Annotated in this window: 34 protein-coding genes and 1 pseudogene; 18 read left to right on the top strand and 17 right to left on the bottom strand. The window is 74.8% G+C overall.

The window, feature by feature from the left end:
- Positions 1-125 precede the first annotated feature (125 nt).
- Positions 126-500, bottom strand: a complete 375-nt coding sequence (locus tag AB0H53_RS26945) for a hypothetical protein (protein WP_362118557.1) — start codon at positions 498-500, stop codon at positions 126-128.
- Between the two features lie 204 nt (positions 501-704).
- Between AB0H53_RS26945 and AB0H53_RS26940 the strand changes: the two genes are divergently transcribed.
- From AB0H53_RS26940 to fxsA, 4 genes are all read left to right on the top strand, one after another.
- Positions 705-1,145 carry an Lrp/AsnC family transcriptional regulator gene (locus AB0H53_RS26940; protein ID WP_362118554.1) on the top strand — a complete coding sequence of 147 codons (441 nt, stop codon included), beginning with the start codon at positions 705-707 and terminating at the stop codon, positions 1,143-1,145.
- Positions 1,146-1,167: 22 nt separating this feature from the next.
- Entirely contained in the window at positions 1,168-2,793 is a 1,626-nt protein-coding gene (locus AB0H53_RS26935; RefSeq protein ID WP_362118551.1) for an amidohydrolase, read from the top strand.
- Between the two features lie 512 nt (positions 2,794-3,305).
- Positions 3,306-4,073, top strand: coding sequence for a polyprenol monophosphomannose synthase (locus AB0H53_RS26930; RefSeq protein WP_362118548.1), 768 nt, complete (start codon positions 3,306-3,308; stop codon positions 4,071-4,073).
- A 68-nt stretch (positions 4,074-4,141) separates the two neighbouring features.
- On the top strand, positions 4,142-4,717 hold the full coding sequence (fxsA, locus tag AB0H53_RS26925; protein WP_362118545.1) for an FxsA family membrane protein: 576 nt from the start codon (positions 4,142-4,144) through the stop codon (positions 4,715-4,717).
- Between the two features lie 191 nt (positions 4,718-4,908).
- Here the strand turns inward: fxsA and AB0H53_RS26920 are convergent, their stop codons facing one another.
- From AB0H53_RS26920 to AB0H53_RS26905, 4 genes and pseudogenes are all read right to left on the bottom strand, one after another.
- Complete coding sequence (locus AB0H53_RS26920) at positions 4,909-5,283, bottom strand: RNA polymerase-binding protein RbpA (protein WP_026278069.1); 375 nt, start codon at positions 5,281-5,283, stop codon at positions 4,909-4,911.
- A gap of 261 nt (positions 5,284-5,544) precedes the next feature.
- The gene (locus AB0H53_RS26915) at positions 5,545-6,894 is read right to left on the bottom strand and encodes an MFS transporter (RefSeq protein ID WP_362118542.1); all 1,350 of its coding nucleotides are present in this window, start codon (positions 6,892-6,894) and stop codon (positions 5,545-5,547) included.
- Between the two features lie 61 nt (positions 6,895-6,955).
- Positions 6,956-7,726 (bottom strand): annotated as a pseudogene (locus tag AB0H53_RS26910) (glycerophosphodiester phosphodiesterase family protein).
- Positions 7,723-8,418 (bottom strand): hypothetical protein, encoded by a 696-nt coding sequence (locus AB0H53_RS26905; protein ID WP_362118539.1) that lies wholly within the window; start codon positions 8,416-8,418, stop codon positions 7,723-7,725. The pseudogene AB0H53_RS26910 and the gene AB0H53_RS26905 overlap by 4 nt, the downstream one beginning before the upstream one ends.
- Positions 8,419-8,519: 101 nt before the next feature.
- On the opposite strand from AB0H53_RS26905, the gene AB0H53_RS26900 reads away from it, so the two are divergent.
- Positions 8,520-10,037 carry a PLP-dependent aminotransferase family protein gene (locus AB0H53_RS26900; protein ID WP_362118537.1) on the top strand — a complete coding sequence of 506 codons (1,518 nt, stop codon included), beginning with the start codon at positions 8,520-8,522 and terminating at the stop codon, positions 10,035-10,037.
- 357 nt (positions 10,038-10,394) lie between these two features.
- Here AB0H53_RS26900 and AB0H53_RS26895 read toward each other — a convergent pair whose 3' ends face one another.
- Together AB0H53_RS26895 and AB0H53_RS26890 are read right to left on the bottom strand one after the other, a co-directional pair.
- The gene (locus AB0H53_RS26895; protein ID WP_362118534.1) at positions 10,395-11,999 is read right to left on the bottom strand and encodes a hypothetical protein; all 1,605 of its coding nucleotides are present in this window, start codon (positions 11,997-11,999) and stop codon (positions 10,395-10,397) included.
- Positions 12,000-12,035: 36 nt separating this feature from the next.
- Positions 12,036-12,230, bottom strand: coding sequence for a hypothetical protein (locus AB0H53_RS26890; RefSeq protein WP_362118531.1), 195 nt, complete (start codon positions 12,228-12,230; stop codon positions 12,036-12,038).
- A 347-nt stretch (positions 12,231-12,577) separates the two neighbouring features.
- Between AB0H53_RS26890 and AB0H53_RS26885 the strand changes: the two genes are divergently transcribed.
- Positions 12,578-12,970 (top strand): ankyrin repeat domain-containing protein, encoded by a 393-nt coding sequence (locus AB0H53_RS26885; protein WP_362118528.1) that lies wholly within the window; start codon positions 12,578-12,580, stop codon positions 12,968-12,970.
- Between the two features lie 240 nt (positions 12,971-13,210).
- Entirely contained in the window at positions 13,211-14,629 is a 1,419-nt protein-coding gene (locus AB0H53_RS26880; protein ID WP_362118525.1) for a HEAT repeat domain-containing protein, read from the top strand.
- Between the two features lie 282 nt (positions 14,630-14,911).
- On the opposite strand, the gene AB0H53_RS26875 is transcribed toward AB0H53_RS26880, so the two are convergent.
- The 4 genes from AB0H53_RS26875 to AB0H53_RS26860 form a co-directional block, all read right to left on the bottom strand.
- Positions 14,912-15,790 (bottom strand): biotin-dependent carboxyltransferase family protein, encoded by an 879-nt coding sequence (locus tag AB0H53_RS26875; protein WP_362118522.1) that lies wholly within the window; start codon positions 15,788-15,790, stop codon positions 14,912-14,914.
- Positions 15,787-16,479: an allophanate hydrolase subunit 1 gene (locus AB0H53_RS26870; protein ID WP_362118519.1), complete on the bottom strand. Its 693-nt coding sequence runs from the start codon at positions 16,477-16,479 to the stop codon at positions 15,787-15,789. The genes AB0H53_RS26875 and AB0H53_RS26870 overlap by 4 nt, the downstream gene beginning before the upstream one ends.
- On the bottom strand, positions 16,476-17,243 hold the full coding sequence (locus AB0H53_RS26865; protein ID WP_362118516.1) for a 5-oxoprolinase subunit PxpA: 768 nt from the start codon (positions 17,241-17,243) through the stop codon (positions 16,476-16,478). Before AB0H53_RS26865 ends, AB0H53_RS26870 begins: the two co-directional genes overlap by 4 nt.
- A 68-nt stretch (positions 17,244-17,311) precedes the next feature.
- Positions 17,312-18,592, bottom strand: a complete 1,281-nt coding sequence (locus AB0H53_RS26860) for an MFS transporter (RefSeq protein WP_362118513.1) — start codon at positions 18,590-18,592, stop codon at positions 17,312-17,314.
- 183 nt (positions 18,593-18,775) lie between these two features.
- Between AB0H53_RS26860 and AB0H53_RS26855 the strand changes: the two genes are divergently transcribed.
- The 4 genes from AB0H53_RS26855 to AB0H53_RS26840 all read left to right on the top strand — a co-directional run bounded on the left by AB0H53_RS26855 (position 18,776) and on the right by AB0H53_RS26840 (position 27,380).
- Positions 18,776-19,492: a GntR family transcriptional regulator gene (locus tag AB0H53_RS26855; RefSeq protein WP_362118510.1), complete on the top strand. Its 717-nt coding sequence runs from the start codon at positions 18,776-18,778 to the stop codon at positions 19,490-19,492.
- A gap of 192 nt (positions 19,493-19,684) precedes the next feature.
- The gene (locus AB0H53_RS26850; protein WP_362118507.1) at positions 19,685-21,211 is read left to right on the top strand and encodes a hypothetical protein; all 1,527 of its coding nucleotides are present in this window, start codon (positions 19,685-19,687) and stop codon (positions 21,209-21,211) included.
- A 550-nt stretch (positions 21,212-21,761) separates the two neighbouring features.
- The gene (locus tag AB0H53_RS26845; RefSeq protein ID WP_362118504.1) at positions 21,762-22,685 is read left to right on the top strand and encodes a hypothetical protein; all 924 of its coding nucleotides are present in this window, start codon (positions 21,762-21,764) and stop codon (positions 22,683-22,685) included.
- A gap of 30 nt (positions 22,686-22,715) precedes the next feature.
- Positions 22,716-27,380, top strand: coding sequence for a hypothetical protein (locus AB0H53_RS26840; RefSeq protein WP_362118501.1), 4,665 nt, complete (start codon positions 22,716-22,718; stop codon positions 27,378-27,380).
- Between the two features lie 214 nt (positions 27,381-27,594).
- Here AB0H53_RS26840 and AB0H53_RS26835 read toward each other — a convergent pair whose 3' ends face one another.
- Positions 27,595-27,996 (bottom strand): hypothetical protein, encoded by a 402-nt coding sequence (locus AB0H53_RS26835; protein ID WP_362118498.1) that lies wholly within the window; start codon positions 27,994-27,996, stop codon positions 27,595-27,597.
- A gap of 398 nt (positions 27,997-28,394) precedes the next feature.
- Between AB0H53_RS26835 and AB0H53_RS26830 the strand changes: the two genes are divergently transcribed.
- From AB0H53_RS26830 to AB0H53_RS26815, 4 genes are read left to right on the top strand one after another with little or no spacing between them, the layout of a single operon-like run.
- Entirely contained in the window at positions 28,395-31,199 is a 2,805-nt protein-coding gene (locus tag AB0H53_RS26830) for a nitrate- and nitrite sensing domain-containing protein (RefSeq protein WP_362118495.1), read from the top strand.
- A complete protein-coding gene (locus AB0H53_RS26825) occupies positions 31,196-31,624 on the top strand; it encodes a roadblock/LC7 domain-containing protein (protein WP_362118492.1) in 429 nt (142 codons plus the stop codon). The genes AB0H53_RS26830 and AB0H53_RS26825 overlap by 4 nt, the downstream gene beginning before the upstream one ends.
- Before the next feature lie 9 nt (positions 31,625-31,633).
- Positions 31,634-32,053 carry a DUF742 domain-containing protein gene (locus tag AB0H53_RS26820; protein ID WP_362118489.1) on the top strand — a complete coding sequence of 140 codons (420 nt, stop codon included), beginning with the start codon at positions 31,634-31,636 and terminating at the stop codon, positions 32,051-32,053.
- Positions 32,034-32,639 carry an ATP/GTP-binding protein gene (locus AB0H53_RS26815; RefSeq protein WP_362118486.1) on the top strand — a complete coding sequence of 202 codons (606 nt, stop codon included), beginning with the start codon at positions 32,034-32,036 and terminating at the stop codon, positions 32,637-32,639. The genes AB0H53_RS26820 and AB0H53_RS26815 overlap by 20 nt, the downstream gene beginning before the upstream one ends.
- 27 nt (positions 32,640-32,666) lie before the next feature.
- Here AB0H53_RS26815 and AB0H53_RS26810 read toward each other — a convergent pair whose 3' ends face one another.
- The gene (locus AB0H53_RS26810; protein ID WP_362118483.1) at positions 32,667-33,011 is read right to left on the bottom strand and encodes a DUF962 domain-containing protein; all 345 of its coding nucleotides are present in this window, start codon (positions 33,009-33,011) and stop codon (positions 32,667-32,669) included.
- Between the two features lie 110 nt (positions 33,012-33,121).
- Positions 33,122-33,952, bottom strand: a complete 831-nt coding sequence (locus tag AB0H53_RS26805; RefSeq protein WP_362118480.1) for a M15 family metallopeptidase — start codon at positions 33,950-33,952, stop codon at positions 33,122-33,124.
- Between AB0H53_RS26805 and AB0H53_RS26800 the strand changes: the two genes are divergently transcribed.
- On the top strand, positions 33,951-34,529 hold the full coding sequence (locus AB0H53_RS26800; protein ID WP_362118477.1) for an NUDIX domain-containing protein: 579 nt from the start codon (positions 33,951-33,953) through the stop codon (positions 34,527-34,529). The genes AB0H53_RS26805 and AB0H53_RS26800 overlap by 2 nt on opposite strands.
- Positions 34,530-34,691: 162 nt before the next feature.
- Here the strand turns inward: AB0H53_RS26800 and AB0H53_RS26795 are convergent, their stop codons facing one another.
- Positions 34,692-37,049, bottom strand: a complete 2,358-nt coding sequence (locus AB0H53_RS26795) for a glycoside hydrolase family 31 protein (protein ID WP_362118474.1) — start codon at positions 37,047-37,049, stop codon at positions 34,692-34,694.
- 222 nt (positions 37,050-37,271) lie between these two features.
- Between AB0H53_RS26795 and AB0H53_RS26790 the strand changes: the two genes are divergently transcribed.
- Both AB0H53_RS26790 and AB0H53_RS26785 read left to right on the top strand, forming a co-directional pair.
- Positions 37,272-39,257 carry an acetoacetate--CoA ligase gene (locus AB0H53_RS26790; RefSeq protein ID WP_362118471.1) on the top strand — a complete coding sequence of 662 codons (1,986 nt, stop codon included), beginning with the start codon at positions 37,272-37,274 and terminating at the stop codon, positions 39,255-39,257.
- 106 nt (positions 39,258-39,363) lie between these two features.
- Positions 39,364-40,227: a hypothetical protein gene (locus AB0H53_RS26785; RefSeq protein ID WP_362118468.1), complete on the top strand. Its 864-nt coding sequence runs from the start codon at positions 39,364-39,366 to the stop codon at positions 40,225-40,227.
- A 92-nt stretch (positions 40,228-40,319) separates the two neighbouring features.
- Here the strand turns inward: AB0H53_RS26785 and ptsP are convergent, their stop codons facing one another.
- Both ptsP and AB0H53_RS26775 read right to left on the bottom strand, forming a co-directional pair.
- The gene (gene ptsP, locus AB0H53_RS26780) at positions 40,320-41,990 is read right to left on the bottom strand and encodes a phosphoenolpyruvate--protein phosphotransferase (RefSeq protein WP_362118465.1); all 1,671 of its coding nucleotides are present in this window, start codon (positions 41,988-41,990) and stop codon (positions 40,320-40,322) included.
- A gap of 81 nt (positions 41,991-42,071) precedes the next feature.
- A complete protein-coding gene (locus AB0H53_RS26775) occupies positions 42,072-42,521 on the bottom strand; it encodes a PTS glucose transporter subunit IIA (RefSeq protein ID WP_362118462.1) in 450 nt (149 codons plus the stop codon).
- Positions 42,522-43,027 lie beyond the last annotated feature (506 nt).

The raw sequence follows: 43,027 nt of genomic DNA, 5'->3' as shown, positions 1-43,027 counted from the left end.
GTGCGCCCCGAAACCCGCAGACCCCCGCTCGCGGGACCGCCCGCCCCGGCCGGGGCGGGCGGTGGAGCCCGGGCGCCCGCCCGGGCGGGCGCGGCCGTACCGGCACGGGCCGGCGCCGGTACGCGTCAGGCGGCGCGCCGCATCTGCGGCACCCTGATAGGCCGCGAGCCGGGTCCGCCCACGTGGCTGAAGGGCTGGGTGCGCCAGTCCAGCCCCTGGGGCAGCGTCAGCAGCAGCGCGGTGTCCTGCTCCTGGACCTCCAGCGACTCGTCCGCGGGACTCGCGTCCGCGGCGGGCCGCCCGGTGCCGCTGCACACCGACAGCACGAACGGGTTCCACGGCGTCGGGCACAGCGCGTGCTCCGGGAGCACGTCCTCGTCCGCTAGCAGCGCGATGGGCTGCGCGCAGTCCGGGCAGATCACCCGGAACATCTCAAAAGTGTCGTAATTGTCGTGCTCGTCGACCTCGTAGGGTCCGACGGAATCAACAGGCTCCTGCATGGAGAATCTCCCCCTCGGGTGGGCCGACCAGGCTCTTGCGGCCTCGACCACAGCAAGCAATTCCCCTTCGGCCCACCGGATAACCATCCGGTCCGGCACCACCGTGCCGTCAAACCTGTGGCTTTGGTCACATGACGGTCGCGGGGGCCCCCGACGAGGGCCGCCGACTGTCCCGGCGGCCCCCCGGGGCAATAGGTTGATCGCATGGAGGAGCTGGATCGTCAGATCGTCGAGTTGCTCGTCACGGACGGGCGCATGAGCTACACCGACCTGGGCAAGGCCACCGGCCTGTCCACCTCGGCGGTGCACCAGCGCGTGCGCCGCCTGGAGCAGCGCGGTGTCATCCGCGGGTACGCCGCGGTCGTGGACCCGGAGGCCGTGGGCCTGCCGCTGACCGCGTTCATCTCGGTCAAACCGTTCGACCCCAGCGCCCCCGACGACATCGCCGACCGGCTCGCCGACATCGCCGAGATCGAGGCCTGCCACAGCGTCGCCGGTGACGAGAACTACATCCTCAAGGTGCGCGTGGCGACCCCGCTGGAGCTGGAGCACCTGCTCACCCGGATCCGCTCCCAGGCGGGCGTCTCCACCCGTACCACCGTGGTGCTGTCCACCCCCTACGAGGCCCGGCCGCCACGCGTCTAGCGGGATATCTAGGCTGGTCACCATGACCGAGAGCGAACACCGCACCGTGCTGCTGCGCGGTGGAGACGTCCACAGCCCCGCCGACCCCTTCGCCACCGCGATGGTCGTGGAACGCGGGCACGTCGCCTGGGTGGGCTCCGAGGGCGCGGCCGACGCCTTCGCCGCCGGCGTGGACGAGGTGATCGACCTCCAAGGCGCCCTGGTCACCCCCGCGTTCACCGACGCCCACGTCCACACCACCGCCACCGGACTCGCCCTCACCGGCCTGGACCTCACCCCCGCCCGCACCCTCGCCGAGGCGCTGGAGCTGGTACGGGCCCACAGTGCCGCCCGGCCCGGCGACCGGATCCTGCTCGGCCACGGCTGGGACGCCGCCCGCTGGCCCGGCCGGCGCCCCCCGTCCCGTACCGAACTGGACGAGGCCACCGGCGGGCGCCCGCTCTACCTGACCCGCGTCGACGTCCACTCCGCCGTCGTCACCACCGCCCTGCTCGACCTGGTCCCCGGTGTCACCGGCCTGACCGGCTACCACCCCGACCGGCCGCTCACCGGCGCCGCCCACCACGCGGTACGCGCCGCCGCCCATGGCGCGATCACCCCGGTCCAGCGCGCCGAGGCCCAGCGGGCCGCGCTGCGCCGGGCCGTGTCCCTGGGCATCGGCACCGTCCACGAGTGCGCCGGCCCGGAGATCTCCGACGAGGACGACTTCACCGCCCTGCTGAAGCTCGCCGGCGAGGAGGCGGGCCCGCGCGTCGTGGGCTACTGGGCCGAGGCCGTCACCGGCGAGAAGGATGCCCGGCGCGTCCGCGACCTGGGCGCGATCGGCGCCGCCGGGGACCTGTTCGCCGACGGCTCCCTCGGCTCCCACACCGCCTGCCTGCACCAGCCCTACGCCGACGCCGGCCACACCGGCACCGCCCACCTGGACGCGGCGGCCGTCGCCGCCCACGTCACCGCCTGCACCGAAGCCGGACTCCAGGCCGGCTTCCACGCCATCGGTGACGCCGCCCTCGGCGCGGTCGTCGCGGGCGTACGGGCCGCCGCCGACGCGGTGGGCCTGGCACGGGTGCGCGCCGCCCGGCACCGCGTCGAACACGCCGAGATGCTCACCCCCGACACCATCGCCGCCTTCGCCGACCTCGGGCTCACCGCCTCCGTGCAGCCCGCCTTCGACGCGGCCTGGGGCGGCGAGGACGGCATGTACGCCCAGCGCCTGGGTGCCGAGCGGGCGCGCACCCTCAACCCGTACGCGGCGCTGCTGCGCGCCGGCGTGCCCCTCGCCTTCGGCTCGGACAGCCCGGTGACCCCGCTGGACCCCTGGGGCACCGTCCGCGCCGCCGCCTTCCACCGCACCCCCGAACACCGGATCTCGGTACGTGCCGCCTTCACCGCCCACACCCGCGGCGGCTGGCGGGCCACCGGCCGGGACGACGCGGGGATCCTCGCCCCCGGAGCGCCCGCCGACTACGCGGTCTGGCGTACCGGTGACCTGGTGGTACAGGCACCCGACGACCGGGTCGCCCGCTGGTCCACCGATCCGCGTTCGGGCACGCCGGGCCTGCCCGACCTCACCCCCGGCACCGGCCTGCCGGTCTGCCTGCGGACCGTCGTCGGCGGCCGAACGGTCTTCGCTCTACCGAACGAGTGACACAGGGACATTCCCTGCCCAGTGCCGCGCTTCCAGCGGTCGGCCGCGACCTGCGGATCTTCGCCCCTGACCTGCTGGTTCGGCCAATCGGCGCAGGTGGCACGGGTGTTGACAGCGAGCGGTCGGCGGCCGGTAGGTTCGCCCCAGTCCACCACAGGACGTCCGGCCGCTTGGCCTCCACGCAGTCGTCGAACGCCGCTGGGTCATGGGGCGGTGCGCCGCACCGGCGCACCAGCACCGGGAGCCAGGTTCAGCGCCCGCGCCTCGGGGGCGAGGGAAGCCTCCGGCCGGGTGTCCCCCCTGCTCCCCGCGAGCCAGGGGGGTGCGACCCGGGTGGGGCCCGGACGTTCAGTAGACAACGGCTCTCGGTCGGCCCGCAGCCAGCGGGGCCCCAGGTCGGCCCGAAGGACGCCGGGCCCCGGTCCGTGCCGCGCCCCGATCCCCCTGCCGGCGCGGGAGCGCGCCACCGGCTCGCTATGGTGGGGATCTGTGTACGGACCTAAGGGGCAGCAGTGAACGTTGGTGGTCAGAGGCGATACGGGCCGCTCGGCAGAGTGTTGGTGATCATCCCCACCTACAACGAGGCGGAGAACATCAAGCCGATCGTCGGCCGGGTGCGCGCCGCCGTGCCGGAGGCCGACGTCCTCGTCGCCGACGACAACAGCCCGGACGGCACCGGCAAACTCGCCGACGAGCTCGCCGCCGAGGACGACCACGTCCACGTCCTGCACCGCAAGGGCAAGGAAGGGCTGGGCGCCGCCTACCTGGCCGGCTTCCGGTGGGGCATCGGGCGCGACTACGGCGTCCTGGTCGAGATGGACGCCGACGGTTCCCACCAGCCCGAGGAACTGCCCCGGCTGCTGACCGCCCTCAAGGGCGCGGACCTGGTGCTGGGCTCCCGCTGGGTGCCGGGCGGGCGGGTGGTGAACTGGCCCAAGTACCGCGAGTTCCTCTCCCGCGGCGGCAGCACCTACTCGCGCCTGCTGCTGGACGTCCCCATCCGCGACGTGACCGGCGGCTTCCGCGCCTTCCGCAAGGAGACCCTGGAGGGCCTGGGCCTCCAAGAGGTCGCCTCCCAGGGCTACTGCTTCCAGGTCGACCTGGCCCGCCGCGCCGTCACGGCCGGCTACCACGTGGTCGAGGTGCCGATCACCTTCGTCGAGCGTGAGCGCGGCGACTCCAAGATGAGCCGGGACATCGTCGTGGAGGCCCTGTGGCGGGTCACCGCGTGGGGCGTCGGCTCCCGGGCCGACCGGATCATGGGGCGCAAGCCCTCCTGACCACCCGGCCCCGGCCGGCACCGGACCCCTTTACGCCGTCCTGGCAGGCCGCCGGGCACACTGGGAACATGACGACCGGCACACCGCCCCCCTCCGCCCGCAAGCGCTCACGCGCCCGTTCCCTCGTGCCGCTCGGCCTCGTCGCCTGGCTGGTGGCGGAGATCTGGCTGCTGTCCCTGGTGGCCGGAGCGGCCGGCGGGGTGACCGTGCTGCTGCTGCTCGCCGGCGGCGCCGTCCTGGGCGGAGCGGTGGTCAAGCGGGCCGGGCGCCGGGCGTTCCGGACCCTCACCGAGACCCTCCAGCAGCGGCCGGGCGCCGAGCCGGGCCCCGCCGACCGGGGGAGCACCGGCAATGGCTTCCTGATGCTCGGCGGGCTGCTGCTGATGCTGCCCGGCCTCATCTCCGACGTGGCGGGCCTGCTGATGCTCCTGCCGCCGGTGAGGACGGCGCTGGGCCGGTACGCCGAGAAGGCGCTGGACCGCCGTATGCGCGCGGTCGCCCCCGGGGGCCTGGGCGACGCCTTCCAGCACGCCCAGCGGGCGCGCATGCGCCACCCGGACGCGAAGGTGGTGCGGGGCGAGGTCGTCCGCGACGAGGGGGGCCGCCCGAGCGGTGAAGACCTCCGCCCGCCGCTGACGCCCTGAGCGCGCCGGGCCCCGGCTCCGCCGCGCCGGCGGGTGCCGTCCCGGCGGCCCCGGCCGCCGTCGAGCGGCCCGGCCGGACTCCGGCCAAGGGACGGCTGTACCCGGGCAGCGCAGAGCCGCGGGGCGGCGGCACACAAGGTGTACCGCCGCCCCGCGGCTGGTGCTGATGGCGCGTGCTCGCCCTCAGGCGGTCACGCGGACTTCCGGCTGTCGCGCGGATGCACGGCGATGTTCATGGCGCCGGAGCGCAGGACCGCCAGCCTCTCGGCCAGCACCTCCTCCAACTCCTCGCGGGTGCGCCGCTCCATGAGCATGTCCCAGTGCGTACGCGCCGGCTTGCCCTTCTTCTCCTCGGGGCCGTCCCCGTCCACCAGGAGTGCCTGGCTTCCGCAGACCTTGCACTCCCACTCCGGCGGAATCTCCGCCTCCACCGAGAACGGCATCTCGAACCGATGCCCCTTCTCGCATGCGTACTCCACCGCCTGGCGCGGGGCCAGATCGATGCCGCGGTCGGTCTCGTAGCTGGTCACCACGAGGCGCGTGCCGCGAAGAGCTCGCTCACTCATGAATCGTGCCTCCCGGGCTTGTCGCCCACAGGACAGGTGTCGCTGTCGTCGTCATCCGGTCAACGTCCGGTCGGCGGTAAAGATTCCCGTTGCGGGTCATGCGCCGTCGTGCCGCTGCTTTTCCCAGGTTGGGGTACCCACCAGCGCCCGGTTTGTCACACCTGGCAACAGATGTCACCTCGCGTCTCTGCTGTTTGAACACGCAGTAACGGTCCGCCTGGCAGGCCAAAGGCGTACACTACCGGCCTTTCAGTCCGCCGTCTAAATCCGGTCGGGTACCGGGTTCCCCGCCGCGGCCACCGCACGCCTCACGGGCACCCGCGCCAGCAGCACGAAGCCCGCCGCGAAGAAGACCACCAGCGAGATGATCGCCTCCCGGTAGCTGCCCGTCAGCTGGAACGCCAGGCCGAAAAACAGCGGCCCCAGCCAGCTCAGCCCCCGGTCGCTCATCTCGTACGCGGAGAAGTACTCTGCCTCCTTCCCGCGCGGCACCAGATGCGAGAACAGCGACCGCGACAGCGCCTGACTGCCGCCCAGCACCAGTCCGATCGCCGCCGCCAGCGCGTAGAACCAGACCGGCGCACCGGCCGGCAGGAAGTACGCGGCCGCCAGGATCGCCGTCCACACCCCCAGCGAACCCAGGATCGTGCGCTTGGCGCCGTGTGCCCGCGCCAGCCGCCCCATGCCCAGCGCGCCCACCACCGCGAGCACCTGCACCAGCAGCACCGCCGTGATCAGCGTCGTCTGCTCCAGGCCCAGCTCCTCCGAGCCGTAGATCGACGCCTGCGAGATCACCGTCTGCACGCCGTCGTTGTAGACGAGGTACGCCAGCAGGAACGAGAGCGTCAGCGGGTGCCGGCGCATGTCCCGCAGGGTCGCCACCAGCTGCCGCCAGCCCGATCCGACCGCCCCCTCCCCGTCCGGGGCCACCCGCCGGTCCCGCAGCCGACGCAGCGGCACGAGGGTGAAGGCCCCCCACCACAGGCCGGCCGACGCCAGACAGATCCGTACCGCCTCCGACTCCGACAGGCCGAACGAGTCATGGCCGGTGTACAGCGCCAGGTCCGCCAGCAGCACCAGCGCCCCCGAGGTGTAGCCGAACGCCCAGCCGCGCGAGGAGACCGCGTCCCGCTCGTGGGGCTCCGCTATCTGGGGCAGATAGGCGTTGTACAGCACCATGGAGACCGCCAGCGAGGCGTTCGCCACGACGAGCAGGAACGCGCCCAGCAGGTAGCGCTCGCCGTCCAGGAAGAACAGCCCCGCCGTGGCGGCCGCGCCCAGGTACGCCGACGCGGCCAGCAGCGGCTTCTTCCGGCCGGTACGGTCCGCCACGGCACCCACCAACGGCATCACCAGCACCGCCACGACCACCGACAGCGACACGGCGTACGCGAAGACCGAGCCCGCGCGTACCGGGACGCCCAGCGGATGGACGAAACCGTCCGCGTCCGCCGCCGCCTTGGCGACCGACGTCAGATAGGGGCCCACGAAAACCGTCAGCACACTGGTCGAATACACCGAGCACGCGAAGTCGTAGAAGTACCAGCCGCGTTGCTCGCGCCCGCGGTCGGGCGGAGTCCCGGCGGCCCGGTCGGCAGTTTCGGCGCTCACGGCCGCCCCCTCGTTCCTCCCGCGCCCCGCAACGCGCCCCCCGGGAACGAGCGCCGCGCGGTCAGGCCCAGGCTCCCCGGGCGCTCAGCACCGTACGCAGCGTCTCCAGATGATCGGTCATGATGCCATCCACCCCGAGATCCAGGAGAGCGGACATCCGGTCCGGGTCGTTCACCGTCCACACATGCACCTGAAGGCCCCGCCGGTGCGCGGTCCGCACGAAACGCCGGTCCACCACCCGCACACCGTTCTGGTACTCCGGCACCTGGGCCGCCACCGCGCCCGGCCGCACGCGGGCCGGGATCCCCAGCGACCGCAGCCGCAGCCCCAGCACACCGCGCACCCCCTACGAGGTCGCCAGGCGCGGGCCCGCCAGGCGCAGCGCCCTGACCACCCGGCCCTCGTCGAACGAGCCGACGCACACCCGGTCCCAGGCGCCCGCCGCACGCACCAGCTCCACCAGCGGCTCCAGGGCGGACTCCGCCTTGATGTCCACGTTCCAGCGGGCCCCCGGAAACTCCTCCAGCAACTCCCCGAAGAGCGCCAGCGGCTCCGTTCCGCCCACCCGGGCCTCCCGGACCACGCTCCACGGCAGGCCGCCGATCCGGCCCCGGGCGTCCGTCACCCGGTCCAGCGTGGTGTCGTGGAAGGCCACCAGCGCGCCGTCGGACGTGGTGTGCACATCCGTCTCGAAATAGCGGTACCCGGCCGCGGCGGCACGGCGGAAGGCCGCCAGGGTGTTCTCCAGCCCGTCCGACGCGCCACCGCGGTGCGCGAACGGTATGGGGTGGGGGTGGTCCAGGAACGGGTGGAGCCGGCGTACATCGGTCATCGGGGCAGTATCGCCCGGCCCGGTGCGCCCGAGGCGACCACGGTGCCGGTGCCCCGGTCCGCCGGAACGGCGAAGAGGCGCAGGAAGAACTGGGCGAGCGGACCGATCGACAGCGCGTACAGCACCGTTCCGGCGCCCAGCGAGCCGCCGAGCAGGAAACCGGTCAGCACCACGGCCACCTCGATCGCCGTACGGACCAGGCGGATCGACCGCCCGGTCAGCCGGTGCAGGCCGGTCATCAGGCCGTCGCGCGGACCGGGGCCGAAGCGCGCCGCGATGTACAGGCCGGTGGCGGCGCCGTTGAGGACGATGCCCGCCGCCATCACCGGCACCTGGACGAGCAGGCCGTGGGCGTCCGGCACCAGCGCCAGGGTGCCGTCCATCGCCAGCCCGATCACGAAGACGTTGGAGACGGTGCCCAGGCCCGGCTTCTGCCTGATCGGGATCCACAGGAGGAGGACGACGGCACCCACGATGATCGAGACGACCCCGATCGTCAGCCCGGAGAGCTCCGCCAGGCCCTGGTGCAGCACCCCCCAGGGCTCCAGCCCGAGCCCGCCCCGCACCAGCAGCGCCGAGCTGGCGCCGTACAGGGCCAGTCCGGTGTAGAGCTGGAAGAGGCGGCGGGTGAGGTGGCGTCCCGTGGTGCCGGATTCGGTCGATGTGGCCGGTGAGCCCGGTGTGACGGACAAGTTGTGCCCCCGATGTGGTGGTGGTGGACTGGCTCGTGCCACTCTGTGGCGGGGGATCGGCCGCCAACCATGGCCAATCCCAGGAAGGTGGACTGGTTTCCATGGCTCAGTGGACCTCAGCGGTGGGCCCCGCACAGCTCGCCCGGCAACTCAACGCGCAGCAGCCCCGCCCGGCGGGCCCCGGCACCCGCAAGCCGCCCGCCTACCGGGCCCTGGCCGACGGCATCCGCCTGCTGGTCCTGGAAGGGCGCGTACCGGTCGCCGCCCGGCTGCCCGCCGAGCGCGAACTGGCCCTGGCGCTGTCCGTGAGCCGCACGACGGTGGCCGCGGCGTACGAGGCGCTGCGCGCCGAGGGCTTCCTGGAGTCCCGCCGGGGCGCCGGCAGCTGGACCGCCGTACCGGCGGGCAACCCGCTGCCCGCCCGCGGGCTCGAACCGCTGCCCCCCGAGTCCCTCGGCTCCATGATCGACCTGGGCTGCGCGGCCCTCCCCGCCCCCGAGCCGTGGCTGACCCGGGGAGTCCAGGGAGCGCTGGAGGAACTGCCGCCGTACGCCCACACCCACGGCGACTACCCGGCCGGGCTGCCCGCCCTGCGCCAGATGCTCGCCGACCGGTACACCGCGCGGGGCATCCCGACGATGCCCGAGCAGATCATGGTGACCACCGGGGCCATGGGCGCCATCGACGCCATCTGCCACCTCTTCGCCGGACGCGGTGAGCGCATCGCCGTCGAGTCGCCCAGCTACGCCAACATCCTCCAGCTGATGCGCGAGGCGGGTGCCCGGCTGGTCCCCGTCGCCATGGCGGAGGGACTCACCGGCTGGGACCTGCCCCGCTGGCGCCAGGTGCTGCGGGACGCCGCACCGCGCCTCGCCTACGTCGTCGCGGACTTCCACAACCCCACCGGGGCCCTGGCCGACGAGGACCAGCGGCGCCGGCTGGTGGACGCCGCCCGCTCGGCCGGGACCGTCCTGGTGGTCGACGAGACGATGACGGAGTTGTACCTGGAGGACGGCCTGGAGATGCCCCGCCCGGTCTGCTCCTTCGACCCGGCCGGGAGCACCGTGCTGACGGTGGGGTCGGCCAGCAAGGCGTTCTGGGCGGGGATGCGCATCGGGTGGGTGCGGGCCGCGCCCGACGTCATCCGCTCCCTGGTCGCCGCCCGCGCCTACGCCGACCTCGGCACGCCGGTACTGGAGCAGCTGGCCGTCAACTGGCTGATGAGCACCGGAGGCTGGGAGGAGGCGGTGTCCCTGCGCCGCGCCCAGGCCCGGGAGAACCGTGACGCCCTGGTCGCCGCGGTCCGCCGTGAGCTGCCTGCCTGGGAGTTCGACGTGCCGCGCGGCGGGCTGACCCTGTGGGTGCGCACCGGTGGCCTGTCCGGTTCCCGGCTCGCCGAGGTGGGGGAGCGGGTGGGGGTACGGGTGCCGTCCGGGCCTCGCTTCGGCGTGGACGGCGCGTTCGAGGGATACGTACGGCTGCCGTTCACCGTCGGGGGGCCGGTCGCGGACGAGGCGGCGGCCCGGCTGGCGGCGGCGGCCCGGCTGGTGGAGGCCGGGCCGAACGCGGCGCCCGGGCCGGGCCCCGGCCCGGAGGGGCACCGGATGTTCGTGGCCTGACGCGGACGGGCCCGGCCGGGAGACCGGCCGGCCACCGGCGTCGGCGCCCCGGGCCCGGGTGGGCCGTGCGCCGGCCCGGCCGGCCCGGCACCACGCGCCCGATGACACGTCCGCGCCGCACCCGGAGGCCCGGCACATGCCGGCGGAGCACACGTCGGCCGACCACATGCCGGCCGGGCACGTGGGGGGCCGGGGCATATGTGGGTCGGGCACATGGGGCCGAGCCACATGCGGGCCCGGCACACGGTGGCACAGCACATGGCGGCCCGGCACCCGGGCCCCGGCGCACGCACCGGCCGCCATCCCGGCCGCCACGCCGCCGCCCCCGGGCAATCCGTCGCCGGGCCCGCCGCCCGTTCAGCCCCCCGTCGCCGTCGCGCTCGGCGCCTGCCCCACTGCCGGCGGTGGCTGGGCGGCCATCACCCGGTCGAGCGGCGGCTCCGCCGGCGGCTCGGGGATCTGGCGCTCGGGCAGCAGTTCCAGCACGGCCTGCCGGTGTGCCTCCGCCGTCGCCTCGTCGTACGGATCGGGCGTCGCCGGCACCTGGATCCTGAGCACCGGCCCGGTGCCCAGCCGGACGTAGCCGCGCCCCGGCGGAACGTGCGGCACGGGGGTGGTGTGCGGCGCCGCCCCCAGGACCGCCGCCACCTGGTCCGCCGGCACGGGCCCGAGCACGACCCGGGCGGGAGTGTGGGCGCGTACCGCCTCACTGAGCGCGGACACGCCGTCGAGCTCCTCGGCGACCACGACCGTCACATGCACGGCCCTGCCGTGCCGCAGCGGCACCTGGAGCAGCGTCTGCGGGTCCGGCCGCCCGTCCGCCGCCGCGAGGCCGGCCAGGACACCCGGCCGGTCGAGCAGGATCCACAGCGGCCGCCGGGTGTCCCCGGGCACCGGCCGGCCTGCCTGCCGGGCCCGGTTCGCGGCGATCAGCCGCCGTTCCGTCTCGTGCGCCGCCCACTCCAGGCTGGTCAGCGCCCCGGCCAGCCCGCACTCGACGGCCAGTACCCCGGCACGACCGGTCAGACAGGCGTACTCGCCGGTTCCGCCGCCCTCCACGATCAGTACGTCGCCGTGCCCGAGGGCCTGGAGCGCGATCGAGCGCAGCAGGGTGGTGGTGCCGCTGCCGGGCCGGCCCACGGCCAGCAGGTGCGGCTCGGTCGAGCGCGGCCCGGTGCGCCACACCACCGGAGGCGCGTCCCGGGTCCCGTCCCCGTCCAGTACCGGGACGGTCCGCTGCACCGCCCCGGGGTCGGTGAAGCCCAGTACCGTCTCGCCGGGCGCGGTGACGAACCGCTGTGCCGCGATGGTGGTGGGCAGGGCGGGCAGCACGGTCATCAGGAGCTGATTGCCCTCCTCGTCCCAGTCGAAGAGGTATTCACGGCCGCGCCCCGACTTGGCGTGGAGCAGTCGCTCGATCCGGGCCCGCGCGGCGGGCTCGCCGTCCGTGAAGTAGGCCGGATAGGTGATCCGCAGCCGGCTCGGACGGCCGTCGCCGTCGAACTCGAAGTCATGGAGGGCCTTGGCCCACTCGCCGCCGTGGGCGTAGAGCGGGCTCGGGTCCTCGGGGACGGAGAAGTACGGCACCAGGGCCTCGTAGAGCGCCTTGAGCCGTTCGGCCTCCGCCTCGTCGGGCCCGGCCTTGACGACCGGGCGCACGCGTCCCTGCCACGCGGCCGCGCCCATCACCGAGATGAGGGCCAGCGCCGGCCCGTACGGGACGAGGGCGACGACCAGCACACCGGCCGCGGCGCAGAACAGCGCGGGACCGCGCCGGTCCTTGGGGGTCGCGGCCCATAGGGAGCGCCCCGCCGCGACCAGTTTCCGCAGACCGCGGGTGATCGTGATCAGCGGATGGAGGACGTCCGTGGCGCCTTCGGCGGCCGTGCGCGCGATCTCTCTGCCGCGAGCGATCCGGTCGGTGCCGCTGCGCAGGACGCGGGGGAGTGGTCGCCTGGCCACGTCGTACTCCTGAAGTCGTGGGAGGGGCCGGGGGTGTCAGAAATTGATGCCGCCCAGCAGGCTGGCCAGGCTCGCGCCACCGGCCTTGATGCTGGGCGCGATCGCGGTGCCCGCGAGATAGAAGCCGAAGAGGGCGCAGACGAGGGCGTGGGAGGCCTTGAGCCCGTCCTTCTTGAAGAAGAGGAAGACGATGATGCCGAGCAGTACCACGCCTGAGATGGACAGGATCATGAGGGCTTCTCCTGGGTGAGGGGACAGTCACCTTGAGTTCTTCCAGCCTCACAGCAAGTATCTATGTGACAAAAGGTGCAAAAGAGTGAATGTCCGGCGCTTTCACTTGACTGGCGGATGCCGGAGGCCTCTCGTGTGGCGCGGTGGGCCGTCGTCTGGTGCGGGGTGGCGCCCGGGACGATCCTTGCCGCGGGCGCGCCGGGTCATGTCCGCGCCCGGGCAGTACCCTGTCGGTTCACTCGTACGGCGGCGCCCGCCGTGCGCCCCGGTTCGCCGGGGGTTCCCGCAGCTCAGTGCGGTCGGCGAGCGCCGGCGAACAGTCAACGAAAGGAAAGGTGGTCCGTCCGATGAGTGAAGCCCTGGATCCCGAGGTGATCGAGCTGGCGGCCAAGGTCTTCGCCCTGGCGCGCCAGGGCGATGCCGAAACGCTCGCCGCGTACGTCGACGCCGGCGTGCCCGCGAACCTCACCAACGACAAGGGGGACACCCTGGTGATGCTCGCCGCCTACCACGGCCACCCGGCGGCCGTCGCGGCCCTGCTCGCCCGGGGTGCCGACGCCGACCGCGCCAACGACCGCGGCCAGACGCCGCTCGCCGGCGCCGTGTTCAAGGGCGAGGACGAGGTGGTCCGCGCCCTGCTCGACGGCGGCGCCGATCCGGAAGCCGGCACTCCGTCAGCCGTCGACACCGCGCGCATGTTCGGCAAGACGCACCTCCTGGAGCTGTTCGGCTCCAGGTGAGCGCGGGTGAACGGGGACTGAACGCCGTATGCGAGCGGTGCCGTAAATGTGGTCGCGGTGGCGAAATGACTGGGTCATCATGACGTCGGGCCCGGAAGGGGCCACCGACGAGAGGCAGAGGAAGATGGTCGACACCAGGCGGAAGACGACGAGCGGCTACACATGTTGCTGCGCGGCCTAGGCAATCACCGTTCCCCGGGACCCCCGGTTGCGTCGACAGCTTGATGTGAGGCATTTTCCATGTTCGATCCAGTCATAGCGCCGAGCGGCACATTGCTGGGCCTGCTGCAGCGGGGCCGCGGTGACGGCACGCTGCACGCCCTGGCCGCGCCCCGCGCGGATGCCCTCGCGGCCCTCAACCACTGCGTCCTGAACGACCCGCGCCAGGACTGGCAGGTCGAGAACCGCTCCCTCTACTACGCCCGCCTCTACCTGGACCTCCACGGCGGCCTGGACGAGATCGAGGCCCATCTCTTCGGCGCCGACGACCACCTCGACACCGAGGAGTCGCGCACCGGTCTCGCGCTCGCCGTCCTCGGGCACCTGGCCTCGTACGGCAGGGACGACGCCCTCACGCTGCTGCGCGGGTACGCGGCGACCGGAAGCAACTGGGCCTGGGCCCTCGACGAACTGGCCCTGCGCGACGACGACGCGCAGCTCCGGGCCCTCGCGGTGCCGGTCCTCGCCCGCTTCCCGGCCACCCCCGACGGCGACGCCGAGCTGGCCGCCGCGGTCCGGGACGCCTTCGAACCGCGCCCGTGGCGGCTGTGGGCCGAGGACCGGCGCGACGCCGTCGGCGCCCGGGTGCGCGCCGCCCAGGAACAGGGCTCCTTCGACCGCTGGCAGCGCCAGCTCCGCCCCTCCGGGCCCCGGCCCGGATGGAGCGTCCAGGCGGTTTTCGACTGGGCCCAGGAGGGTCTGCAGCGCGGCGCCGCACTCCATGTGCCGGCCGCGCGCTGCCTGACCGCCGTCGCCGGTCCCGACGACCGCCCACTCATCCTCGACGCGGCGAGCGGCGGCCCGGACGGCGCCCGCTGCGCGGCCCTGCACTACCTCGCCGAGGCCCGGGACCCCGCGGTGCTCGACCTCATCGAAGCCGCCGCGGGCGACGGCTCCCGTGCCGTGGCGGAGGCCGCCGTGGCCGCCTTCGAGCGGATGTGCGGCGAGGCGGCCGTGGACCGGGCGCGCGGCTGGGCGCACCGGCCGGACGCCCTCGGCGCTTCGGCGGCGGGCGTCCTCGCCTGCCGGGGCGGCGCCCAGGACGCCCCCCTGGTGCTCGGCGCGCTGCGCGAGACCGTACGGTCCGAGGGGCCCGACGCCCCGTCGCTGTACCCGCTCGTCGACGGCACCGGCAGGCTGGGCATCGCCTGCGCCGCGCCCGTCCTGCGGCACATCTACCGGGAGACCGCCGCCTCCCACCTGCGCGGGCGCACCGCCCGTGCGCTCGCCTCCACCGATCCCTCCTTCGCCACCGGCTTCGCCGTCGAATGCCTGTGGGACTGCGAGGAGACCACCCGCGAGATCGCCGCGCTGCACGCCGAGACCGGGGACGTACGAGTGGCCGAGCGGCTGCGCCGCCTCGCCGCCGACCCCGCCGAGGAGGACGAGGTCCAGACGGCGGTACGCAGCCGGATCGGCCCGGACATGCCGGCCGTCTGACCCCCCCCGGCACGCCGCCGCCCGCGGCCCGCCGCCGCGACCCGCTCGACCCGCTCGACCCGCGCGCCGGCTGCCGCCCGGCCGCCGGGCCCCGTGCCGGCCGCCGGCACGGCCGGCCCTCGGGACCGAGCGACCGCCGAGGACCCCGGCCGGCCGGTCCGGCTGCTCCGGACCGGCCGCGGCGCTCCCGCACCCACCTCGTGACGTGTCCCCCCGGCCCCGTCGTCCCCGGCGGGTGCCGGTCCCGGCGGCGTACGGGTCGTCACCGCACGCGGGCGGCGGCTAGGGACGGCCGGGCCGGCCGGCCGGGACGAACCGCACCGGTGTGCCCGGCGCGGCCTGGGCGGCGGCTGCCAGGTCCGCCTCCCGGACGACGGCCACCACCGGATAGCCGCCGGTCGTGGGATGGTCGGCGAGGAACACCACCGGCAGCCCGTCCGGCGGGACCTGCACCGCCCCCAGGACCATGCCCTCGCTGGGCAGTTCGCCCGCCACCGCGCGCCGCAGGGGCGGACCCTCGGTACGCAGCCCGATGCGGTTGCTCCTCGGTGACACCCGGTACGCGCGCGTGGTGAAGGTGCGCAGCGAGGCACCGGTGAACCAGTCGTGGCGCGGCCCCAGCCGCACCCGCAGGACCAGCTCCCCCGGCGGCGCGGACCAGGGCACCGTGTCCACCGGTGGCGCCGGAGCGCCCGGCCGACCCAGCGGCAGTACGGCACCGTCGGCCAGCGGCGCCGGGCCCAGCCCCGAGAGCAGGTCGGTGGAACGGCTGCCGAGGACCGGCGCCACGGCGACGCCCCCGGCGAACGCCACGTAGGAGCGCAGGCCGCGCACCGCCGCACCCACCTCCAGCAGCCGGCCGGCCGGCACACGCACCGCCGCGCCCCAGGCCACCGGCCGCCCGTCCACCCGTACCGGGCAGGGCGCCCCGCCCACCGCCACGGTCACGTCGCACCGGGGCCGCAGCGCGCAGCCGTCGAGCGTGGTCTCCAGTACGGCCGCGTCCTCCGGGTTGCCGGCCAGCCGGTTGACGAGACGGCTCGCGTACGGGTCGAGAGCGCCCGAACGCGGCACCCCCAGGTGCGCGTGGCCGGCCCGGCCCGGGTCCTGGACGGTCGTCAGCGCTCCGGCCCGCACCACCGTGAGGGTCCGCCGGTTCACCGGCGGCCCTGGGCCGCGCGCCCGCCGCCGGGGGCGTCCCGGTCCCCCGGCACGCCCGGGCCCGCCGGTGCGTCCCCGTCCTCCGGCACGAACCGCACCCGGGTGCCGGGGACCAGCAGCGCGGCGGGTTCGCGCGCCGGGTCCCACAGGACCGCGTCCGTCGTCCCGATGAGCTGCCAGCCGCCGGGCGAGGAGCGCGGGTACACACCCGTGTACGGTCCGGCCAGCGCGACCGAACCCGCCGGCACGGCGGTGCGCGGCGTCGCCCTGCGCGGCACCTCGTACCGCTCGGGGAGGCCGGTCAGGTAGCCGAAGCCGGGCGCGAAACCACAGAAGGCCACCCGGTACTCGGCCGCCGAGTGGATGCGTGCCGCCTGGCCGGGCGCCACCCCCCACCGGGCGGCGACCTCGGCCAGGTCCGGCCCGTCGTACCGGACAGCCAGCTCGACGACCGGATCCAGGCGCGCGCGGAGGGGCGGGATCTCCCACCGGGCGACCCGCGCGGCGAACCGCCCGGGGTCCGCCAGCCCGTCGAGCAGCACCGTCCGGGCCGCCGGGACGATGTCCGCCACCGGGGGCAGCGCGCCGGCCGCCCGGCGGCGCAGCAGCTCGGCGTGGAAGGCCTGCGCCTGCGCGCCGCTGTCCAGCTCCACGAGCAGGGCCCGCTCGCCCACCGGCAGGGTCCTCATGCGAAGGCCTCCACGCGCACACCGGCGGCCTCCAGCCCGGACCTGACCCGGCGGGCCAGGTCCACCGCGCCCGGGGTGTCGCCGTGCAGGCACAGCGAGCGGGCACGGACCGGCACCGGGCGGCCGTTCCTGGCGGTGACCACCCCGGTCCGCGCCATGGCCACGGACCGTTCCACCACGGCCGCCGGGTCGGTGACGACGGCCCCCTCCTCGCCGCGTGGCACCAGCGTGCCGGCCGCCGTGTAGGCGCGGTCGGCGAACGCCTCGGTGACGACCGGGAGCCCGGCCCGGCCGGCCGTCTCGTGCAGGCGCGAGCCGGGCAGGCCCAGCAGCGGCAGCCGCTCCCCGGTCAGCAGGACCCCGTCCACGACCGCGCGGGCCTGCTCCTCGTCGTGCACGACCCGGTTGTAGAGCGCGCCGTGCGGTTTGACGTACGCCACCTGCGCCCCGGCCGCCCTGGCGAACACCGCCAGGGCGCCGATCTGGTACGCCACCTCGGCGGCCAGCTCGTCGGCCGGCACGTCCATGGCGCGCCGCCCGAAACCGGCCAGGTCCCGGTAGGAGACCTGGGCACCGATGCGTACGCCCCGCTCGGCCGCCAGCGCGCAGACCCGCCGCATGGTCACCGCGTCCCCGGCGTGGAAGCCGCAGGCGACATTGGCGCTGGTGACCACGGAGAGCAGCTGTTCGTCGTCGGTCAGCCGCCAGCGGCCGAAGCCCTCCCCGAGGTCGGCGTTGAGGTCGATCGACGTACCGCTCGTCATGGCGTGTCTCCTTGTCGGTCCGTTCACCGGCCGGGTGGCGGGTGCGTGCGCCGGCGGGTGGCCGGTGGTCACACCAGTTCCCGGCCGCGGGTCTCGGGCAGGCCGAGCAGGGCCAGTACCGCGATGCCGTACCCGGCGGCTCCGAAGACCAGTGCTCCGCCCACGCCCCAACTGTCCGCCAGGAAGCCCACCAGCGCGGGGAAGAAGGCCCCCACCGCGCGCCCGGTGTTGTACGTGAACCCCTGACCCGTGCCGCGCACCGCCGTCGGGTAGAGCTCGGACAGGAAGGAGCCGAAGCCGCTGAAGACGGCCGACATGCAGAAGCCGAGCGGGAAGCCGAGGACCAGGACCAGGGTGTCGGCCCCCGCCGGGATGTTGGTGTAGGCGACGACGCACACCGCCGAGAGGACCGCGAACAGGGCGATGTTGCGCTTCCGGCCGAGCCGGTCGGTGAGGTAGCCGCCCGTCAGGTAGCCGATGAACGCGCCGGAGATCAGGAACGCCAGGTAGCCGCCGGTGCCGACGACGGTCAGGCCACGGTCGGTCGCGAGGTGGGCCGGGATCCAGGAGGCCAGCGTGTAGTAGCCGCCCTGCACACCGGTGGACAGCAGCGTGGCGAACAACGTCGTGCGCAGCAGCCCCGGGCGGAGGATCGCGGTGAGGGAACCGCGCTCGGCGCTCTCGTCGCGCGCCCGCGCGGCCCGCGGAGCGTCCTCGACGTGCCGCCGGATGTAGACGACCAGCAGCGCGGGCAGCGCGCCGGTCCAGAACATCACGCGCCACGCGGTGTCCGGGTCGAGGAAGTGGAAGACCAGGGTGTAGACGACGACGGCGAGCGCCCAGCCGGCCGCCCAGGCACTCTGGACCCCACCCAGGGTGCGGCCCCGGTGCTTGGCCGAGGCGTACTCGGCGACCAGGATGGCGCCGACCGCCCACTCGCCGCCGAAGCCCAGCCCCTGCAGCGCGCGGAAGACCAGCAGCGTCTCGTAGTTGGGCGCGAATCCGCACAGCACGGTGAAGACCGCGTAGGTGATCACCGTCAGCATCAGCGCCCGGACCCGGCCGATCCGGTCGGCGAGGATCCCGGCGAGCACGCCGCCCAGCGCGGAGACGACCAGGGTGACCGTCGCCAGCAGGCCGGTCCGGCCGCTGTCGAGGCCGAAGTAGGCGGCGATGGCCACCATGCTCAGCGGCAGGGTGAAGAAGTCGTAGGAGTCCAGGGCGTAGCCGCCGAACGCGCCACCGAAGGCGCGCCTGCCGCGCGGCCCGAGGGCGCGCAGCCAGGCGAACGCGCCGCTGTCGTCGGGGAGTTCACCGGGCGTGGAAGGGGGAGTCCGGGTCGTACTCATCTGCACCTCGCAGAGGGATGAGGCGTGCCTGAGCCGTGCGGTGCCCACAACGTAGGGGATCGTTGAACGATCCGACAAGAGGGGTGTTCTCTCGTTCTTTGTCCCCCGGTCTCCCTCTTCTACGATGGGCCGGACACCCGCCCGGTGGAGGACGGGTGTCCGGCGGACGGGGAAGGGAGCGCGGTGGGCACGACGGGCGCCGGGGACGGCGGACTGGCCGAGGACCGCGCGCTGCTGGGGCGCACGAGTACGGCGGAGCGGGTCGCGGACATCCTGCGCACCCGGATCGCGGAGGGGTTCTTCCCACCGGGAACGCGGCTATCCGAGGACGGCATCGGCGGCGCGCTGGGGGTGTCGCGCAATACGCTCCGCGAGGCGTTCCGGCTGCTCACCCACGAACGGCTGCTCGTCCACGAGCTCAACCGCGGTGTCTTCGTGCGGGTCCTGGCCGTCGCTGACGTCGTGGACATCCACCGCACCCGCCGCCTGGTCGAATGCGCCGTGGTGCGGGGCCTGGGTGAGCCGCCGTTCGCGCTGGACGGGTTGAGCGCGGCCGTCGCCGAGGGGGAGCGGGGGGCGCGCGAGGGCGACTGGAAGGGCGTCTCGACCGCCAACATCCACTTCCACCGCGAGCTGGTGGCCCTCGCGGGCAGCGACCGCACCGACGAACTGATGCGCGGGGTCCTGGCCGAACTCCGCCTCGCCTTCCACATGGTGGACGACCCGCGCGCGCTGCACGAGCCCTATCTCGCGAGGAACCGGGCGATTCTGGACACCTTGCGGGCGGGTGACCGCACGGAGGCGGAACGACTGCTCGCGGAGTACCTCGACGACTCCCGCACCAGGCTCGTCGACGTCTACGCGCGCCTGGTCGGGGACGGCGGCGCGGCCGCCTCCTGACCCGGCGCGACAAGCCCGGGCGGCCGGAAACCGGACAACGGCGCACCGGAACCCGAAGGGGGCGAACCTGACCCCGGCGGGGCCCGCGCCGGGGCCGCGCGCGGGTGCGGGGAAGGAGGGGGAGGGAAGCGTCGGCGGGGGCCGTCTGCGCCGTTTCGACCGTTGTCGGTGCGAGGACCTAATCTGTGCACCGTGACTTCGCCTGCCTCGACGGAACCGGTTCCGCCCCAGCTCAGCGCGGGGCCGCGGCCCGCGCTGGGCCCGGCCGCCGACGAAGGGCTCGCGCGGCGGCTGCGCGCGCTCGCGTGCACCGCGCCCCTGCACGACCTGGACGTCCGCAAGGCCAACCTGGCGGGCGAGTACTCGGTCTACGCCATGGCGGAGGTCGCCCTCGCCGCCATCGACCTGGTCACGCTCAACATGGACTTCGACACCGGGGCCGACCACGAGCAGGTCGTCGCCCGGCTGCTGCCCCGCGTCGCCGCCCAGGCCCCCCGGCGGCCCGCCGCCGAGCACGAGCGGGTCGCCCGCTGGGTGCTGGAGAACCTGATCAACGTCGGCAGCGTCGACCGGGGCTTCCGCGCGGCGTACGGCACCTTCGGCCCCGACGGCGCCTACGTCCGCCGCGACTACGACTTCAAGCTGATCGAAGAGGTCCCCGGCTACGGCGGCAGCGTCTATCTGCGCACCACCGACGAAGCGGTCAACGTCCTGGTCGGCGCCCTCGACACCGACGTCACCAGCGCGCAGATCGCCGCCGAGGTCAAGCTGGAGGTGCTGATCAGCCGGGGCCGGCTCGCCGACGCCCAGCTCGCCGCCGAGCAGGCGCGGTACCGCACCGTGCAGTACGCCGAGACGCTCCGCAAGACCCTGGAGGCGACCCGTCGCAACGTACGCGCCGTCGACTGGCTCAACGCCGTCCCCGACATGATCGCCGAGGCGCTGGACCACGTCGCCGACCGCTACCGCCACGAGAACGCCATCCTGACCAACATCCGCAAGGCCCGCGACGAGGCGGAGGGCCCGGAGCACAAGCGGCGCGCCGCCGAGCTGGTCGACATCGTCAAGGACTGCATCCGCCGCCACACCCAGCTCCAGTCCAGGCTGCTGGAGGCGGGCCCGCTGTTCCGCGCCGAGCAGGACCGGCAGGCCTTCGCGCAGCCCACCGCGCGCGTGGGCCTCGACCTGTACGGCCAGCTGCTGGCGCCCCTGCTGCCGCTCCCGGTGGAGCAGGCCACACGGGTCACCGACGCCTACTTCACCCGGGGCACCGGCCTGCGCACCCCCGGTTCGGTGCGCCTGGGGGACCTGGTGGACCTGCTGCTGAGCCCGCCGGTGGAACGCGAGCACCTCGGCGCCGAGATGCCCGAACCCGACCTGATCGCGACGCCCGACGACAGCCGCTTCAGCGAGGAGCAATTGGCGAGCGCCATGGAACTGCTCGACCTGGCGGACGACGCCCCGCGCCGGCTCTCCGGGCTCCTCGCCGACGCCCGCCGCCGCGACCCCGAACTGCCGTACCTGGTCGCCCTGCTCGCCGTCCACGCCGCCAGCCCCCCGGTCGGCACCGCCTACCGGCAGGGCGAGGAACGCCTGCTTTTCGCCGTCGACGACGGCACCGAACTGGACGACCCGGAGTTCGGCGGCGCCGACCTGATCGTCGGCATGGCCCGGCTGGACGCGGCGGGCATGGCGGCCGACCGTACGGACGCCGCGTGACGGCGCCCGCACCCGGCCGCGCCACGACCCGCCCGGCGCGCCCCACCACCCTCGCGCGCCCGGCCGGGGCGCGCCTGCGGGCCGCCCCTCCCCGCCCCGCCGCCCCCGGGCCCGGGGGATACCGCGATGGGCACCGGCCCCCCGCACCCCGACCACGCGGGCACCGACCGGTGGCCACCCCCGTCGGGCCCGGCGGCCCGGGCGCGGCCCGGGGCGGTGCCCTGCCGGAGCGGGCCGCCCACCCGCCGCGGCCCGGCGGCCGGTCTCCGGCCGTCCCCCGCGACCGGGGCCGGCCCGGGCGTTCGGGCGAGGCCCGGTCCGACGGCCCCGAACCCCGCCCGCGTCCCGCAGGCCCACCCCGAAGGCCGCGGTCCGCGGCCCGTTCCGGTGGGCCCGCCCCGGGCGCCACCCCGGTCCGGCCGCGCCGCCCCGACGCCCGCCGCCCGTGCCGGGCCGGCCGCGTCCGGGCGCGCCCCGGCCGCGACCACGCCCCCTGCCCGCCCGTCCGCCCGTCCGCACCCCGTCCCGTCCGCACCGAGGAGTCCCAGCCGTGAGCGCCCACCACGCCGAGCACGCCGACGCGTGGAGCGAGCCCGACGCCCCGCAGGCGTCCGAGGCCGCCGCGCCCGTCGTCACGTCCGCCGCGGCGTCCGTCGTCACGCCCGCCGACGCCGCCGACGCGGCCCGGCTCGTCTCCTTCGGGCTCCAGCCCAAGCTGCTGCCCGCCCGCGACGCCGAGTACGCCGAACTGCTCCGCCGCTACCGGGAGGAGCCCGCCTTCGCGCGCCTCGCCGACGCCGTCGCGACCGGCCTGGGCCTCATCGTCCTGGAGGTCTCCCCGCGCGCCGGCATGGCCGTCACCGCCGGTGAGGACTCCGTCTTCGCCGTCCGCATGGGCGACTACGCCCGCCGGGCCTCCACCGACTCCGCCGACCGGTTCCTGCACGGTCTGGCCCACCTCGCCGTCGCCGCCATGGCCTTCCCGCGCCCCGAGGACCTGGCCGACGACGGCTACATCGGCCGGATCACCGTCAACGGTGTCGACGCCTTCGTACGGCAGGCCTGCCGCCGCCTGGAGGAGCGCGCCGAGCAGTACGGCGAGAACACCGACCCCGCGTCCGACGCCCCCGGCCTGGAGGCCGCCTGGCGGATCTACACCCGGCGCAGCGCCACCGGCGCCACCAAGGACGCCCGGCGGCTGGCCGGTTCCACCACCGGCATCATCGGCAAGGCCGTCGCCTTCCTCACCGAATCGGGCTTCCTCCAGCGCACCGGCGACGAGGGTGGCGGCTCCTACCGCACCACCGCCCGCTACCAGCTCCAGGTCCGCGACATGGCCGGCAGCGCCGCCATGGCCGAACTGCTGGACCTGGGCGTGGTCGCGGTGAGCGACGGATCCGCCACCCTGCTGCCCCCACCCGACGGCGACGACCTGGAACTCGTCGCCGACGCCGGCCTGCCCTTCCACGCGTAACCGCCAGACCGACACCGAAAGTCCGCCGCCATGTACGAGCTCTCCCGCGTCCGCCTCTACTCCATCGGGCCCGCCGGTGCGCGCTACGCCGACACCGTGCTGGACCTGCGCGGAGTGGGCGAGCCCGTGCCCAACCCCGCCCCCGCCCAGGCGGAGTTCTTCGAGGACGAGCCGGTCGGCCCGCCCCGCCGCCCGGCCCCCGCGGGCGTGCTCTTCCTGGAGAACGGCGGCGGCAAGTCCGTCCTGCTGAAGCTGATCTTCTCGGTGATGCTGCCGGGCCACCGCAACACCCTCGGCGGCGCCAGCTCCGGCGTGCTGCGCAAGTTCCTGCTCGCCGACGACTGCGGCCATGTCGCCCTGGAGTGGCAGCACACCCTCACCGGTGAACTCGTCGTGGTCGGCAAGGTGAGCGAGTGGCGCGGACGGCAGGTCTCCAACGACCCGCGCAAGTTCGCCGAAGCCTGGTACTCCTTCCGCCCCGGTCCCGGCCTCAGCCTCGACTCACTGCCGGTCGCCGAGGCCACCGCCGTCCGCCCCACCGCCGAGGGCACCTCCGGCGCGCAGGGCAGGCGCCGCACCATGAAGGGCTTCCGCGACGCGCTGACGGACGCCGGCAAGGCCTACCCGCACCTGGAGGTGTACTGGGAGGAGATCCACGACCGCTGGAACGAGCACCTCGGAGACCTGGGCCTGGACCCGGAACTCTTCCGCTACCAGCGCGAGATGAACGCCGACGAGGGCGAGGCGGCCGGCCTCTTCGCGGTCAAGAAGGACTCCGACTTCACCGACCTGCTGCTGCGCGCGGTCACCGACACCCGCGACACCGACGGCCTGGCCGACCTGGTCAGCGGCTTCGGCAACAAACTCGGCCGGCGTGCCGAACTGACGGCGGAACGCGACTTCACCGCCGGCTCCGTCGACCTGCTCGGCCGGATCGTCGAAGCGGCCGGGAACCGCTCCCGGGCACGCGAGATCCACACCGGCGCCGAACGCCGCACCCGTACCCTCGCCCGCCGTCTGTCCGCCCGCGCCGCCGGGGAGCGGAGCCGCGCCGCCGAACTCGCCCAGCGGGTCACCGCCGCCGCGCACACCGTCACCGAGGCCGAGCAGGCCCGCGCCCGCGGCTCCCTCATCGCCTCCGAACTGGCCTACCGCCACGCCTCGTTGGCGCTCGCCGCCGCCGAGAGGGGCGCCGCCGCCCAGCGCCGTGAGCTGACCGAGGCCCGCACCCTGCACTCCGCCTGGCAGGCCACCGAGGTGGTGCTGCGCCACCGCGCCGCGGCCGACCGCGCGGCCAGGGTGTCCGCCGCCATCCAGGAGGCCGAGCGGGACGCCGCGCCCGCCCTCGCCGCCCGCGCCAGGGCCGCCGCCGACCTGGTACGCGCCCTGCACGACGCCGCCGACGAGGGCGAGCGGCACGCCAACGAGGAGGAGGAGCGCTCCGCCACCCTCCAGGAGGCGGCCGAGACCGCGCACCGCGACGCCACCGCCGCCGCCACCGAGGCCCAGCGCGCCCGCAGTGAGGCCGGCCACCTGCGCCAGCGTCTCGCGGAGGTCGAGCAGGAGACCGCCGAAGCGGTGCGGGCCGGCTGGCTCGACGACACCGCACCGGACGCCGACCCGGCCCGCGCCGCGCTCGCCGCGAGCGACGCGGAGAAGACCACCGTGGCCGCCTGGGACACGGCCCGCGACGCCGCCCGCACGGCCGCCGAGCGCGCCCGGGAGGCGGCCTCGGCCGAGTCCCGCGCCGAACTGGCCGCCGCCCGCGCCGCCGACGCCGCCCAGGCCGCCGAGAACGCCTACCGGGCCGAGCGCCGGGCCGCCGAGTCCATCGCCGCCGACGAACGCCTCACCGAACTGCTCGGGCTGCCCGCGACCCGGGCGGCCGGGGTGCCGCAACCCCGCCACGGCGAACCGGCGCCGGCCGCCCCGGCCGCGCCCGCAACCCGGGGTGCCCTGACCGCCGAGGAACTCGACCGGTACGCCGACGAACTGCGCGACCTCCTCGACCGGGGCATCACCGCCGCCGAACGCAAGCTGTTCGAGCTGCGCACCGCCGCCGCCGACGACTCCCGCATCCTCGGCGCCCTCGGCGACGGCGGATTGCTGCCGCCGGGCCCCGACGTCCTGGCGACCGTCGAGTACCTCGGCGAACAGGGCATCCCCGCCCTGCCCGGCTGGCGCTACCTCGCCCAGGCCGTCGACCCGGCCGACCACGCCGCCGTGCTCGCCGCCCGGCCCGAACTGGTCGACGGCGTCGTGATCACCGACCCCGTCTCGTACGCCCGGGCCCGCGAGGCCCTGGCCGGCGCCGCCCTGCTGCCCCGCTCCGCCGTCGCGGTGGGCACCGCCGCCGCGCTGCTGGCCCCGGTGCCCGCCCCCGCCGACGGCGGCGACAGCGCCGGGGACGTCTTCCTCGTACCGCCGAACCCGGCCATGCACGACGAGCACGCCGCCGACGAGGAGCGCCAGGCGCTGCGCGCCCGCGCCGCCGCCCGCGACGAGGAGATCCGCTCCCTGGCCGCCCGCCTCACCGGCGACCGCTCGCTCGCCGCCCGGATCGGCTCCTGGCGCGCCGACTGCCCGCCCGGCATGCTCACCGAGCTGGCGGCGGCCGCCACCGCCGCGCGCGAGGCCGCCGAAACCGCCGGGGCGGCGCTCGCCGAGGCCCGTGCGGTACGGGCCGAGGCCGACGAGACGGCCGCCGAGACCGCCCGGGTCCGCGACGAGCGCCAGGAGGCCGCCCAGCGGGCCCGGCGCGTCGCCGACGCGCTCGCCGGCCTGGCGTTCCGGCTCCGCGAGCGGGCCGGCTGGCAGAGCCGGCTGCGCGAGCTGGCCGACGAGGCCGCCGAGTACGAGGAACGCGCCAGGACCTGCCTGGAGCGGGCCCGCGCCGCCGACGAGGACCGCCGCGCCGCCCAGCGCGCCGCAGACGACGCCCGCCGCACGGCCCGGGCCCTGCGGGCCGAACGCGCCGAGATCGCCGGAGCCCCGGAGCACCTCCCCGAGCAGCCGGAGGACGGCTCCCCGCGCCCGGCGCTGCCCGCCCTCCGCGAGGCCTACCGGGCCGCCTCCCAGCTCTACGAGAAGGTCGGTGTCGGCGCCGACCTGCGCGCCGAACAGGCCCGCGCCGAGAGCGACGAGAGCGCCGCCCTCGCCGAACTGGACCGGCTCACCAACAAGGTCCGCACCCGCGCCGCCCAGCTCCTCGAGGGCACCGACGGCGCCGACGGCCCGTCCCGCCAGGCGGCCGCCGCCCGGGCCGAGGCACTGGTGCAGATGATGGAGACCCGCGCCTCGGAAGCCAGCGAGAAGCTGGGCCGGCTGCGCGGCGAGGCCGAGCGGCTGGCTCCCGAGGACGGCGAGGCGCACACCGAGCTCCCCGAGGAACTGCTGCCCGCCGACGCCGAGCACGCCCAGGCCCTGCTGCGCACCGCCACCGCCGAACTGGCCGCCCGCACCGACGAGCTGGAGGCCGCCCGCGCCGGTCACGCCCGGCTGCTCCAGGCGCACCGCGCCGCCGAGGACGCCGCGGGCGGCTTCGACGAGACGGCCGCCCTCCTGCGCGACCTGCTGCGGGAACAGCAGACCGAGGAGGAACCCGGGACGCCCGAGCCGTACCCGGGCAGCCTGGAGGAGGCCCGGCAGTCCGCCGCAGAGGCCCGGCGTTCGCTGCGCGGCTGCACCGCCGACCTGTCCGCCGCCGAGACCGCCGTGCGGGAGGCGTGCGACGTTCTCGTACGGCACGCCAACTCCACCCGCTACGAGCAGGTCCGCACCCCGGCCCGGCAGCAGATCCGCGAGCTGCCCGCCGCCGCGCTGCCCGAGCACGCCGCCCGGTGGGCCGAGGCCTTCGCGCCCCGGCTGCGGGTGCTCACCGACGAGCTGGAGCAGCTGGAGCGCAACCGGGACTCCATCGTGGACCGGCTGCGCGGCCTGGTGGAGTCCGCGCTGACCACGCTGCGTTCCGCGCAGCGCCTGTCCCGGCTGCCCGAGGGGCTGGGCGAGTGGTCCGGCCAGGAGTTCCTGCGGATCCGCTTCGAGGAGCCCGACCAGGCGACGCTCGTCGAGCGGCTCGGCGAGGTCATCGACGAGGCGACCCGCGCGGCGGTCAGGAAGAACTCCGACCTGCGGCGCGACGGCATGTCGCTGCTGCTGCGCGGCGTCCAGGCCGCTCTCCAGCCCAAGGGCATCGCCGTGGAGATCCTCAAGCCGGACGCGGTGCTGCGGGCCGAGCGGGTCCCGGTGGGGCAGATGGGCGACGTCTTCTCCGGCGGCCAGCTGCTCACCGCCGCCATCGCCCTGTACTGCACGATGGCGGCCCTGCGCAGCAACGACCGGGGCCGCGACAAGCACCGGCACGCCGGCACGCTCTTCCTCGACAACCCGATCGGCCGCGCCAACGCGACGTACCTGCTGGAGCTCCAGCGGGCGGTCTCGGACGCGCTGGGCGTGCAGCTCCTCTACACCACGGGGCTGTTCGACACCACGGCGCTCGCCGAGTTCCCGCTGGTCATCCGGTTGCGCAATGACGCCGACCTGCGTGCCGGGCTGAAGTACATCAGCGTCGAGGAACACCTGCGGCCCGGCCTGCCCCAGCAGAACCCGGAGGGGGAGACCGTGCACGGGGAGATCACCGCGACCCGGATGTTCCGGCGCGGCCCGGCCGAGGCCGCCCGGCCGGCGGCCGGCTGACCGCCGGCCACCGCCGACCGCCGGAGACCACCCGCGGCGGCCCGGGACGGGCGGGGGAGAAACGGCGCGGGCCCGTGGGCGGTCCGCAACGGGGTCCGGTCGGCCTGCCCCCCCTGCGGGCCGGGGCCGGGGAGCCGGGGGCCGGGGCCGCGGAACTCCGCCGGTGGCGCGGGCGGTCACCCGGGCCGCCCGCCGCCCGCCGCCCGCCCCGGGCTCAGGCCCGGGACAGGGTGCTCGGGCCCCGCCGCCGTATCCGGCCGCCGGTGGGGCGGGCGGTCACCCGGGCCTCCCGCCGCGCCCTGCGCCGCTCCCGGCGGAGTTCCCGAGCGGTGCTGCTGGGCACCGACACCACACCGTGGCGCTGGTTCCACACCTGCCGGGTCACCCACACGTCGAGCACCGCCCAGGTCGCCACGACCGTACCGGTCACTCCCGCCAGCACCGCCGGAAACGCCAGCCACGACCCGGTGACCGTGAAGAAGAAGGCCACCAGCGCGACCATCAGCGTCAGCGCCGACACCAGGACGGCGCGCACCGCCGCCGTACGCACCGGGTCGGGCAGCCTGCGCCGCCCCACCGGTTCCTCGACCCACAGTTCACGCCGCTGCGTCTGCATAAAACCGCCACTCCCCACAACTGACCGCCTTCAGGGTGGGTGCCCGTCCTCAGCCGCTTCACGCCGCCGGTTCCCGCTTCCCCCCACTCAGGAGGACGACCGGCCGTGGACGAAGATTCCCCGAAACGGGCCGGGAAAGCCCTGGAACACCGTGGACGGCGCAATTCCAGCCATCCATTACGGCGGGGAATATGACGCACCGCCAGGTGTGCCGGGTCCGGGGCGGGATCGCCAACTCCCCGAATACCAGGACATCTCATGATCATGGCTACGGTCGAGCGGCCGAAAATCGCCCAAACGTCCCTTCGAGTTGTCGGTGTGTCAGTAGTAGGCTCGCGCCGTTTGTTGATGTGTTGATGTGCACACCCGCGCAGGGCGGGTGCCAGCTGGGGGAGGCCATGCGCTTTCGCGGGAAGTCGATCCGCAGGAAGATCGTGGCGTTGCTGCTCGTGCCGCTTGTCTCCCTCACCGGCCTGTGGAGCTTCTCCACCCTCATCACCGGCCGCGAGGCCGACCGGCTCCTGGACGTCGGGCGTGTGGTGGAGAGCGTCGGTCGCCCGCTCGAGGACACCGTACGCGTCATCCAGCAGGAGCGCCGTCAGACCCTCGTCTACCTGGCCGACCCCCGCACTTCCGACGCCCTGCCCACCCTGCGCCGCCACCGCGCCGCGACCGACCGGGCCGTCGCCAGGATCCGCGACAACGCCCGGACCTCCAGGGTCGCCGAGGCCATGACACCCCAGGCGGACCGCCGACTGGACTCGCTCCTGCGGGCCCTCGACGGCCTGACCGCCCTGCGCCGCTCCGTCGAGCACCGGGCCGTCGGCCGTATCCAGGCCCTGGACCAGTACAACCGGCTCATCGACCCCTGCTACGGCTTCCTCTCCACGCTCCACGCGCTGGAGAACGTGGAGCTGGACAAGCAGGGCCGCGCCCTGGTGGGCCTGGTGCGCGCCCGGGAAATGCTGGCCCGTGAGGACGCCCTGGTGGTCTCCTCGTTGATCAGCAGGCGGATGACCGCCGAAGAACTCCGCGCCGTCTCCGACCTCGCCGCCCAGCGCAGGCTCCTGTACGAGGTCAACCTGGAACTCCTGCCCCTGGCCGACCGCGAGCTCTTCCAGCAGTACTGGCGCGGCCCCGGCACCGAGCCGCTGCGCCACGCCGAGGAGGCGCTGATCACGGCCGGCGCGACCGACGAACCACGCGCCGTCGGCTCCGCGCGCTGGCAGGAACTCGCCACCCCCGTCCTGGACCACCTCGCCGCCGAGAACAACCAGGCGGCCGAGCGCTACCAGAACCGCGTCCGGCCCGTGGCCCACGCCGTACTGCTCAAGGCCGGTGTAGCCGGTGTCCTGGGCTTCCTGGCCCTCCTGGTCTCGGTCGTCGTCTCGGTACGCGTCGGCCGCCGCCTGGTCCGCGACCTCGGGCGGCTGCGCAAGGAGGCCCAGGAGGTCTCCGGCGTACGGCTGCCGAGCGTGATGCGCCGGCTCGCCGCCGGTGAACAGGTCGACGTCGAGACCGAAGTGCCGCGGCTGGAGTACGACAAGGACGAGGTCGGCCAGGTCGGCCAGGCACTCAACACCCTCCAGCGGGCGGCCGTCGAGGCCGCCGTCAAGCAGGCGGACATGCGCCGCGGCGTCTCCGAGGTCTTCGTCAACCTCGCCCGCCGCAACCAGGTGCTCCTGCACCGCCAGCTGACCCTCCTGGACACCATGGAGCGGCGCACCGAGGACACCGAGGAACTCGCCGACCTCTTCCGGCTGGACCACCTCACCACCCGGATGCGCCGCCACGCCGAGGGCCTGGTGATCCTCTCCGGCGCGGCCCCGTCCCGGCAGTGGCGCAAGCCCGTCCAGCTGATGGACGTGGTACGGGCGGCGGTCGCCGAGGTCGAGGACTACGAGCGCGTCGAGGTACGGCGGCTGCCGCGCATCGGCGTGGGCGGCCCGGCCGTCGCCGACCTCACCCATCTCATCGCCGAACTGCTGGAGAACGCCACGGTGTTCTCACCCCCGCACACGGCGGTGCACGTCCAGGGCGACCGCGTCGCCAACGGCTTCACCCTCGAAATCCACGACCGGGGTCTCGGCATGGCCCCCGAGGCCCTGCTCGACGCCAATCTGCGCCTCGCCGAGACCCCGGAGTTCGAACTCTCCGACACCGACCGGCTCGGCCTGTTCGTGGTCAGCCGGTTGGCCCAGCGCCAGAACGTCCGCGTCTCGCTGCAGCCCTCCCCGTACGGAGGCACCACCGCCGTCGTCTTCATCCCGTCCGCGCTGCTCACCGAGGCGCCGGAGACCCAGGGTGCCGGCTTCCGGCTGGACCGCAAGGGCGCGGACCGCAAGAGCGCCGACCGCAGGGGTGCGAACGGCAAGGGCGGCCGGCGCGCGGGCGGCGGGAGCGCGCCGCGCCGCGCGGCGCTGACCCAGGTGCCGTCCGGCCTGTCCACCGCCGCCCTGCCCCCACTGGACGGCCCGCTGGACGGCCGGGCCGGGCCGGAAGCGCCGCTGGACGGCCCCGGCCGGCCCGGCGGCGGGTACGACGGGCCGGCCGCTGGCCGTGCCGCGCCGGCCCGGGGCCGGGGCGGCACGCGCCCGGCGGACCGGGAGCAGCACCAGCCGGCCGGCGACCGGGAGCCCACCGAGCGCCCGGCCGGCCCGGTGCCGCTGCCCCGCCGCAGACCGCACCCCCCGACGCTCGTCGCCGACCGGGGCCGCCGGCTGGACGAACCCGGCCGCGCCCACCCGGCCCCCGGCACCCCGCCCCACGGGACGCCGGCCCGGGAAGCGGGCCCCGAACCGGCCCCCGTCCCGGGCCGCGGCCCGGCCGGCGACCCGGACCGAGTCACCGGCACCGGCCACGGCAGCCGCCGCCCCGCCGCCCCGCCCCCCGCGCCCACGCCCGACGGGGCCACCCAGGAGCTCGGCTCGCTGCCCCGCCGGGTGCGTCAGGCCAGCCTCGCCCCGCAGCTCAGGGACACGGCGGCCGGGCGCCCCGCCGCGCCGGCGGCGCCGGGGCCCGGGGACGCGGCGGACGGCCGGGAACGCGACGCGGAACGTGAAGCGGAAGAAGTGCGCGACCGTATGGCCGCGATGCAGCGCGGCTGGCAGCGCGGGCGCCGGCACAACGCCGGCGGCGCCCCGCGGGCCGGCCGCGCCGCCGAGACAGCACCAGGAACGACACCGGAGGGGGACGGTCGATGACCGCACCGAACGCCGCAGCACCCAACACAACCGGAGAGCTCAACTGGCTCCTCGACGAACTGGTCGAGCGGGTCGGTTCCATCCGCAAGGCCCTGGTGCTCTCCGGTGACGGCCTGCCAACCGGCTCCTCCAGGGACCTGTCCCGCGAGGACAGCGAGCACATGGCCGCGGTCGCCTCCGGCTTCCACAGCCTCGCCAAGGGTGTCGGGCACCACTTCGACGCGGGCCGGGTCCGCCAGACCGTGGTGGAGCTGGAGGAGGCGTTCCTCTTCGTCACGGCGGCGGGGGACGGCAGTTGCCTCGCCGTGCTCGCGGACGCCGACTCCGACGTCGGTCTCGTCGCGTACGAGATGACGCTGATGGTCAAACGGGTCGGGGCCCACCTCGCGACGGCACCACGGACCGGTTCGCCCACCGGAGGGTGAGGGGATGCGATGAGTGCCGCAGCAGGCCGGCAGAGCAGCCGGCGTGGCCAGGACCCGTACCACTGGTTCGACGACGACGCCGGTCCGGTGGTCCGCCCGTACGCGATGACGCGTGGCCGCACCAGTACCCCCAACCGTCACCGGCTGGACCTGATCGCGGTGGTCGTCCCCGAGGCCGCCGCCGACGACCCCGGACGCGACCAGTCGCTCTCCCCGGAGCATGTGGAGATCGTCGAGCGCTGCGCCGACCTCCCCCAGTCGATAGCCGAGCTCGCCGCCGGACTGGACCTGCCCGTCGGGGTGGTCCGGGTCCTGGTCGGTGACCTGGTCGAGGAGGAGCTCGTCCACGTGACCCGTCCCGTTCCGCCGGCCGAGCTGCCGGACGAGAACATTCTGCGTGAGGTGATCAATGGCCTTCGGGCGCTCTAGCCGCAAGCGGCGGCCGGTCGAGCCGGTGACCCTGAAGATCCTGGTCGCCGGCGGTTTCGGGGTGGGCAAGACGACCTTGGTGGGCGCGGTCAGCGAGATCCGGCCGCTGCGCACCGAGGAGGCCCTGAGCGAGGCCGGCCGGCCCGTGGACGACCTGCGCGGCGTCGAGGGCAAGTCCACCACCACGGTCGCCATGGACTTCGGGCGGATCACGCTGCGCGAGGACCTGGTGCTGTACCTGTTCGGTACGCCGGGCCAGGACCGTTTCTGGTTCCTCTGGGACGAACTGGCGCAGGGCGCGCTCGGCGCGGTGGTCCTGGTGGACACCCGCCGCCTGGAGGACTGCTTCGCGGCGATCGACTACTTCGAACGGCGCGGCATCCCCTTCGCGGTCGCCGTCAACTGCTTCGAGGGCGCAGCCCGTTTCCCCGTACCGGCGGTGCGGGCGGCACTCGACCTGGACCCCGAGGTGCCGCTGCTGATGTGCGACGCGCGGGACCGCGAAGCGGTGAAGGAGGTGCTGGTCGCGGTCGTCGGGCACGCGATGGCCCTCGCCGCCCGCGACCGCGAACCGGTCACGACCTGAGCCGCCCAGAGCCGCCAGAGCCGCCCGTCAGCGGTTGTCGGCGAGCCACTCGGCGGCGGTCGCGGCCAGTTCCCGGTCCCGCCCCGCGAGCATCGTCCGGATCATCCGCACGTCGCCCCGCAGCGACCAGGCCGGGTGACCGAAGGTGGCCGGATTGTTCCGCTCGATCAGGAAGTGCGCGGGCCACGCCGTGCCGTACCCGATCAACGGCAGCGCCGCCGCGTACCGGGCGCGCCCGCGCGTGAGGCCGTACACGCCGACCGCGAGCCCGGTCAGGGTGCCCGCCAGGTGCACCCACCGGGTGGCCGCCCGGGAGTGCATCGCCACGTAGTAGGGCCAGAACTCCTCGTACGATGCGAAGGTCCGCGTCATACGGGCACGGTAAGCGCCGGAACGGTGAACCCGACACACCCGTACGGCGTCCGAGTAAGGGAACGGGCGGCCGGAGCCCACGGGGGTGGTCCCGGCGGCCCGTTCCGTGTTCAGTGCCCGGCCACCGGGCGCCGGGCGACCGGGAAGTCGAAGTAGCTGGTGGGGAAGGGCTCCGGCCGGTACGTGAAGTGCCACCACTCCTCCGGCAGGTTCACGAACCCCTGGGCCTCCAGAGCGCTCCGCAGCAGTTGCCGGTTGGCGCGCCGCTCCCCCCGTACTCGCGGGTCGTCGGTGTGGGACAGCGTGTCGAAGCAGTCGAAACCCGTCCCCATGTCCACCGAGTTGTCGGGGAACCGCTCCTCGCGCGGCGCGTCGCACGGCACGAGCTTCTCGCCGGGCACATAGGGACGGGTCGGTCCGGCGGGCAGCCGCACCACGGTCACGTCCACCGTCGACCCCCGGCTGTGTCCGGACTTCTCAGCGATGTAGCCGTCCGCGAACAACCGGGACTTCTCGACGCGCGGATGGAACTCCGCCCTCATCCGCTCGTCCCGCGGGTCCTTCGCCCACCGTACGAAGTGGTCCACGGCCCGCTGCGGCCGGTAGCAGTCGTACACCTTCAGCGAATGGCCCTGCCGCAGCAGCCGCTGCTGCGCCCGGTGCAACGCCCGCGCGGCCGGCCGGGTCAGGAGGCACAGCGGCTGCCGGTACCCGTCCACCGGTTCCCCCACGAAGTTGTGCGCGGTGGCGTAGCGCATGTCCTGGATGATCGTCGGGTCCACGGAGCGCAGCGCCACGAACTCCTTGGGCGCCCGTGGCCCGGGCGGGGCCCCCGCGACGGGCCCCGCCGCGACGGGCGCCGACGCGGTGGACACGGCGAAGGCGGCCAGCGCGGCGACGGACGCGACCAGCGGGCGGAGGGCGGCAGCCAGTCCTGTCATGAGCACCATCTACCAGTACCCCGTCCGCTCGGTACAGTCCCACCCCGTGACCGACTCGCACTGCGCCGGCTGCGGCGCCCCCCACCCCTCCGGCGCCGGCTGGCCCCGGTCCTGCGCCTCCTGCGGCACCACCGCCTACCGCAACCCGCTGCCGGTCGCCGTCGCCCTGCTCCCCGCGACCGACGCGAACGGCACCGGGCTCGTCGTCATCACCCGCGCCATCGAGCCCGCGCGCGGCGGGACCGCGCTGCCCGGCGGCTTCATCGACCACGCCGAGGACTGGCGGGACGCGGTGGTACGGGAACTGCGCGAGGAGACCGGCATCGGGGCCGCCGCGCGGGACGTGCGCCTGGCCGACGCCATGAGCTCACCCGCCGGCCATCTGCTGCTGTTCGGCCTGCTGCCCGAGCGCGACGCCGCGGACCTCCCGCCCTCGGCGCCCACCGGGGAGACGGCCGGGCACCACCTCCTGCGCGGCCCCGCCGAACTGGCCTTCCCGCTCCACACTGCGGCGGTGCGCAACTGGTTCGCCGGCCGGTACGGGTACGGCGGCCGCCCCGCCCCGGCCACCCGGTGACTCCCCGCGGTGCCTGAGCGGCCTCACCTGTCGCCCGCCGCCCCGTCGCCCGCCGCCCGCCCTCGCGCTGCCCTCGCCCCCGCCGTCCACCCGCGCCCGGACCGCCTGCCCTCGCCCGCACACCCTCCCGCCCCCGGGCACCCGGCTCCCGGCCCGCGCCCCTCAGCCCGCGTCCAGCCCCCGCACCCTCACCCGCGCCGCGACCGCCACCACGCCCTCGTCGGTCACCCGCTCCACCCTGACCGCACCGTCCACCAGCCGGGTCGTGTACCGCTCGATCTCCGCCCGCTCCCAGCCGTCACCCACGTCCCGCACCACCACCCCGCCACCTGTCCGCCCCGGAGCCGGCGCCCACACCTCCAGCTCGTCGGCGCCGTCCTCACCGCGTACCGGAATCACCGCACCCGCGCGCGCCAGTACGGGAATCCGGGACAGCGGCGCGTCCACCAGCACCTGCCCCGGCCCCTCGTACGCGCCGCCGGTCACCGTGTCGTACCAGCGTCCGCGCGGCAGCCGCACCGCCCTGCGGTCCGCCCCCCGCGTCAGCACCGGCGCGACCAGCAGCGCGTCCCCCAGCAGGAAGGCGTCCTCGCAGTCGCGCAGCGCCCGGTCCTCCGGCGCCCCCCACCACACCGGGCGCGCGTAGGGCGCCCCGGTCAGCCGGGCCAGGTGCGCCAGAGTGACGAAGTACGGCCGCAGCCGCTCCCGCCCGGCCAGCGCGGCCCGCGCGTGCTCCAGCACCTCCGGCCCGAACTCCCACGGTTCGCGCCGCCCCGCGTCGATCGCCGCGTGGGTACGGAACAGCGGCAGCCAGGCGCCCAGCTGGAACCAGCGCAGGAACAGCTCCGGCGACGGACTCCCGTCGAACCCGCCCACGTCCGGCCCCGAGTACGGCACCCCGCACAGCCCCAGGCCCAGCACCAGGGACAGCGAGGCCCGCAGCCCCGGCCACCCCGTCGACACATCGCCCGACCAGGTACCGCCGTACCGCTGCATCCCGGCCCAGCCGGACCGCGAGAACAGGAACGGCCGCTCGCCGGGGCGCAGCCGCCGCAGGCCCTCGTACCCGGCCCCGGCCATCGCCAGCCCGTACACGTTGTGGGCCTCCCGGTGGTCCCCGCCGCGCCCCTCCAGCGCGTGCCGGGCCGACCGCGGCAGCGTCATGTCACCGAACGGCGTGAACGACACCGGCTCGTTCATGTCGTGCCACACCCCCGAGAAGCCCTGCGCCAGCCGCTCCTCGTACAGACCGCCCCACCACCGCCGTACCGCCGGGTCCGTGAAGTCCGGGTACACGCACTCGCCCGGCCACACCACCCCCCGCACCTCACGGCCCCGCGCGTCCCGCACGAAGGCCCCGGCGGCCCTGCCGCCCCGGTACACCGGGCCACCGGGCTCCACCTTCACCGCCGGGTCCACGATCGACACCAGCCGCACCCCCGCCGCCCGCAGCTCCCGCGCCAGGCCCGGCAGGTCCGGGAATCGCTTCCGGTCCACCGTGAACACCCGGTGCCCGTCGTAGTGGTCGATGTCCAGGTGCAGCGCCGACAGCGGCAGCCCCCGCTCCCGGTAGCCGGCCACCACCCGACGCACCTCGCGCTCGCTGCCGAACCCCCACCGGGCGTGCTGCGGCCCCAGCGCCCACGCCGGCGGCAGCGCGGGCGCCCCGGTCAGCGCCGTCCAGCCGCGCAGCACCCGCGCGGGCGTGCCCACCACCACCCAGCAGCGCAGCGGCCCGCCGCTCATCCGCACCTCGCTCAGCCCCGGCCGGTCGTGCCCCGAGCCCTCGCCCTCCCCGCCCTCCCGCAGGGTCACCCGGCCGTCCCAGGTGTTGTCGTGGAAGGCCAGATGGGTGCCCGCGTCGGCCACCACCAGCTGCACCGGCATGGTGATGTAGAGCGGGTCGTCGTCCGGCCCGAAGCTGCCGCGCGGATCGGTGTTCCACAGCCGGTACGTGCCCTCGCGCAGCCGCGGCCCCGACGCCCGGCCGCCCAGGCCGAAGAACCGCGCGTCGGCCGGTACCTCGCTGCGCTGCACCCATCGCGCCGGCCCCCCGGCGACCGGCTCCCACCAGCGCGGCGGCAGGTCCCTGCGCAGTACCACCCCGCCCGGGGTGCGGACCTCCACCGCGCCGTTGCGGGACACCGCGACCGTCACCCGCTCCGACACCACCCGCCAGCCGCCGTCCTTGTCGGGCTCCAGGGAGGCCCGCGCGTCGGGCTCCGGCGGGTCGCCGGCCAGCGCGTACGACGGCCCGGGCGCCGCCCCGTCCCAGCTCCAGAACACCGTCCCACTGCTCGCCACCCGCACCAGCAGCTCGGAACGGGCGAACCGGACGACGCCCCCGCCCGGCAGCGGCTCGGCGTCCACAACCGGCCCGGGAACCCGCGCCCGCTCGGCCCCCCGGGGGAGCGACGCCCGGGCGTCCGCCCGCCACCGCCGCCACGCCGACCGCATCGCACGCGGCCCCCGCACCATGGTGAAAACCCTTACCGCACGCACCAGTTCACGACCGTCCATGCCGTTCACCCTGCCATCCGGCGGGCCCCGCACGGACCCCGTTCAACCGCCGTTCACCCGGGGTGGGAGCACATGTTCAGCCACGCCACCACGGGTGTCCCACCCTGGTGCGAAAGACGATCACATGGCATCGTCCTGTCAGCCGCGTCACGCGCACACCCCCGCCCGTGCGCGCGACCCACGCACACCCGCGTACCGCACGGACAGCCAGGGAGCCGACCCATGACCGCAGAGCACCCGCAGCCCGAGCCGCTCTGGCAGCCGGACCAGGACCGCGTCGCCACCGCCGCGGTCACCCGTTTCCAGGCGTGGGCGGCCGACCGGTACGGCGCCCCCGCCGACGGCGGCTACCCGGCCCTGCACCGCTGGTCCGTCGACCACCTCGACACCTTCTGGCAGGCGACGGCCGAGTGGTTCGACATCCGCTTCGCCACACCGTACGAGCGGGTCCTCGCCGACCGCGCCATGCCCGGCGCCCAGTGGTTCCCCGGCGCCACCCTCAACTACGCCGAACACGCCCTGCGCGCCGCCGCCGACCGCCCCGCCGACCCGGCCCTGCTCCACGTCGACGAGACCCACGAGGTCACCCCGGTGAGCTGGGCGGAGCTGCGCCGCCAGGTCGGCGCCCTCGCCGCCGAGCTGCGCGCCCTCGGCGTACGCCCCGGCAACCGCGTCAGCGGCTACCTCCCCAACATCCCGCAGGCCGTCACCGCGCTCCTGGCCACCGCCGCCGTGGGCGCCGTGTGGACCTCCTGCGCCCCCGACTTCGGCGCCCGCAGCGTCCTCGACCGCTTCCAGCAGGTCGAGCCGGTCGTCCTGTTCACCGTCGACGGCTACCGCTACGGCGGCAAGGAACACGACCGCCGCGACACCGTCGCCGAGCTGTGCCGCGAACTGCCCACCCTCCGCGCCGTCGTCCACATCCCGCTCCTGGGCACCGCCGCCCCCGAGGGCGCCCTCGACTGGACCGCCCTCACCGACGGCGACACCGAGCCGGTCTTCGAACAGGTCCCCTTCGACCACCCCCTGTGGGTCCTGTACTCCTCCGGCACCACCGGCCTGCCCAAGGCCATTGTCCAGTCCCAGGGCGGTATCCTCCTCGAACACTTCAAGCAGCTGGGCCTGCACTGCGACCTCGGCCCCCAGGACCGCTTCTTCTGGTACACGTCCACCGGCTGGATGATGTGGAACTTCCTCGTCTCCGGCCTGCTCACCGGCACCACCGTCGTCCTCTACGACGGCAGCCCGGGATACCCCGACACCGGCGCCCAGTGGCGCGTCGCGGAACTCACCGGGGCCACCCTGTACGGCACCTCCGCCGCGTACGTCATGGCCTGCCGCAAAGCCGGCGTCCACCCCTCCCGCGACCATGACCTGTCCCGCGTCACCTGCGTGGCCACCACCGGCTCACCCCTGCCGCCCGACGGGTTCCGCTGGCTGCACGACGAGGTGGCGGACGACCTGTGGATCGCCTCCGTCAGCGGCGGCACGGACGTGTGCAGCTGCTTCGCCGGCGCGGTCCCCACCCTCCCGGTGCACATCGGAGAACTCCAGGCCCCCTGCCTGGGCACCGACCTCCAGGCCTGGGACCCGCGGGGCGAGCCGGTCGTCGGCGAAGTGGGCGAGCTGGTCGTCACCAACCCCATGCCCTCCATGCCCATCCGCTTCTGGAACGACCCCGACGGCAGCCGCTACCGCGACAGCTACTTCGACATGTACCCGGGTGTCTGGCGCCACGGCGACTGGATCACCATCACCGACCGCGGCTCGGTGATCATCCACGGCCGTTCCGACTCCACCCTCAACCGGCAGGGCGTCCGGATGGGCAGCGCCGACATCTACGAGGCCGTCGAACGCCTCCCCGAGATCCGCGAATCGCTCGTCATCGGCCTGGAGGAACCCGACGGCGGCTACTGGATGCCGCTCTTCGTCCACCTCACCGAAGGCGCCACCCTCGACGAGGCGCTGATCGACCGCATCAAGCGGACCATCCGCACCGAACTCTCACCCCGCCACGTCCCCGACGAGATCATCGAAGTCCCCGGGGTCCCGCACACCCTCACCGGCAAGCGCATCGAGGTCCCGGTCAAACGCCTCCTCCAGGGCACCGACCTCACCAAGGCGGTCAACCCCGGCTCGGTGGACGACCTCGACCTCCTGCGCTTCTACGAGGACCTCGCCCGGGACCGCGCGCGGAAGCGGAAGTGACCTGACCCGGCCCTCCCCGGCACCCGGCCCCGGCCGGCTGTCAGTGGCTCTCGCTACTGTGAGTGAGCACTGATCGCCAGTTGGTCACGAGCAGTCAGGGGGAGTCATGTCGTACACCCGGAGCACCACCACCCCGCGGCGGGCCCTGCGCCGCGAAGTACCGAGCACCGTCGGCCTGCTCGCCGACGAGGAGGACTTCGCGGCGATGCGCCGCTACCGCACCTTCACCTTCCAGGACCACGCCCGTTACCTGCGCCAGGTGGAAGGCCTGCTCAAAGCCCTCGCCGCCCAGGGCGGGCACACCACCGTCGCCCTCTTCGACCCCGAGGAGTACGCGGAGTACTGCGCCGGAGCCGGCCTCGACCCCGACAGCCCCGCCACCCGCAGCCGCTTCACCGCCGAGGTGGCCGCCACCGGCGCCCGCGTCACCTACACCGGCCAGCCCATGGACAACCTGCTACCGCAGCTCATCGGCACGGCGGTACGCCACGCCACCTGGCAGTACGCCACCACGCTCCTCGCCGTCCCCCCGCCCGGCGGCACCGGCGAGGACGCCGGACGCACCGCCTTCGACCGGGCCTCCCAGCTGCTCCGGCGGCTCCTCGACGCGGCCGGGCCCGGCAGCCACCATCTGGTGTGCAGCATCCCCGTCGCCGGACAGCGGCTCACGGCCGTCCTGCGCGCCGAACGCCCCACGACCGGCCCGGCCCGCCTCGATTCCTCGGAAGGCGCCGCATTCGCCATCGTCCTGGCAGCCGGAATCCTCCACAGCAGCCCCGGGGGAGTGGTGCTCCGCACCACCACACCCGCCGCGCCCGACCGGGTCCACGGCTGGTGCCTCGACCACGGACGACTCCGCCCCCTCACCGAGGCCCAGGTCTTCGACGCCTACTGCACCGACGCGGACACCGGCGAACCCCTCCCCCCGGAACCGGGCGTCACGTACCGCGCCGGCTTCGACCTCGACTGACCGTCCCCCGGACCCCACCCGGAAGGGGTCCACCCGCCACGACGGCGGGTGGACCCCTTCAGCTCACCCGCACCCGGCGGGCAGCGCCCGGCTCACTCGCCGGACAGCACCGCCTGCGCGGCCGTCCGCGCCTCCTCGGCGGTGTCCGCGGCGCGCGCCGCCGCGGCCGCCCGCTCACACTGGGCCAGGGTGTACTTGGCCAGCGTCGCCCGTACGTACGGGATCGAAGCCGCGCCCATCGACAGGGAGGTGACCCCCAGACCCGTCAGCACACACGCCAGCAGCGGGTCCGACGCCGCCTCGCCACACACACCACAGCTCTTGCCCTCGGCCCTGGCCGCCTCCGCCGACAGCGCCACCAGATCCAGCAGCGCCGGCTGCCACGGATCCTGCAACCGCGACACCGCGCCCACCTGACGGTCGGCCGCGAAGGTGTACTGCGCCAGGTCGTTGGTCCCCAGCGACAGGAACTCCACCTCCTGCAGGATCGACCGGGCCCGCAGCGCGGCGGACGGGATCTCCACCATCGCGCCGAACTTGGCCCGCAGCCCCGCCTCACGGCAGGCGTCCGCGAACGCCCTGGCGTCGGTCCGGTCGGCCACCATCGGCGCCATGACCTCGAGGTACACCGGCAGCCCCTCGGCCGCCTTCGACAGCGCGGTCAGCTGCGTACGCAGCACGTCCGGATGGTCCAGCAGGGTCCGCAGGCCCCGCACGCCCAGCGCCGGGTTCGGCTCGTCGGCGGGGGTGAGGAAGTCCAGCGGCTTGTCCGCGCCCGCGTCCAGCACCCGCACCACCACACGGCCCTCGGGGAACGCCTCCAGCACCTTGCGGTAGGCCTCGATCTGCTTGGCCTCCGAGGGCGCCCGCTCGCTGTCGTCCAGGAACAGGAACTCGGTACGGAACAGACCGACACCCTCCGCCCCGGCCTCCACGGCCGCCGGCACATCGCCGGGCCCGCCGACGTTCGCCAGCAGCGGCACCCGGTGCCCGTCCGAGGTCGCCCCCGGACCGGTGGAAGCCGACAGCGCCGCCTTCCGCTCGGCGGCCGCCCGCTCCAGCTCCTCCCGCCGCTGCGCGCCCGGCTCCACGAAGATCTCACCGGTGCTGCCGTCCACCGCGATCACCGTGCCCTCGGCCAGCTCGCACGCACCCGGCAGCGCCACCACGGCCGGCACACCCAGTGCGCGCGCCAGGATCGCGCTGTGGCTGGTCGGCCCACCCTCCTCGGTGACGAACCCGAGCACCAGCGTGGGGTCCAGCAGCGCCGTGTCGGCGGGCGCGAGGTCCCGGGCGATCAGCACATAGGGCTCGTCACTGTCCGGCACGCCCGGCATCGGCACACCCAGCAGCCGCGCCACGATCCGGTTCCGTACGTCGTCCAGGTCCGCGACCCGCCCGGCCAGGTACTCCCCGGCACCGGCCAGCAGCGCCCGGTACGCGGCGAAGGCGTCGTACACCGCGCGCTCAGCCGTGCTGCCCACAGCGATACGCCGATCGACGTCGGCCATCAACTCCGGGTCCTGGGCCATCATGGCCTGGGCCTCCAGCACCGCCTGCGCCTCACCGCCGGCCAGATTGCCCCGGGCGGTCAGGTCGGCCGCCACCGCCTCGACGGCCTGCCGGGCGCGCCCCTGCTCGCGCTCCGCCTCCTCGGCCGGAATCTGCTTGGCCGGCGGCTCCAGCACCGCCGTGCCCATGTGGCGCACCTCGCCGATCGCCACACCATGGCTGACACCGACGCCCCGCAGCGTTGTCTCCATTACACCTGTCTCCGATTGGCCGGCGGCCGAGCCGCCACGTTGTATGTCCGCCCCGCGGCCGTCAAGAGGACGGCTCCGAGGTCACTTCCAGGAGAAGAGGGAGTCGCCGGTCTTCACGTCACCGGTCTCGACCACGTCGGTCAGGGCCTGGGGAGTCGCCTCCAGGGCCACGATCGGGCAGATCGGGGACTTGCCCGCCGCCTCGACGTCCGCCGGGCTCCAGCGCACGACCGCCTGCCCGCGCCGCACCGTGTCCCCCTTGTTCACGAGCAGCTCGAAGCCCTCGCCGTTGAGCTGCACCGTGTCGATCCCCAGATGCGTCAGCACCCCGTGCCCCTGGTCGTCGACCACGACGAAGGCGTGCGGGTGCAGGGAGACAACGACGCCGTCGACGGGCGAGACGGCCTCCGACGGCTCGCGCACGGGGTCGATGGCGGTACCCGGGCCCACCATGGCTCCGGAGAAGACCGGGTCGGGTACAGCGGCGAGTCCGATGGCGCGTCCGGCGAGCGGCGACGTCACGGTGGTCATGGGGGCCTCCCAGGGGGTGGAAATGCTGCGTCGCCGTCACTGCCTGTCCCGGACGGCGTACTGGTCCGAAGCGTATGTCATAGGAAGTCCGGGTTCCGCATGAGTCGTACCGAATTGGCGGACCTCGGACCACCGCAAACGATTTGCCTCAACTACGGGCGACCGGTACTGTCGTACCCCTGCCTGACCCCGACACGACTGTGAGTCGTAGGTCGGCAGCACCTATCAAGCCGAGATCCTAACTGGTCTACACCAGTGGTCTGTACCTCTGTGCGCCCACTGGCTGGTGGTCGGGAAGCGGGAAAAAGGCTGATAGAGTCGGAATCGCCGGACAGGGAAAGCGCGGAAGCGCAGAACAGCCCGGCAGCCCGCTCCAGCGGGTGGCGGAAACGGAAAACGGATCTGCTAAACTGGAAACACGAAATACCGAAGGGAAGCGCCCGGAGGAAAGCCCGAGAGGGTGAGTACAAAGGAAGCGTCCGTTCCTTGAGAACTCAACAGCGTGC

The organism is Streptomyces sp. NPDC050856 (assembly GCF_040653855.1).
Classification (GTDB): domain Bacteria; phylum Actinomycetota; class Actinomycetes; order Streptomycetales; family Streptomycetaceae; genus Streptomyces.
This window is presented reverse-complemented; position numbering and strand designations above follow the sequence as displayed.

Excerpts from the sequence above, each read along its gene's own strand:
- AB0H53_RS26935 (WP_362118551.1), top strand. The coding sequence starts at position 1,168 with ATGACCGAGAGCGAACACCGCACCGTGCTGCTGCGCGGTGGAGACGTC.
- AB0H53_RS26860 (WP_362118513.1), bottom strand. The coding sequence starts at position 18,592 with ATGAGTACGACCCGGACTCCCCCTTCCACGCCCGGTGAACTCCCCGAC.
- AB0H53_RS26870 (WP_362118519.1), bottom strand. The coding sequence starts at position 16,479 with ATGAGGACCCTGCCGGTGGGCGAGCGGGCCCTGCTCGTGGAGCTGGAC.
- AB0H53_RS26840 (WP_362118501.1), top strand. The coding sequence starts at position 22,716 with ATGTACGAGCTCTCCCGCGTCCGCCTCTACTCCATCGGGCCCGCCGGT.
- AB0H53_RS26890 (WP_362118531.1), bottom strand. The coding sequence starts at position 12,230 with ATGATCCTGTCCATCTCAGGCGTGGTACTGCTCGGCATCATCGTCTTC.
- AB0H53_RS26865 (WP_362118516.1), bottom strand. The coding sequence starts at position 17,243 with ATGACGAGCGGTACGTCGATCGACCTCAACGCCGACCTCGGGGAGGGC.
- AB0H53_RS26785 (WP_362118468.1), top strand. The coding sequence starts at position 39,364 with ATGTCGTACACCCGGAGCACCACCACCCCGCGGCGGGCCCTGCGCCGC.
- AB0H53_RS26900 (WP_362118537.1), top strand. The coding sequence starts at position 8,520 with ATGGCTCAGTGGACCTCAGCGGTGGGCCCCGCACAGCTCGCCCGGCAA.
- fxsA (WP_362118545.1), top strand. The coding sequence starts at position 4,142 with ATGACGACCGGCACACCGCCCCCCTCCGCCCGCAAGCGCTCACGCGCC.
- AB0H53_RS26880 (WP_362118525.1), top strand. The coding sequence starts at position 13,211 with ATGTTCGATCCAGTCATAGCGCCGAGCGGCACATTGCTGGGCCTGCTG.
- AB0H53_RS26940 (WP_362118554.1), top strand. The coding sequence starts at position 705 with ATGGAGGAGCTGGATCGTCAGATCGTCGAGTTGCTCGTCACGGACGGG.
- AB0H53_RS26810 (WP_362118483.1), bottom strand. The coding sequence starts at position 33,011 with ATGACGCGGACCTTCGCATCGTACGAGGAGTTCTGGCCCTACTACGTG.
- AB0H53_RS26830 (WP_362118495.1), top strand. The coding sequence starts at position 28,395 with ATGCGCTTTCGCGGGAAGTCGATCCGCAGGAAGATCGTGGCGTTGCTG.
- AB0H53_RS26775 (WP_362118462.1), bottom strand. The coding sequence starts at position 42,521 with ATGACCACCGTGACGTCGCCGCTCGCCGGACGCGCCATCGGACTCGCC.
- AB0H53_RS26790 (WP_362118471.1), top strand. The coding sequence starts at position 37,272 with ATGACCGCAGAGCACCCGCAGCCCGAGCCGCTCTGGCAGCCGGACCAG.
- ptsP (WP_362118465.1), bottom strand. The coding sequence starts at position 41,990 with ATGGAGACAACGCTGCGGGGCGTCGGTGTCAGCCATGGTGTGGCGATC.
- AB0H53_RS26815 (WP_362118486.1), top strand. The coding sequence starts at position 32,034 with ATGGCCTTCGGGCGCTCTAGCCGCAAGCGGCGGCCGGTCGAGCCGGTG.
- AB0H53_RS26885 (WP_362118528.1), top strand. The coding sequence starts at position 12,578 with ATGAGTGAAGCCCTGGATCCCGAGGTGATCGAGCTGGCGGCCAAGGTC.
- AB0H53_RS26820 (WP_362118489.1), top strand. The coding sequence starts at position 31,634 with ATGAGTGCCGCAGCAGGCCGGCAGAGCAGCCGGCGTGGCCAGGACCCG.
- AB0H53_RS26920 (WP_026278069.1), bottom strand. The coding sequence starts at position 5,283 with ATGAGTGAGCGAGCTCTTCGCGGCACGCGCCTCGTGGTGACCAGCTAC.
- AB0H53_RS26805 (WP_362118480.1), bottom strand. The coding sequence starts at position 33,952 with ATGACAGGACTGGCTGCCGCCCTCCGCCCGCTGGTCGCGTCCGTCGCC.
- AB0H53_RS26795 (WP_362118474.1), bottom strand. The coding sequence starts at position 37,049 with ATGGACGGTCGTGAACTGGTGCGTGCGGTAAGGGTTTTCACCATGGTG.
- AB0H53_RS26800 (WP_362118477.1), top strand. The coding sequence starts at position 33,951 with ATGAGCACCATCTACCAGTACCCCGTCCGCTCGGTACAGTCCCACCCC.
- AB0H53_RS26825 (WP_362118492.1), top strand. The coding sequence starts at position 31,196 with ATGACCGCACCGAACGCCGCAGCACCCAACACAACCGGAGAGCTCAAC.
- AB0H53_RS26835 (WP_362118498.1), bottom strand. The coding sequence starts at position 27,996 with ATGCAGACGCAGCGGCGTGAACTGTGGGTCGAGGAACCGGTGGGGCGG.
- AB0H53_RS26945 (WP_362118557.1), bottom strand. The coding sequence starts at position 500 with ATGCAGGAGCCTGTTGATTCCGTCGGACCCTACGAGGTCGACGAGCAC.